Here is a 56,784-nt window from a genome sequence, read left to right as displayed (position 1 = left end):
TGCGCCTTCACACCGGCAGGATGCAGCTCGCCGCGCGCGAGCATCGGGAGCAGGAGCACTTCGTCAGCGCGCACCCAACGGTGCCGGTCGCGCAGGTGGCCGCCATGGCCGGGGATGTCCACGACCTGGAGGGCCTGCGCCGCATCGGAGAGCTCCTGGCTGAGGCATGAAAGTACGGCCGGCGACGGCACCGGCCGTACTCATGCGAGGACCGTCAGCCGGCGATCAGCTCATTGGTCCGTTCGTACTCTTCCTTCGCGGACTCGAGCAGCTCACGCCACGAGTCCACGTCAGGCCGCCGCCGTAGCAGCGCTCGCCGTTCGCGCTCGGTCATACCGCCCCACACCCCGAACTCGATGCGATTGTCCAACGCATCGGCGAGGCATTCGGTACGGACCGGGCACCCTCGGCAGATCAGCTTGGCCCTGTTCTGGGCGGCTCCCTGGACGAACAGCGCGTCCGGATCCGCACCCCGACAGGCGGCACGGGAGGTCCAATCCGTGATCCACATTTTCGACCCCACTCCCCTTAGGTGGTCAGTCGTCATTTGGGGCCGACGGGCGCGGGCGCCGAGCCTCCGTATTCAGTTGCCGCATTGAGAACGTACGCAACTACACGTTCGGGCCGACAGACCCCAGAGGACCAATTTCTCGCCGTAGTCTTGACCGGGAATGACTAGTCACCCCCGCCAGTCAAGGCGAAATGGTGGTGCGATACCGATAACGTCACCCTTTCGACGTACTCTTGGTTGTGTGCAAGCTCGTGGCAAAGATCGTTCCTCGCCGGTCCTCAACGTCGTCAAGCTGATCGTGGCCGGCTCCATCGCCGGTGTGCTGGCGGCCGCCGTGGCGCTGCCCGCGGTCGGAGGCGCCGGAGTCTCTGCCAAGAGCGGCATGGAGCTGCTCGATCTCAAGCCGGAAGATCTCACCGAGCCACCGCTTTCGGAGCGCACCGAGCTGGTCGACGCCGACGGCAAGCGCATCGCCCAGTTCTACTTCGAGAACCGCCAGTCCGTGACGCTGGACCAGGTCGCGCCCATCATGCGGACAGCACTCATCGCGATCGAGGACTTCCGCTTCTACGAACACGGCCCGCTCGACCTCGAAGGCACCACCCGGGCGTTGATCAAAAACCTTACCACCGGCGGTGTCACCCAGGGCGGGTCCTCGATCACCCAGCAGTACGTCAAGCAGGTGCTCCTCAACGCGGCCGAGACGCCCGAGGAGCAGGCCGCGGCCATCGCGCCGACGGTCTCCCGCAAGCTCAGCGAGCTGCGCTACGCGATGGCGATCGAGAAGAAATACACCAAAGACGAGATTCTGATGAAGTATCTCAACATCGCCTATTTCGGCGCGGGAGCGCACGGCATCCAGGCCGCCGCCAAGCGCTTCTTCGACAAGCCGGCCTCCGAGCTCAACCTGGCCCAGGCCGCCACCCTCGCCGGCGCCGTCCAGAACCCCGCCAGGACCGACCCGAACGTCGGCCCCAAGTCCCGCAAGCTGCTGCTGGAGCGGCGCAACACCGTCCTCGACCGGATGGCCGAGCTCAAGAAGATCACGCGGGAAGAGGCCGACGCGGCCAAGGCCAAGAAGCTCGGCTACAAGGACGTCAAGTTCCCCGGCGGCTGCGAAGTCAGCGACTACCCGTACTTCTGCCTCTACGTGCAGAACGAGATCCTGCTCAACGAGGACTTCGGCAAGACCGCCAAGGAGCGCCTCAGGCTCCTGCAGCGCGGCGGGCTGACCATCAAGACCACGATCGACCCGAAGATGCAGAAGGCCGCCGAGAAGGCCATCAAGAACATGGTCAGCACCAAGGACAAGCCGGTCGCCGCCCAGGCGATGATCGTGCCGGGCACCGGTGAGATCAAGGCGATGGCGGCCTCCCGCAAGTTCGGCGGCAACAAGAAGAAGAACGAGATCAGCTACAACCTGGTCGCCGACGTCGCGCACGGCGGCGGCCGCGGCTTCCAGCAGGGCTCGACGGCCAAGGCCTACACCCTGGCCACCGCGCTCGAAGAGGGCATGCAGTACAAGGACGGCTTCCCGGCCCCCGCCGGCTACGAAGCGGCCAGCAACAGCTCCTTCAAGGACTGCAAGGGCAATTCGGTCGGCGACCCGAGCCACACCGTCCGCAACTCCAGCGAGGGCGGCGGCGGCTTCAAGACCCTGCAGACGGGCACCTGGGGCTCGGTCAACACCTTCTTCATGCGGCTGGAGCAGGAGGTCGGGCTCTGCAAGGTCGTCAAGCTGGCCAAGCGCATCGGCCTCAAGCGGGCCGACGGCGGAAAGCTCGGCGAGTTCGAGACGTTCACCCTCGGCATCAACGAGGTCGACCCCGTCACCGTCGCCAACACCTACGCCGTCTTCGCCGCCCGCGGCAAGTACTGCAAGCCGCTCGCGGTGACCGAGGTCAAGGACCGCTACGGCAAGGTCACCCGGTTCAAGCCCAAGTGCTCGCAGGTGATGGAGGAGGAGGTCGCCGACGCCGTCAGCGGCATCCTCAAGGGCGTCTTCTCGCCCGGCGGCACGATGGCCTCCGTCGGCGGCATCGGCCGCGACGCGGCCGGCAAGACCGGCACCACCGACGGCTACACCGCGGCGTGGTTCGCCGGCTACACCCCGAACCTCGCGTCCGCGGTCAGCGTCGGCGACCCGCGCGGCGCCTTCACCCACGACCTCGTCGGCGTCACCATCGGCGGTCGCTACTACCCGTACGTGTACGGCGCCTCGATCGCCGGCCCCATCTGGAAGCAGTCCATGATGTCGGCGCTCAAGGGCGTCGAGGCGGCCAGGTTCCACTCCGTCGACCAGTCCCGCTTCGGCGGCTGCGGCGACCACTGCGCGCCCAAGCCCAAGAAGAAGAAGAGGGACGGCGACGACTTCGACTTCGACTTCGGTGATCGTTTCGACGACCGAGGCGACGACAGGGGCGACGATCGCGGTGGTGACCGAGGCGGCGACCGTGGCGGCCTCGACTGGCGCGACAACCCGCTGCTCAACGACGACTGACGCGGCGCAGGCCCCCGGCAGTCACCGCCGGGGGCCCGTACGCGCCGGCCGCCGCTAGGACGTGCTGGGACCGTTCTAGGACGCGCTGGGACGCGCTAGGACGCCAGCCGCGACCGCACGGCGGCGGCCACACGGCCGCCTTCGGCCCGCCCGGCCACCTTCGGGTTGACGGCCTTCATGACCTGTCCCATGGCCTGCGGGCCGGAAGCCCCGGTCTCCGCGACGGCCTCGTCGACGAGCCTGCCCAGCTCCTCGTCCGACAGCTGCGCAGGCAGATACTCCTCCAGCACCGCCTGCTCGTCGAGCTCCGCCTGGGCCTGCTCGGCGCGCCCGGCGTTGCCGAACGCCTCCGCCGCCTCCCGCCGCTTCTTGGCCTCCTTGGTCAGCACCTTGACGACCTCGTCGTCGGAGAGCTCCCGGGCCTGCTTGCCCGCGACCTCCTCGACGTTCACCGCCGCCAGGGCCATTCGAATCGTCCGGAGGCGAACCTCGTCCCGGGCTTTAAGCGAGGCCGTCAGATCGGCCTTCAGCTTGTCCTTCAATGCGCTCATGCGGTCCATCTTGCCGTCTACGCGGACGGGCTGTGCCGGATGTCGGGCATCATGAGAGGGTGAGGAAAGCAGTCGCGGTACCCCTGTCAGTGCTCGGCCTCGGCCTGGCCGGCCTCGGATACGCCTCGGTCGTGGAGCGCAACTGGTTCCGGTTGCGCCGCTTCGACGTGCCGGTCCTGGCCCGCGGACAGCGTCCCGTACGCATCCTGCACCTGTCGGACCTGCACCTGACACCGCGCCGGACGATGCTGATCAACTGGGTGCGCTCGCTCGGCTCCCTGGAGCCCGACCTGGTGGTCAACACCGGCGACTCCATCGCCCACCCCGATGCCGTCCCGTCGCTGCTGCACGCCCTGGAGCCGCTCCTGTCCCGCCCGGGCCTGTTCGTGTACGGCTCCAACGACCTCTACGCGCCCAAACCCAAGAACCCGGCCCGCTACCTCTGGCGCACCTCCAAGAACGACCGCCGCCAGCACATCCCCTCCCTCCCCTGGGAGGAGCTCGGCACCGGCATGGCCGCCGAAGGCTGGCTCGACATGAACAACACCACCGCCCGCATCAAGGTGGGCGATCTCGACGTCGCGGTGGCGGGCATCCACGACTCCCACATCTCCCGCGACCGCTACGACCTCGTGGCCGGCCCCGCCCCCACCGACGCGGACCTCCGCCTGGGCGTCATGCACTCCCCCGAGCCGCGCAACATGACCCGCTTCGCCGACGACGGCTACCAGCTCCTGCTGGCCGGCCACACCCACGGCGGCCAGCTCTGCATCCCCTTCTACGGCGCCCTGGTCACCAACTGCGGCATCGACAGGGCCCGCGTCAAGGGCCTGAGCCGCCACGACGCAGCCTGGCTGCACGTCTCGGCCGGCCTCGGCACCTCCCCGTACGCCCCGGCCCGCTTCGCCTGCTTCCCCGAGGCCTCCCTGCTGACGCTGGTGCCTCGCCGGTGATGGTCACAAGCACCCGCGAAGTCGGCTAGACTTTCCCAGGCACGAGCAAGTTGGCGTGCAGCGGGGTGTAGCGCAGCTTGGCAGCGCGCTTCGTTCGGGACGAAGAGGTCGTGGGTTCAAATCCCGCCACCCCGACGCTGTTTGACCAGGTAGAGGGCTTGATCCGCATAGCGGGTCAGGCCCTTTTCTGCTTCTGGAAGTCGATAGGAGCCAATCGGGGAGCCATCTCACTCGGACTCAACCCGTCGGCTTGTCACCGAAGATTGTGTTCATGGTGTGCGCGCCCTTGGTGATCACCGGCTTGAGCTGGTGCCGGTAGACCGCTTCCGTGACGCTGGTGCCCGCGTGCCCGACGAGATCGGCGATGGTCTCGATGGGTACGCCCTGGTCACTCATGATCGAGACGAACGAGTGACGCAGTTCGCGGGGTGTCCAGTCGGTTCCGATCCCCGCGTTCTTGGTGATGTGCCGGAACGCTCGCCGTACGTTCGCCGCGTCCAGCGGGGTGCCGACGTTCGTGCAGAACACCAGGTTGTGGTCTTGCCATGCCTCGCCCGCCTGAGCTTGTGAGCGGCCTGGCGCGTGTGGTGGTGCCGGAGTGCCTCAGCGGCGAGCTTGGGCAGTTCCAGCGTTCGACGTGACTTGCGGGTCTTGGTGTCACCTCCTACTCGGTCGGCTCGCCATACGTAGATGGCGAACCGCTTGTGCTTGAATCCGGCCTCGGTCACCGGATGCCACGCCTTTAGGCTGGGGATCCAGGCGACGACGTGGTCCCAGCGCAGTGCGCGAGCTTCCTCGGTACGGACTCCCGTGGTAAGGCTGAGCACCACGTAGGCGTGGAGTTCGGACGACTCCGCAGCCTTGAGCATCGCGTCCGCCTGATGCCGGGCGAGTGCCTTGCTGGGCCGGCCGTCCTTGCCCGTAGGCGTGGTGACCAGCTCGGCGACGTTCCTCAGCACCAGGTCACGTGCTTGCGCTTGCCTGGTGGCCCGCTTCAGCACGCTGTGGACATCTCGTAGTGTCCGGGTGGCCAGATCACTTGAGAGTTCGTCGAGCCATTCGTCCACGTGATCCGCCCGTAGCTGCTGGAGCTTGAGTTTCCCCAGCCTGGGGATAACGTGCGTCGGGGCGAGGATGCGCAGCTTGGTGACGGTCTTCTCGGACCGGCCCTTGAGGCCCTTGCTGAGCCAGTCGGTGACGGCATCGCGCACGGTGTAGGTCTCCGATGCGGTGACGCCGGACTCAAGCGCTTTGACGGCCTTGATCAGCTTGTCCTTGACCACGGCCTTGGTTCGGCCCTTGCGCTTGAGGCGCTGGCGTTTGCCGTCGGGGCCGAACCCGAGGGAGATGGCTCCGGTGTAGCCGTCCCCCTCGGGATAGATGGTCGCTTCGTACTTGCCGATCAGGATCTTGGCCAAGGGATCACCCCTTCTCGTGACGGTTGAGGTACTCCTCGATCGCCTTCCTGATCACCCACGACACATCTCGTTCCTGCGACTCGGCGTACTTGCGGAGACGGTCTTTCAGTTCCGTGTCCACGCGTACGGGAGGCAGGGTCGTTCGGTCGCTCGTCATAGACGGCTTCCTTTCGTGTCATGCAGTTATCAAGAGGCGCTCGCCGGGTTGTGCGGTGGTGCTGCACAACCAGGCCCTGTAGAACGTTGTAGCACGACGTTCTACGCCTCGTCCACGGATTCCAGCGAAGAGACGAACTCGGCAAGGTGGTGATCGGTGATCCGACGTAGCTTGCCGATCTTGATGCTCTTGAGTTGGCCGGTACGGAGAAGGAAATAGACCTTGTCACGTCCGACGCTCAGCATCTCCGCGACTTGTTCGACGGTGTACGCCTGCATGTACATCCCCCCTCTCGGTCGTCGGGGTGTGCGGCTCCCTCGCGGCCATCGGTAACGGAGTGTGATTGTCCGTCCGTTCGTCCGTCCGCGTCTGTCGCGCGCTCTACACGCGCAGACGCGCGGACGGATGCGGACGGCGGACGCGGACGATTACGGATCGTGTACCTCTGAGAGGGCGCGCCAGCGCCCCCGAGAGACCTGTTCGACCTGACGGGCACGGCTGAGGTCCTGGAGGCGTTGGTAGACCCACGTGCGACGCATGCCGGTCTCGCGCATGAGATCGCCGATGCTCACCCCGTCGCCCGGGGCTCGCTGCAACGTGACTGTCAAGGTCTCCTCAGCCGTCCGTACGGTGCTGTCGCGCGTGTGTCTGGGCGACGGTCGGGCGGTGGACTGGGCGGGTACTACGGGCATCTCAGCCGCACATTCCAGAGCTTGGGCCGAAACCTCGTCGAGGAGTGGGCGGTGCTGCGCGTGCAATTCGGCGGTGGCCTGTACGCCCTTGTCGTCGAGCAGGTAGCTGCGGGCGCGGCGGGGGATGTCGTGCTCCGGAGAGCTGATCAGGAACTTGCCGGGAGCATCCAGCTTGTGCGGGTGCCAACCGGCCTTGACCATGCCCTGCCCCAGGACGAGATCCCCGTCACGAGCTTCCCGGACGCGGAAGCACAGTCGGACGTCCATCTGGGAGCGGACTGCGCTCTTGCCCATCGCGTCCTTGGACGGGCGTTGGGTGGCGGCGATCAGGTTGACCGCCAGCGCTCGGCCACGCCGGGCGATGGAGTCGGCGTAGTCGATCGCGCGTGGGGCTTCGCTGGCCAGTTCGGCGTATTCGTCGATGACGATGATCAGTGCCGGTCTGTCCGGTGATGGCTCCCACACGCGTTCGCCGCGCCTGGTGAGGTCGTCGGCGCGGCCGTCGAGGATGACCACGGCATCGGCGAGCAGGGTCTCTGCCTCCTGTGGGGTGGTGGCGATGCGATCGATGCACGATGCCCAGGGCAGCAGCTCCATGCCGCGCTTGAGGTCGACGGCCCACAGGATCACGTCCTGGCAGGCGGTCAGGTCGCCGAGCAGGACGTTGACGCCTCCGGACTTGCCGGCTCCCGACATGCCCACGAACAGCGCGTGTCGTCTGAGCAGGGGGACGCGGACGGGTGCGCCGTCCTCGAACAGTCCGAGCTTGGCAGGTTGGGTGATGGAGGTGATGGACGGGCCTGGCCAGGTGATGGCGTTGGCGTGCGGGTCCGTTTCGATCACCCGGACGTCGACGCGGTTGGCCTTCTTGCTGGCCACGGGCTGGACACGGATACCGCCACGTGTGGTGCCGAGCGCTGATTCCAGGCGGGGGACGGCGTTGATGGCGTCTTCGACGGTCTGACCGACTCCCACCCCGAGGCGGAAGCGGTAGCCCCACAGGTCCACCATGGCCGACTGGATGCGGGATCCGGCCAGGCCGACGGCTTGGGCGATGTCCGGCCAGGCGGCCAGCGTGCGCTCTACCCGTACGCGGGCACGCCTGCGGCGGTGCACCCACCAGGGCACGGCCAGCACGATGGTGCCGATGCCCAGCACGGCGGGCAGGGGGTCCGTGAACGGCCCGAAATGGGTGGCCAGGATGAGCCACGTTCCGGCGAACGCCGTGGTGACAGCGGCGTAGCCGCGTTCGACCGGGCGTGGCAGGTTGACCCACCGGCCCCAGATGGCCAGCGCGCCCGCCACGATGACGGTGGTGACGATCAGGGCGGGCCACCATTCGGAGAACCAGTGCCGCATGGCGAGGCTCTCGGCCAGGACGGACGTGACCGTGGTGAGCGGGGCGAGTTCGGAGCGGACTGCTCGCCGCGCCGCCTGCGAGCTGGGCCGTCAGGTTGGGCACGGCGAGTCATGGGCTGGGGCGCCGAAAGGCCACCTCCCGGCGGGAAGTGGCCTTCGTGGGAAGAGCGGCGGTCAGGCTCGGGCGGTCACCAGGGTCACCGCGGTCTCTGAGTGGACGCCGGTCTCATCCGTGCAGTGCGCCAGATTCGCCCGTACGGCGGCCGTGAGGTCGGCGCGACGCGAACCGATGTACGGGCTGACCGCGGAGAAGTCGAACAGGCAGCAGATCGCGTCAGGCCCCCCGGGAAGGGTGGCCGGCAGCGTCCATTCGTGGAGTTCGATGTCGACGAGACCGGCCTCCTTCGCCAGCGTGGCGACCTCGATCCCGGGCAGGGACCACGGTTCCTTGAAGAGGTCCGCCTTGTCGGGGCCGAGGACGGTGGCGACGGCGTCGTGCAGGGCGCGGAAGAGCGGGTTGCGGTGCAGCGGCTGCCACGTGGCGATGGCGATCCGCGCGCCGGGGCGGGCGGCCCGCCGCATCTCGGCCAGCGCCGCGCCGCGGTCGGGAACGAACTGCAGGACCTGCTGCATGGTGATCAGGTCGAACGCTTGGTCGGAGACGTGCAGCGGGGTGGCACCGCATTCCACGTACTGGATGGGGGCGCCGTCGATGGCAGGCAGTTCAGCGGCGAGGGCGAGCATGGCGGGGTTGAGGTCGGTGCCGACCACGGCGCCAGTGGGGCCGACCGCCTTGGCCAGCACCCGGGCGACGGTGCCGGGGCCGGTGCCGACGTCGAGCGCCTTGGTGCCGGGGGCCGGCGCCAGCGCCTCGACCATGTACTCCGCCCACGGCTGGAAGATCAACGGGAGCAGGATGTCCTGGTACGGCCGTACCAGGCTGACATCGAAGGAGGTGTCCGCGGTCACGGCGGCCCGGGACCTCGTGGCCGTTTCGAGGGTTTCAGCGAGGATGTCGACCTCGTCGGGGGAGTTGTACAGGTAGAACGAGGCCCGGATCGCGGCGGGGACGCCGAATCGGCTGCACGCGAGCTGCGCGCAGTGGTTGCCGGACCGGACGGCGATGCCGGCCTCGTCCAGACTCGCGCGCATACGCTGGAGCGGGATGCCGTCCACCACGAACGACAGGAGCGGCAGCCGGTTCGCGGTGTCGGTCGGGCCGATGAAGCGGATGCCGGAAACGTCGCCGAGCCGGTCCAGGGCGTACTCGATCAGGGCCTGGTCATGGGCGGCGATCGCGTCCATGCCGATGTTGCTCAGGAAGTCGCAGGCGGCGCCGAGGCCGACGGCCTGCGCGACCGGGGGTGTGCCGGCCTCGAACTTGAGCGGGGGCGCGGCGTAGTGCATGGCGTCCACCGCGACGTGCTCGATCATCTCGCCGCCACCGAGGAAGGGCGGGAGCTCTTCCAGGAGTTCGTACCTGCCCCACAAGGCGCCGATTCCGGTTGGGCCGCACATCTTGTGGCCGGAGAACGTGACGAAGTCGGCTCCCAGCGCGGTGACGTCGATGCCGAGGTGCGGGACCGACTGGGCCGCGTCGACAACCATCAGGGCGCCGACCTCGTGCGCGCGGGCGGCGATCGTTGCGACCGGGTTCACCGTGCCCAGGATGTTCGACGCGTGCACGACCGTGACGACCTTGGTCCGCTCGTTGATCTTCTCGCTCAGATCGGAGAGGTCCAGGCGGCCGTCGTCGGTGATGCCGAGATATCTGACCTTCGCACCCACCCGCTCGGCCAGCAGCCGCCAGGGGATCAGGTTGGAGTGGTGCTCCATCTCGGTCAGGACGATCTCGTCGCCGGGACCGACGCGGAGCCGTCCGTCCGCCCAGATGAACGAGTTGGCCAGCAGGTTGACGGCCTCGGTCGCGTTCTTGGTGAACACGATCTCCTCGGCTCGCGGTGCGCGCACGAACGTGGCGATCTTGCTTCGCGCCCCTTCGTACAGGTCGGTCGCCTGTACGGCCAGCCGGTACACGCCACGGTGCACATTCGCATTGGTGCGGATGTAGTAGTGGTTCAACGCGTCCAGGACAACGGCGGGTTTCTGCGTGGTGGCGGCGCTGTCGAGGTACACGGGTGGGCGGGAACCGTCAGGGGCGGTTTCGAAGAACGGGAATTCCTTCCGAATCGACTCGACGTCGATCGCCATCGTGGTCTCCTCCTGCCGAATGGTGTAGCGGCAGTGTCGGCGGAGCCCGACCGGCTAGATCCAACTGGAGTTGCGTCATAGCGAACCCACCAGCGTAACCCACATTTCAGGAAGGTAGAGCGGCAAGGAGTTGCCGTCATTTCCGGCCACCGAGGGCCTCGAATTCCTCACTTACTGTGGCGGCATGGTCGGCGATTTCTTGGTTGACGGCGCGCGGATCATGGCCAGGCGCCGTTCGCGCGGCCTTACCCGGAGAATTCTGGCCGACCTGGTCGGCTGCAGCGAGGAATGGCTCCGCCTAGTCGAGAACGGGGTGAAACCCCTGGACCGGCTGTCGACCATCATGCGGATCGCCGAAGTGCTCCGCGTCGAGGATCTCTCCGAGTTCGTCGGCGGCCGGACGAAACTCCCGCCCGCCTGCGACCACGGCGAATCCGACGAGGTCGGGAACGCGCTGCTGCTGCCCGGCCGGTTCACCGGCGAGGCGACCGAGGGTGTGCTGCGGGTGCAGCACCACGTGATGACGGCGTGGGAGATCTGGCAGCGCTCGCCCCACCGCTACACCGAGACGCGGCGCCGCCTGCCGCCGCTGCTGTCGATGGCCGACCTGTCGGCCAGGGTCGCCACCGGCGCGGACCGGGAAGCCGGTACGGCCGGCCTCACCCAGGTGTACCGGCTGTTCGCGGCGCTGTTGCGAAGCTGCGGCCAGCACGCGCTGGCCCTGGTCGCCGCCGATCGCGCGGTGGCCTCCTCGGCGGGTTCGGCGATCACGAAGGCTGAGGTGGCGGGCGTGCTCGTCTCGCTCGGCCGGTACGCCGACGCGCGCTGGCTGTGCCTGGCGGTGATCGACGAGCGGCCCGAGTCGCTGGAGGTCACCGGGCTCTGCTATCTGACGGCCGCGCTCGCCGCCGCCGAGGAGAGCGACGTGCTGCGAACCGAGGAGCTGCTGAACCACGCCCGTAGGATCGGCGACCGGCTGGGCCCGGAGTTCGCGCTGGAGGTGGACCTGCACCGAGTGGCGGTCGCGGTCCGGATGGGCCGGTGCGCGCAGGCGATCCGCCTCGCGGCGGGCGTCGACGCCGACCGCCTCCCCGACAAGGACCGCCAGGCGCGGCACCTGCTGGCCGTGGCCACCGCGCACGCGATGGACGGCGACTCGAGCGCGGCCATGGCGCTGCTGTGGCGGATCGCCGAGGGCTGCCCGGAGGAGCTGCGATTCAACGCGGACGCCGGACCGGTGCTGGCCCGGCTGCGGGCGATGGACTGCGAGTCGACCCGGGGGGAACTTCGGCAGATGACCCGGATCACCGCTTGATTCATCAACGTCGGGGCATGGACGACGCGCTTCTCGGCCGTATTCCTAGGCTTAGGTCATCAAGGGCATCCACACCACGGCACCCGGCTCCATCACCGCCAAGGGTGACCTCGTCGAGGCCCAGAAGATCGCAGAACATAGCCTTGGTAGGTATCAAGGTGGCGGCGCGTGCGCGGGCCGCTATGCGTTGCTGCCGCGATCATCCTGAGTCTCCTGCGGGTAATACCCGTAGTGCCGCTGCTGCCAGCGTCCGTGGTAGCCCAGGCCCACGAAGAAGACGCCCATGAAGACAGCACCGCCGAGGCAAGCGAGCAAGGAAGTCAGCGTCATGGCGTATCTCGCTCCGAGCGCGGCACTCATCAACACGACACCGCCGCCCAAAAGTACATCTACTCGACAGGATCAGTACGCAGAAACCTCCACAGGCGCACAGGTAACCCCCTTCATGCCTCCGGCGGGGGCGCTCAGGCTCCGGGATGATGCGCAGGACTGCGGGTGGTTGAGGTGGAAGCCTGATCATCCCGTCCCCTCCGTTGCAGGTCAGCGGCTCTACGAGCCGAGATCCCTGCAATTCTCAAGTTGGCCCTGGGTGTACGTGTCCATGTGCTCTTGGAGGATGGGGGCGATGCTCCGTGGGATGCCGACCGGACGCCAGAATGCCGATCATGACTCGTGACGAATTCTGGGCGGTCCTGGCGGCATGCCCGCCGATGCGACGAGACGACTACTGCGAAGAACTTATTGACAAGCTCAGCCGATTACCTCCGCCGACGATCCGTGCCTTCGACCAGCACCTCACCGATCTTCTCCGCACGGCGTATCGGGCCGACCTATGGGGAGCTGCCCACTTGATCAACGACGGCTGCTCTGACGACGGCTTTGAGTACTTCCGTTGCTGGCTAGTCAGCCAGGGCCGCGAGGTATACGAAGCAGCCCTCGCCAATCCGGACTCTCTCGCAGGCCATGGGCACGTTCGCAACTGCATACTCGACTGGTCGTCAGATGACTGCGATTGCGAGCAACTCCTATACAGCCCCGATAGGGCCTACCAGCGCGTCACGGGACACGACATGCCTCAGAGCACAGGGACTCCTCCGAGGCTTGGGGAGAGGTGGGACTTCAACGACATCGACGAGATGCGCCGCCGATACCCGCGCTTGTCAGCACTGATCGATGAGGCCGACGCACTCGCCTATTCTGCAAAGCGAGGCTTGGGCGGACGGTGGGATTGATCCATTCGCCTTGAGAACGGCCCCTGCGGCGGTAGTCTCTGCGAGCTCTTCGCCTCGGAGAGCAGGGAGACCACCGCATGATGGCTGACCGGTCCAGCGCGCACGAGCTCGAACTCGGCGAGACCCTGGTGACCAAGCGATAACGCGTCCTCCACCTGCTCGCCTGACAGATCGAACGACAACGCATACGACCGGTTCCGGACCCATCTCCTGCCCGAGGCTGCGTACCGGACCTTGCCGCCCAGCCCCGGACGCGACGGGTGGTGCTGTGGAAGTCGAAGAGGAAGCCCTCCGCAGAGGCCGATGGGGTTCCCTACGGGATGATGTGGTCTTCAGCGCGGGTGATAGTTGAGCGTTCCGAGGGGCCAGTGCGTGGACAGCCAGGCTGTCACGGCTTCGTACAGGGGTACGTCCAGCTCGGCTCGGTCGGCCCGAACCCAGGAGGACACGTCGGTGTCGTGACCCTCGCTGTGTGAGGGGTAGATGTAGACGCATCCGATCACCTCGCCGCTGTCCGGGTCGAGGACGGTGTAGGTGAAGCCTCGGCGCTGGGCGAAGTCGTTCGCGTGGCGCTGCAGGTCGGCGAGGTTCGCCTCCAGGGTCATGCCGCCCTCTGGAGGCCAGTCTCCGTCCGGGAAGCCGGGGGTTGCGCGGATGTGCTCGATGCTGCTGGTCCAGGCGGCGTGGTCGGCAGCATTGTGCTGGGGTCCCAAGGGTTCCAGACGGAACTGCGGGGTCGCCAGGTACAGAGGGACAGCGAAGTCGTCAGGGACGAAGGCATGGTCGTTCATGAGGCCGAGGCTATGAGGCTGAGCTCAGGAGTTGCATCTACATTGATCCCGCTGCTCACCGATCGGCCCATCCATCGCCTCCAGCAGCAACCCGCTGAACGTCACCGGTCAGAGCAGCGGCGGGTGGAGCAGCAACCTTGCCGCTCCACCCGCCGGTAATCGCTCAAGGCTCCGTCCAGAGCCTCACGAGCCGGATGTCAGGCGCTGGAGCCGAAAGCGCTCCGTACGTTCTCCCTGTCCACACCGATCAGAACGAGCAGCTCGATGGTCGGCACGCGGTAGGTGTCGCCGACCTTGATGGCACGACAGGGGAACTCGTCTCGCTGGACGAGTCGATAGGCGGCGTTCCTGCTCAGGACCAGAGCGCGAGCGGCCAGCAGAAGGGGCACGACGGCCGGCAAGGCTTGCACATCCGCGAACGTCAGCGGCCTCATGAAGCCCCCTCTCGTCTCCGCCATCGGGAATCGGAGACCCTCCCGGAGGGCAACCTGGTGTGCCGATATAGGGGGGTGGCGACCTGAGCCGAGTACGGGGTCCCTGTGAGAAGCCGGTACGAGGTCGCAGTAGTCAGCGTTGAGGTCGATGCCGAGGAACTTCCGGCCGAGTTGCCATGCGGCAATGCCGACCGTGCCGCTGCCCATGAACGGGTCCAGCACCTTGCCGCCGGGGCGGCAGCCGACGGCAATCGCCTTGAGCGGGATGTCGATCGGGAAGGCCGCGAAGTGCGCCGCCCCCCATGCGCGCCGCCGGATGGGGGCGCATCATCGCCGTGTCCAGCACTGCGGCCTCCGGCAGCCCCGGCAAGGCCGACTGCGCCGCCAAGGCCGGACTCCACGGCCTCATCGGCTCCCTCGCCATCATCGGTCGAGTAGGCGCTGGATGTCCTCCAGGAGTTTGGCATCGGCGGCCAGATGCGCCTCGGCGTTCTTGAATAGCGCGTCGGCCAGCGGCGACAGCCCCGCCTTCGCTTCCCGCCCTGCGGCGATCTCCGCCCGCCGGCCCTCAAGCGCTACAGAGGACGCCGCCACCAATTCCCGTGCCTCGCCCGAAGCCAGCAACGCGTGCCAGCGCAGCGCCAGCGCGAAGTCGGACCTGGTGGAGTGCGGGGGTGTGGACAGCGCTTTACGTAGCAGGTCGCGTAGCGTGTGCCGGCCCTCGGGCGTGATCGCGTACACGCGGCGCAGCCGATCGCCGGTGCGCTCCTGCGAATGCGTCTCGGCCAGCCCCTCGGTCTCCAGCTTGGCCAGGGCGTGATAGACCGATCCCGGCTTCACGTCGGTCCACAGCTCCAGCGCCCCGGCCGTGACGAGCTGGTTGATCTCGTATCCGTGCCGCGGCCCCTCATTGAGCACCCCCAGGACGAGCAACCGGGTCGACGACACTCCAACACCTCCACGCGATAGTCAAGCTTGACCATATCAGCAGCCTTATGCTCTGATAGTCAAAATTGAATAATCAAAATGGAGGTACGCGATGTTCTTCCTCTCATGGCGGATGGACGCGCTCGTCCGCGCGTACACACGGCTCGGCAGATTCAGCGGCGCGGTGCTGGTCGCCCGCCGGGACCGGCGGCTTTTCGCCAAGGGGTACGGCCACGCCGACCACGAGCACGCTGTGCCCAATACGCCGCGCACGGCGTTCAGGATCGGTTCCCAGACCAAGACCTTCACCGCGATCGCGATCCTGCAACTCCAGGAGCGGGGTGAGCTCCGCGTCACCGATCCGATCGGCCACCACCTGCCCGGCTACCCGCACGGCGACGCGATCACCCTGCACCACCTGCTGACCAACACCTCGGGCATCCCCGATTACGTCACGACCGATGGCTTCACCCGCATCATGGGAACGCCGCGCACGAGAGCGGCGCTCATCGCCGACTTCAAGGACCAGCCACTGCTGTTCAAGCCCGGCGCGCGGATGAGCTACAGCAACTCGGGATGGGCCCTGCTCGGCGAGGTGATCGAGCGGTCGTCCGGCCTGACCTACGGTGAGTACGTCCGCAGGAACGTCTTCGCCCCGCTGGCCATGGAGCACAGCGGCCTGACCGGCGATCCCGCCGAAGGACACGCTCTCGGCTACATGGCCGCCGACGGCCGCCTCACCCGGACTCCGTACCTGCACAACTCCAACCAGGACGCCGCAGGGGCCCTGCACTCAACAGTCGAGGACCTGCACCGCTGGAATTGCGGCCTGCCCCACCTGCTGCGTCCCGAATCGCTCGCGGAGATGGTCAAGCCGCACGCCGCGGCCGATGGGATCTCCTACGGTTACGGCTGTGCGGTACGCGGAGACCGCGTCGAAAGCTCCGGCGGCACCATCGGCTTCGTCAGCGTCTCAGCGCACTACCGTCGCGACGACCTCTTCGTAACCGTGCTTTCCAACATCGAGAACGCCGCGTTCGCCGAGATCGAGGGCGCCCTGGCGGCCATCGCCCGCGGCGAGCCGTACGAGCTACCCAGCCGCCGGGTCTTCGTCACCGTCGACCCTGTCGTCCTCGACCGGTACACCGGCCGTTACACGATGCGGCATATGGGCCGTGCCTCCACGATGGAGGTCACGCGCGACGGCGACCGGCTGATGGTGGAGGTGCACGGGCTGGCCAGGACCGAACTGCGGCCCATGTCCGAGACCCGTTTCTTCGCCAGGATGAAAGGAGAGGTCGAGTTGGATTTCCTGGCGACCGGCGAGGTCGCGCTGAACTGGGCGGGCCACGACGTCACCGCCCGCCCGGCCGCCTGATCTTCTTCACCGGGCAGGCATGTGCTTCCTCCAGCGTCCATGTACGGGAGTCTCCTGCTCGACGGCAGCCCAGACCTCGCCGCCTCCTTCCTCGCCAACGATCTCGTCGACCACTTCGTCGCAAGGCGACGCCGAAGCCGCAGTCGCCACGGGCCCTGCATGTCGCCGCGGACGCCACTGCGCTCAACGCCTACGCCGTCACGGAACTCCAACGCACGGCCCATGACCTAACCTCGGCAAGCGCTCCCGGTTCACAGACGATCCAAGACTCCTTGCCAGGCTCGAATCCGTAGCGAGTGTCCCTACTGTCCCCGCTGTCCCTCATCCCCTTCGAAGTGCGAAATCCTCCTCGCGCCGCTGAGAGCGTTCGCCATATGTACGGTCATCTCGACGATTACTGGCGCTACCACCTCGCCCGGCAACACAACCGTGTCCACCGAACCCGCTACCAGGACGGATACGCTCTTACAGCCACCGACAGGCTCGCTTCAGGGGGCCGCACACCGTTCGGGTTGCACCCACGTCGAATTGCCGCCCGGGGCTCCTACGTGTCACGAAGGTCCATCGAAGGGTGTCGGCGCCGGCGGCTAGTATCCCGCAGATGATCCAGGATCTGATACTCCGCGCGGCAGCGGGGGAGTTCGATGCCGAGTACAAACTCGAGCGGCTGGCCGACGAGACCCCGTCAATGCTCACCCCGCACCTGTCGGACCTGCTCGCGGCCGGTGTCCTGCACCCGGCGAAGCTTTACCGCACGGCCGGCGACGACATGCAACGCGCCATCGTCACAATGATCGACGACGGCACACCGGAACTGAACGCGCTGTTGCTCATCTTGGCGCACACGCGAGGCCCCGTCGCCGAGAACGCGTTCCGCCGCTGGCAGGAACAACTGCCACCAGGGGCCGATGAACTCTTCGTCAGCCCGGCCGACTACATGCCGGAAGGAGGCTGGACCCTGGAGAACGGCCGGGCCCGCGAACTTTGCGGGCGCACGGCCTACTCGCTGAAGCCCGATCCTGACAAGACGGTGGAGCCCCCGGCTCAAGGCGAGTGCCCTTGGTGCCGTGCCCCACTATGGACGGTTCTTGACATCGACACCGGCGACCGGCGAGTCGCGGAAGCGCTCGCCCACACCGGCTGGTCCGGTCGGCTCAGGATCGTCACCTGCCAGGGATGTCACGCCTACACCACCCTCTACTCCACGGTAAGCCCCGACGGCAGATCCGGTCTCTCCGACTACTCCGCGGAACCCGTCCGCGTCCTTGACGACCAAAGCCCGCCCGTCACCCTCCGCAAGGTGCCAGGAGAGCTCCTCACCAACCCCGACATGTCCGCCGGTGGCTGGGACATGACGACCCCGTCCATCGGCGGGCACCCCGAATGGATCGACGACGCGCAGTACCCCACCTGCCCCAGCTGCGCGCGAACCATGGACTACATCGGGCGAGAGGAAGCGCAGGACCCAGAAGGCGACCCCATCGCCGAAGGCGCCACCTACCTATTCCTCGACGCGTCCTGCGGCCTTGCCGCCACGATCTACCAACAGACCTGACACGCACAAACGCTCCGCCGCCGCCCAGAACGCTCGACGGGTGCGGCTCCCTCAAGAAGAGCCGCGCCCATCCGGTTTGGGGAGCATCTGCCGAGTACAGTGCGACAGACAATGTGCGGTGGCCGGCTCTGTGCGTTGCGCGCCCTCGTAGACGCCGGCGGGCCGCTTGGTCGCCGTGGTGGCCAGCACGTGCCGGAGAGTGGCGGGATTGCTCAGCCTGATCTGCCCGCACCACAGGTACAGGTCGTTCTTCTTGGTATCCAAGATCCAGGACTTGCCCGCCGGCAGGCGGTCAAGGGGTTTCTGCTCCCAGATGTAGGAGCGGTCCGGGAAGGCGATGGTCCGAGAGGCGCCGCCGGGTGAGGACTTCGGGAAGCTGAAGTCGACGGCCACGACCTTACCGCCGCCGAGCTTGTAGACGGTTCGCGATCGGGTAGTGACGTGCTCCTTCTTCGGACCCCAGACGGTTCGGGAGACCGAGCTGTACCGCACTCCGCCATGCCCGTTGAGCTGCTGCTTCAGCGCCGTGACCAGACCGGGACGGGTAGCGGCTTCGGCGTGCGGGACGGTGACCGAGACCGATGCTGCCAGCAAGAGAGCCATCCCCATCGTCCATGCTCATGCTTCCCCTCTCGATTCCGTGCCGTCCGGAACGGAGGCTGTGGAAGACCTTCGCGAAGGAAATCTCAACCCTGTCACGGGTGCGCTTCGGCGGAGCCCAGCCCGAGCGAGCCGTGGGTGACGGCGTCGCCGGACGTGCCGGTGACCTGGGACGACAGCGACCCATGCCTGTGGCGCGGGGCTCGCGTCCTCCGCTACAGGTGACCGGCCATTCCTGCTCTCCGTGACTGGATCACCGAGGGAGGGCCAGAGCCCGTTGAGGTCAGCGCATGACACAGAACTCGTTGCCCTCGGGGTCGGCCATCGTCACCCAGTCGTCATGCTCGGCCAGCACGCGCGCGCCCAGCCCGACCAGCCTGCGGACCTCGGCGGACGGGGAGTCAGCCGTCAAGTCCAGATGCAGCCGGTTCTTGACGACCTTCGATTCGGGCACGAGCGAGAAGAAGAACCGCGGCCTGACCCCCGGCCCAGCCTCCACCAGGACGTTCGGATCATCCTCCGGATCGTCGATGCCGCTGCTCCGCAGGCGGTCCAGCTCCGCCTCGTCGTACGGGGCGACGTGGTAGTCGTCGAGCGCCGCCGCCCAGAACCGAGCCAGGGAGGCCGGATGCCGACAGTCGACCACGATGTCGTGGATGCGCGCCATGAAGTCGCATGCTCTCACGTGGGCGGCGCACCGCACGGACTGACTCATTGGCCCGACCCCGGTTTGGTGGGTTGGGTGATCTTCACGGGCGCTTGGCGGCTTGGACTATCGAGGGTTCACAGATCGGTGAATGCACTCACCTGCCCGCGAGGTCGCGTCCGTGCCAGCAGGGACAGACGCGACCTCGACTTAACTCACTCGCCCACCTGGGTCCGCCCCGAGGACCTTCATGAGGTCAGCAGTGCAGACACGGTAGAGATCTCCGATGCGGATCATGCGAACGGGGGACTCACCGTCGCGGGCGAGTTGGTCCACGGGCCCGTGGGGTTGGCGGTTACGCCGAGCAGGTGGGCGCGGCGGCTGCCGTGTTCGAGCGTGATCAGGCCGTACAGGCGTTTGAGGTTGACGGTGTCCACGTGCAGGAAGTCGATGGCGACGATGTGCTCGGCCTGGGTGGTCAGGAACTGCTTCCACGTTGGCCCGCTGCGGCGCGGTGCGGAGTCGATCCCGGCCCGTTTCAAGATGTTCCACACGGTAGAAGCCGGATCTTGTGGCCGAGGCGGGTGAGTTCACGTGGATGCGCCGGTGGCCCCATCTACGGCTACCCAAGGCGCCGCTCCGCGGCCGCTGGTTAACGACAACGCCGTCGGCCCGCTCTCACCGACGGGAACCGATGTTGGCCACCGCAGCGCCAGGGCTGGCCTATGCGCCTATGCGCCTATGGGACGTTCGAGACGATCTCGCAGCGGGTTGCGGCGTCGATTCCTGCCTCCCCATCACAGTCGTCTGGGGCACCGGGGCCGCCGTCGAGGAAGTCGTTGCGGGGGCCTCCCCTGAGCGTGTCGCCGCCGTCGCCGCCATCGACGCGGTCGTTGCCGCCTGCCGTCCCCACGGTCATGGTGACATCGAAGTCGGTGTTGTCGCCGAACAGTGCGTCGTTGCCCCCACGGCCGGAGATCACATCGTCGCTGGCTCTGGTGACGGTGGCATCCACCACGGCGCTATCGCCGACGAGAAAGTCGTCCGCGCTGCCGCCGATGATCAGGTCCCGGCCGGAGCCGGTGGCCCTTCCCCCTGCGGGGTCATTGATGTTGTGGTCCCCGATCGCCGCGAATCCGCCGTCAGTGCCCAAGCTCAGGAGGTCATTCCCGCCGCTTCCGCTCGCGTTCTGGGCAGCGTTGCTGTCTCCGATCAGGATTTCGCTGCCGGGCCCACCCAGGAGTAGATCGTCCCCGGCGCCCGAGGCGTCGCCGACTGTTGAGCCGGAGTCGCCGACCAGGTGTTCTTCGCCGGTGCCGCTGTCGGCGCCGCCGTCCAGACGGTCGTTTCCGCCACCGGATGCCCTGAGCCCCCGGCTGTCGCCGGTCATAAGATCATCGCCGTCACCGCCGAACAGAAGGTCGTTCCCCCCACCCGCGGCGGTGCCGTTGGGGGCGAAGCTGTCGCCGTTCATGAGGTCGTCTCCGGCACCGCCGAACAGGCGGTCATTGCCTTTACCGGAGGCGTGTCCGCTCTGGCGGAAGATGTCGCCATGCACGCCGTCATTGCCGGTACCGCCATTTATCTGGTCGTTGCCCAGCCCGCCGACAAGGATGTCGTCTCCGGCCATGCCGCAGATGAGGTCGTTACCCTGCCGGCCGTCGATGACGTCGGGACCCGCGGTCCCGACGATCACATCCCGGCCTGCGGTTCCGCTGGTCGGCATGTTGGGGGCCGCGATGATCGTGGCCGGCACGCCGAAGCACGTCGGCGGTTGTGTCCTGGCGTCGGCGACCCCGGACCAGGCGATCACTCCTGCCATGAAGACGCTGACCGACCCCGCTGCGGCGATCGACCTGGGCGGTGGTTTCCTCGATCCGCTGGATCTCGCTGCCTTTGGGTGCTCAGCGGCGTGTGTGTGGTGTTGCGCGGCCGTTGCCGCATTCCATTTCGTCACAATCAGTAGTCGTATCATCGCTAAACGGATGGGGATTTGCGCCACACCGGCGCTTGTTGGAGTGCGCCCGTTCCCAGTCCGTCGGCGACAAGAAGGGGTGCTGCTAGGACATGTGTCATGAACCCCAGACGAGCGGAAGGCTTCTCTAGTCTCGGCCCACTGGCGTGGGCCAGGCGCTTGCCGGTAGACCACATTTCATGGACTGGTGGGCAAATCTTCTGCAGGGCGCCATCAGCGCCGTCATCGGCGGCGTCGTGGCAGCCCTCACGGCTTGGGCTGTTGTCGCCGGCACGGGAAGACAGGCGCACCGCCAGGCGCTTGTCATCGACGCCCGGAATGCGGCGCGGACGCTGATCCAAGACACGGAGAAACTGATGCGATCGGTGATGCGCCTGGCACGCGTGCCAGGACCGCGTGATCAGCGAGAATGGCTCCTGCAACTGGACGAGGCCCGCATCACGTTCTTCAACCGGTACGTGATCCACATGGCGACGATCCAGGCAACAGATGAGAAGTTCGCCCTACGCCTGTCCGAGCTCATGGACCAGATCTACGAGGAGATGAAGGGATTCCAGCCACCCTGGGCCCACTCCCGATCCTGGCGTCGAGCGCAACGTCGGATGGCCGGCCAGCCCAGTCCGGTGCGCGAAAGATCGCGATTTGAGACGCTCACGGGAACGCTTGTGGAAGAGCTGACAGCGTGGCTAGCGCGTGGGTCGGGGCGCCGTTAGATACGTGCCACCAGCCGCCACATAGCATCCCGGTCGCCGAAACGCGCGACGGTCGCGGCCAGGAAGCCCGCGCCTTGGGCCGCCCACCCAACCTTCACGACCTTAACGAACTGGTTCGGAGATTCATGACCTTCACACCACCGGACCATTCACTCTTCGTCACCATTCTGATGCACTGAGCGTCGGCATTGTTGCGGCCCATTCCGGAGGTGGGCATGGAACTCCCCATCAGACTGCACGAGTACGACGTGCTGATAGAAGGGTTACAGCCTGGTTCCGTGGCCCACCAAGCCCGCGCCATCCTCCGCCAGGCGCTCCAGGACGCCGGCGTTGCGACCGAGGACGTCGACGACGCGGAGCTCGCGGTGGACGAACTCGCCGCCAACGCCGAAACGCACGCGTACCCGCCGTACGAAGCCCGTAGACGAGGTCGCCTATTTCCTGAATCTGCTCAACGATCTGGCGCAGGGCGGCCTGATGCCGTTGGTCGGCCGTCCTGAGAAAGTCTTCCGCCACCGGCGTGCTCGCGGCCGCCCTCGTCACGATGCGGATGATGTCGCCGAACTGCTCGTAGATGGTCACATACCCCTCGGCCAGCACTTCCATCTTCGCTCGCCCCGAGCCCGCGGCTTCGCACGCGGCGATAATGTCCAGCACCAGTTGCCCGGCGGTCCACATGTCCATGAGCGTGCCGAGCAGACCCCCCTTGCCACCGCACTGTGCGTACACAGTGGCGGGCGAGACGCGAGCGGCTCGAAAGTTTGCGGGACCCCCCGCGGTCCCCCACCCGCCTCTGCGCGACCAGGCTTTCGGCGTCCCGCCGCGCCCTGTCAGCCTCCTTCTTGCTGGAGGCGTACCGGCGGACTTCTCATGACCCTTCGGGTCTGGCCTGATCGCTGGAGACAGCGCTCAGGCCCTTGATCGTTCGTTAGCGCGGCGTTAGTGGTTTCAACCCGGCCAAGGAGCCGTTAGCGCCCCCAGAAAACCCTGAGGATCACTCGGTCCGGCATTCGATTGAACTCGGCAGCTGGGTTGCAAGGACTCGGAGACCCAGGCGCTGGAGCGCGGGCCATGGGCTGTCCTCAGCAGTGGGTGTGTGTGGAGCACCGGTCCCGCTGCGCATGCCATGGGTACATGACTCCTGTTCGGGTTACCAGCAGCCGAGCAGGCGACCGCCGGTGGGAATCGCTCGCGGTGTAGGTCTGCAGCGAGGACGGCGTCTTCGGGATGGTGAACAACTTGAATGACAGGGTCACGAGTTCGTAGAGCATCGTTCGGGTCGCCGAGGTGATCTCAGCGCCGTTGCCGTCTTACGGGTCAGCTCCGCAGGGTGCTCGAACAGCCTTCGCATTGCCGACGCCGACGTCGCTGACGTTGGCCTCCCCGCCTCTGCCGCTCGAAGGGGTGTCCGCTTGCCCGCCGATGCCGCACCCAGATTCGACAGGCCGCTGGGTACGGTGTGGCCGGAGTCTTCGGCAAGGCTGCGGGTGGCGTGGCGGACGCGGGATGCAGTCGCCGATGTTCACACGGTCGATCGCCGCGTACGAGGAAGCCTTGGGTGCGGCCAGGGCTCCGCCGGCTGTCACCCGATCAGCGGTCCGCGGGCGGGACGGGCTCTCCGTCGGCTACGAGTGCCGCGGTGATGCCGCGCTCCTTGGCGGCTCGGCGGAAGCGCGGTTCGATGTCGGGTTGTTCGATGTAGGTGGGCGGGTTGTGGAAGAGCCCGTAGTGGATCGCGCAGACGGTGGTGGCTCCGAGCGCGGCGGCGGCCTCGACCGCGTGCTCGGGCGTCATGGTGACGGGCACGTTGGCCTCGTAGCCTTCGAACCGGGCTATGACGCCGTTGACGGGCACGAACGCGACGTCGAACGGGCCGTGGTCGCGGGCTATCTGCCACCAGTTGCCGTGCCACATGGTGTCGCCGCAGTGGATGATCCGTTGTCCGGCGCCCGTCACGACCCAGGCGACCTGGTCGGCGTCGCTGCCTCGCCAGTCCAGCGAGGTGACGGGAGTCACTGTCAGCGGGCCGATGTGGCGGGGCTGTTCGAGCTCCTGCGGGATCGCGTCGATGCCGGCCTCCGCCAGCGTCGGCGCGATCGGTGCATGGCAGCCGACGGTCCCGGAGACCGCGAGCCGCGCGAGCAGCTCATGGTCGTAGTGGTCGGGGTGCAGATGTGTGATCAGGGCGTGCGTCCCGGGAGACGTGTCGATGGGAGGCAGGGGCCGGCGCGGCGGCCCCATGACGGGGGCGAGCGGCTCGGCGTGCTCAAGCGGGTCGATCAGCAGGCGGGTGTCGCCGAGGCGGATCTCGACGCCCGCCCACGCCAGGCGACGCAGGTGGAGAGTGCCGGCCTGGTCTGGACTGGTCATGCTGAACCTCCTGATGCGGCCGGTGGCCGCTGGTCGGACAATGATGCGTAGTGATCGATTCAGCCGCGTGGGCGGTCACGGGCCCGCCGGCCGCCGCGCTCATCGCGGGGAATCGCCGTTGCCGGCGGACATGCCGCGGTGCGGTGCGGCCGACCGTACGAGCGCGACGAGCGTGATCATCCCCGCGACCCCGAGTCCGGCGATGACCGCGGCCATGGGCATCGCGCTGCTGGATCCCTGGAACCCCACCAGAGGTGCGGCCAGCCCACCGAACAGGTACTGGGCGAAACCGAACAGTGCCGCCGCGGCGCCGGCGTGGTCGCCGTGGTTCTCCAATGCCAGTGTGAGGGCGTTCGGCAGCACCAGCCCCACGCTCGTGACCACGGTGAACAAGGCGGCGAGCATCGGCCAGAGCCCCGCGCCGGTGGCCACGAAGACGAGGAGGGCGACGCCGCCGGCCGCCGCGCCGATCACGCCGGCACCCAGCAGCGACCGCGTGTCGACGTGGCGGACGAGCCGCCCGCTCGCCTGTGCCGCGGCGACCAGCCCGAACGCGTTCACGGCGAACACCATGCTGTATTGCTCCGCGGACAGGCCGTGGATGGTCTCCAGGGCGAAGGGGGAGCCCGAGATGTAGGCGAACATGGCCGCGAACACGAAGGCGTTGGTGAGCGCATACCCCACGAGATGCCTGTCCTTCAGCAGGCGGACGTACACAGAGCCGGTTGCCCGCAGGCCGCCCGTCCTGCGCCGGTGCGGAGGCAGACTTTCCGGTAACACGCGGACACAGACGATGAGTACGACGCAGCTCAGCACGGCGAGTGCGACGAAGATCGCCCGCCAACCGGAGAGCCTCAGGATCTGGGCGCCCACGAGAGGAGAGAGCACCGGCGCGAGACCCGTCACCAGCAACAGCAGCGAGAAGTAGCGGGCCGCCGCCTTGCCCGCGTAGCGATCTCGGACGCACGCGTAAGCGATGACAAGAGCGAAGGCGCCGCCGACGCCTTGAAGGCCGCGGAACAGTATGAGGGACCCGACATTCGGGGCAGCGGCACAGAGAAGGCCCGCTAGCGTGTACACGCCGAGTCCGAGCAGCAAAGGCGTCCGCCTGCCCAGCGCGTCGCTCATCGGCCCGGCCACGAGCTGACCGACAGCCAGGCCGACCAGGCAGGTCGTCACCGTCAGCTGGATCAGCGAAGCAGAGCTGCGCAGATCGTCGGCGAGCACGGGCAGACCGGGTACGTAAGCGTCAGTGGACAGCGGTCCGAGCGCGACGAGAGCCCCGAGAACCAACAGGACGGACGTGCTCCAGACCGGCGCAGCACCCGCCTGGACCTCGGTGTTGGTCTCTTTCGTCATCTCCGGCTCCTCTCGCCGAGTCGTTGTCCGGCGCACCGCGGTCAGGACTTCAGCGCTGCCCGGACGACGTCCGCCAGCGCCGTCGGCGTCCGGCCGGTCAGGTCGGCGACCGTTGAGCTGACATTCGCGAGGAAGCCGCCGCGAGTCGCCGCGCCGAACGACGTCACCAACTGCGCGACCTCGTCGGGGAGACCGGCCGACCGCAAGCCGGCCATGGACGCGGCATCGTCGGCGCTGACGAGCTCGACGTCGCGGCCACCGATCTCGCGCGCGAGAGCCACCAGGTCATCGGCGCTCAACGCCTCGGGCCCGGTGACGTCGTAAGCCTGGCCCTCGTGCCCGTCCTGGGTCAGGACCGCTGCGGCCACCGCGGCACAGTCCGCACGGGTCACATAGGCGGTGGCGCCGGCGCCGCCGTTGGTCACAAGCCGGCCTGACGCGGCCGCCTGCTCGATGCCCGGCGTTTGCATGTGCGCGTACAGGTTGTTGCGCAGCATGGTCCACCGCAGGCCGCTGTCGCGCAGCGCCTGCTCCGTGCCGGCGTGATCGGCGACCACCAGTGCCGGGTTGGCCGGTACCGGCTTGGGGACCGAGGTGTAGATGGCGTGCCGGACCCCCGCGCCGGCCGCGGCCGAGATGGCCGCGCGGTGCGCGTCGAGGCGCGCGCCGACCGCGTCGGTGGAGATGAGCAGCAGCCGTTCGACGCCCGCGAACGCGGTGGCGAGCGTGCGCGCGTCGGTGAAGTCGGCTCGTCGCACGTCGGCACCGCGAGCGGCGAGATCGGCAAGAGCCTCGGGGCGCCGCGTGGTCAGTACGACCTCCCGCGGGTCGACAGCCTGCAGCACGAACTCGGCGGTGGCGCGTCCCAGAGGGCCGGAGGCTCCCGTGATGGCGATCGTCATGCTGACGCTCCAATTTGTAATTGTTACAGTTACGAATAGGTCAGCCGTACTGTAGCCATAACGGTTGCGATATGGCAACATGGAGGCATGGCACGGTCGAAGAACACCCAGTTCGCGGTCGCCGTGCACGTTCTGACCTACCTCGCCGGCCAGACCGGAGGCCGCCCCGTGAGCTCGGACGAACTCTCCGAGAGCACCAACGTCAACCCCGTCTATGTGCGTCGCGTGCTCGGCCCGCTGCGCGACGCCGCGCTGGTGCGCTCACGTCCGGGCGTGCACGGAGGCTGGGAGCTGGCGGTCGATGCCCGGGACATCACGCTCGCGCAGGTCTGGCGGCGCCTCCAGGGCACCGACCCGATACTCGGACTGCACGGGCCTGACCCGGCATGCGCGGTCGGCCGCGGTGTCCAGGAGTCGCTGACCACCCTCGATCGAGCGATCGCCGACGCCGTCGCAACCGAACTCGAGCAGTTCACCGTCCACGATGTCCTGACCGGAGAGCTGGCAACACCGGCGTAGCCGCCCCGCTGAAGGGCCGTCTCTCGAGAAAGACTCTGTGGCCGATTCAGGTTGCGATCCCCGGTTCCCGGAGGAGGGCGGAACTTGGGCTGCGGAAAAATGGAGAAGATCCGGGATCGGCCGCACTTGAGTGTGATGCCCGCCTAGCGGCACCATTCCTGGTAGCCGGACTTGAAGGGCGCGCCTGCCCACGGATACCTGTCGTCGGGCAGGTCGGGTGCTTTCGGTCTTGTCGCAGACCCGCCGGTGCCGTTGAGCGGGCAGGCCGCCAGCGGGCAGTTCGCGATCGTCCGTGAGGAACGGCTGCCGATCCGGCAGGACCACGACCACGACCCCCTCCGAGCCCTGCTCGGCGCCTGCGTGGATATGCCGGTCCGCGGCCGCAATGCCCCCGAGCGGCCTCTTCACAAGTGCCAGACAATGTGTTCTAAATCACATCATAATTCCTGTGGCGATGGATCCATCCCTGACGATTCCTCTGACCTGTGATCATTGTCCCGGTCATTCGCTCATCGATGACCGTCTGTGTCGGGAAAGCGACGCTCCCATCGTTGACCGATCTAGAGTTGTCGATCACATTCCTACCAATCGTCCTTATATCCGCTTTAGGCGCACGAAGGCCCTCTTGCCCGGGTCTGCGCCAGCGTGCCGTGAAGGAGTTCTGGGATGCGCCGTCCTGGTTTACGGATGTGGTGGGTGACCTTGGTGATCGGGCTCGCATCGCTGGTGCTGATCTCCAGCGTGGGAGCCCCTGATCAACTGATCCAGCAGGCCGCGGCGGCCGCTCCGGATCCCGAGCCGTCGGTGGACGGCCGGCAGGTTCCGGCGAAGAAGACGGCCAAGGGGGCGGAGGAGTCCGCGCCGAAGGTGACCCGGAAGAAGCCGGTGTGGCCCAAGGCGGGCCAGGCCGAGGTGAGCGTGCCGGAGCCGGGCAAGCTGGCCGGGGCCGGGGCGCTGCCGGTGCGGGTGGGCCAGGTCGAGGGCGCGGGGCCGGACAAGGTGACGGTGGAGACGCTGGCGCCGGAGACCGCGGCGAAGCTGGGTGGGGTGGGCGTGGCGGCCCGGGTGGTGCGCGCCGACGGCGGCACGGAGCCGGGCAAGGTACGGGCGGCGTTCTCCTATGCCGATTTCCGGGACGCCTACGGCGGCCAGTACGCCACCCGGTTGCAAGTGGTGCGGCTGCCCGCGTGCGCCGTACAGGTGCCACGGCCGAAGACATGCGTCATGCGTCCCACAGTGGTGCCGTCGACCAACGACATCAAGGCGGGCACGCTGACCGCGGAGGTGGAGGCGGCCCCCGTCGGCGCGAGGGAGGCGGCGGTCACGCCTCCGGCGCCCGGCAAGGACCCCAAGGCGGACGCGGCCAAGGCAGCGCAGAACCGGTTGGCGGCGCAGCTGGCCGCGGGTTCGGTGTATGTGCTGGCCGCCGGCCTGACCGGGCCGGACGGCAACTGGGGCGCCACCGATCTGAAGCCGTCGGGCACCTGGCAGGCGGGCACGTCCGGGGGCGGATTCGACTATGACGTGCCGTTGCCGGAGCCGCCGTCGGTGGCCGGCAACGGGCCGGATCTGTCGCTGCAGTACAACGCCTCGTCGGTGGACGGGGAGGGGGATTGGACCAACAACCAGTCCAGCGTGGTCGGCGAGGGCTGGGATCTGAGCGCGGGGTTCATCGAGCGGCGTTTCCGCCGCTGTGACGTGTGGACCGAGTATGACCCCAACAACGCGGATCTGATCTGGTACGCCGAGGAGGCCAAGAACGGCCGGGCGTTGTGCTGGGAGGCGCCGGACGAGACGGTGGCCGGCGTGGACCGGACGCAGTCGGAGCTGGTGCTGAGCGCGGGCGGCCGGTCGGCGCAGATCGTCAAGACCACGGCAGGGGCGTGGAAGACGGTCCCGGACTTCGGCTGGAAGGTGGAGCAGGTTCCCGGGGGCGCGGACGGCAACGCGTACTGGAAGGTCACCGACCGGGAGGGGCAGGTCTGGCGGTTCGGTTACACCAAGGACGCCCAGTGGCAGGTGCCGTACGTCGGGGACGAACGGGGTGAGCCGTGCTTCGACCGGTACTGGGACAACTTCATCCCGCCCACCTGTACCGGGGTGTGGCGGTGGAACCTGGACCAGGAGGTCGACCGCAACGAGAACGTGACCGACTACTCCTACTACCGGGATGTCAACCACTTCTGCCTGCCCTCGTGCACCGATGAGGTGTACGAGGTGCTGCCTTATGACCGGGGCGGGTTCCTGTCCTCGGTCACGTGGGGCCACAACACGCAGGCCGCCGGGAGCGAGCCGACCGCGCGGATGACGTTCACCACCGACACCCGCGACGGGGATGACGTGCCCACCGATCTGCACTGTGCGCAGGCGGCGGGTTGTGCCAACGACGGGATCGCGTTCTTCGCCACGCGCCGGTTCGAATCGGTGGCGACTGAATCCCTCAACCCCGGCTCGGGGGAATGGGACCTGGTGGACGAGCTGTACTTCACCCACACGTGGGTGTATCAGCGCACCGATCAGGGGCTGCCGTGGGACGCGGCGATGTGGCTGGACACCGTGCAGCAGAGCGGCGTGGCCACCTCACCGGAGGTGACGCTGCCGCCGCTGGACTTCGACGCGGTGATGCTGGCCGGCCGGATGGACTACATCAACACCTCCGACTGGGAGGACCAGCTGTCCTGGCGGATGGTGCCAAGGATCGCGGCGATCAACAACGGGATGGGCGGGCGGATCGAGGTCAGCTACGGTCAGGCCGACCCGTGCGGCGGCGGCAAGGGCCGCGACGGCACCAATTACATGAGTGACCAGGTCGGCGACTGCTACCAGGTCGACATGGGCAGCGACCCCGAGGGCGGCTACGAGGCCTGGGCCCGCTTCTACAAGCAACTGGCCACCAAGGTGGTCGAGCGCGACATGGTCGGCGGCTCCCCGGACATGGTCAGCAGCTACGAGTTCCTGGGCAGCCCGCGCTGGACGGACCCGGTCCAGATCGCCGAGCCTGAGCTGGCCCCGGACGGTTCGGACTGGCGCGGCTACGGCCAGGTCCGCACCGTTGAGGGTTCGGGCAGCGACCCGGCCGGCTACAGCGTCAGCACGCGGACGTTCTTACGCGGCACCGGCGGCACGGTTACCGACTTCGACGGCACCGCCACCACCGACGTGAGCCTGCTGCAGGGCCAGGTGCTGCAGGAGCAGACCTGGCAGATGACCGCACTCAGCCCGCGCGCGTACACCGAGGTCGACTCCACCCGCTGGGAGTACACGCTCAAGCCCACCGGCACCGGATGGGCCGGCCAGAACCCGGCGCATGTGGTGCAGACCCGTGAGCGTTCCCGGGAGAAGGTCACCGGCGGCACCTGGAGCTACACCGACGAGAAGATCGTCCCCAACGACGACGGCCTGCCAAGGACGATCAACGATTACGGCCAGGACGGCGTCGCCACCGACAACTCCTGCACCTCCATCAGCTACGCGCGCAACGTCGATGCCGGCCAGTGGCTGATCGACTTCCCATCGGTGGTGGAGAAACGCTCCGGCGACGACTGCGCCGCGGGAACCCTGGTCGGCAAGACGATCACGCTGTACGACGCGGGCACGGATCCGGCGACGAACAAGCCCAGCGACGGCAACCCCACCGAGGTCCGTACCTACGCGAACGCGAGCACGATCTCCACGGCCAAGGCCACCTTCGACGACTACGGCCGGACGCTGACCGAGACCGACCCGCTCGGCAAGACCACCACGACCACCTACACCCCGGCGATCGGCTGGCCGAACGACGGCATCACGGTCAGGAATCCGCTCGGCCACACCGCGACCACCCGGCTCTCCCATACGCTGGGCAAGCCGACCTCGGCGACCGATGCCAACGGCAAGATCACTGAGATGGACTACGACGGCTTGGGGCGTACCGTCGCGTTGTGGAAGCCGGGTCAGCCACGCGCCGGCGGGACCCCCAGTGCCACCGTCGCCTACGACATCGAATGGGACGGCTGGCACGGTCAGCCCGAGGTGCCGGTCAAGACCACCGTCAAGCAGTTGCTGACGGGAAGTGGCACCTCAGCCAAGTGGACCACCAACCACACTTATGAGGACGGTCTCGGCCGCCGCCGCGAGACCCAGACCGCCTCCCCCTCCGGCGGCCGGATCGTCCTCGCCACCACCTACAACGCGCGCGGCCTCACCGAGACGATCTCCGAGCCGGCGCACAACGACGATGAGCCGGGCAGCGGGCTGCTCAACCCCGCGCCGACCAGCCTGCCGCAATGGACCAAGACGGTTTACGACGGTCTGGAACGCGAAGTGGCGTCCATCGCCTATCACGAAGGCACCGAGCTGCGCCGTACCAGCACCGCGTACCCGGGTGCCGAGCGCACCGAGGTCACCCCGCCGGTCGGCGGCAAGACCGCCACCGTCACCGACGCCTTCGACCGCGTCGTCAAGGTCGAGGAATGGTCAGATGCCACCGTCCACGCCGACACCAGCTACGGCTACGACCTCAACGACAACCAGACCAAGATGACGGACGCCAACGGTAACGTCCGCACCTACACCTACGACTGGCTCAACCGGCGCACCGCCGCCATCGACCCGGATGCCGGCAACTCCAGTCACGGCTACGACGCAGCCGGCCGGCAGATCTGGACCATCGACGGCAACGGCCAGAAGGTCTCCACCGTCTACGATGACCTGGGCCGCCGCACCAGCCAGTGGGCCGGTGAGCCAGACACCGGCACCAAGCTCGCCGCCTGGACCTACGACACCGTCGCCAAAGGTCAGCTCGACGCCGCCACCCGCTACACCGGCGGCCAGGCCTACACCCAGACGGTCACCGCCTACGACAGCGACTACCGGCCCACCGCCAACACGATCACCATCCCGGCGAGCGAAGGCGCCCTCGGCCGCGACTACACCTTCACCTCCGCCTACGACGCGGCCGGCAACCTGCGCGAGCAGACCCTGCCCGCGGCCGGTGGCCTGGCCGCCGAGCAGCTCACCCACAGCTACACCGACCTCGGCTTCACCAAGGCCACCACCTCCGACCTGGGCGGCTTCACCTACGTCAAGGACACCGCCTTCACCGCCACCGGCAAGCTCGAAACCCGCCTGCTCGGTGGCGACGGCCAGATCAAACGTGTCCTGGAGCGCGATGCCACCACCGAGTGGCTCTCCCGGGTCACCACCCAGACCAAGGCGAACACGCCCACCCCGGACACCGTCCAGGACGACCGCTACAGCTACAACGTCGCCGGCAACATCACCCGCGTGCTGGACGCCGACTCGGCCGTCCCCGGCCAGACCGACGGCCAGTCCGAATGCTTCGCCTACGACGGCCTGCTGCGCCTGAAGACCGCCTACACCACCACGGCCGCCTCGTGCACCGGCGCCGGCGACGCCAAGGGCATCGACCCCTACAGCCAGGCCTACGCCTACGACAAGGTCGGCAACCTCACCACCCTGACCGACAACGGCGAGACCGCCACCTACGCCTACCCCTCCCCCGGCGCGGGCGCCGCCCGCCCCAACGCCGTCACCAGCATCGCCCGCCCGGGCGGCACCGACACCTACGCTTACGACGACAAGGGACAGCTCTCTGCCCGTACCGTCGCCGGCAAGCAGGCCACCTTCGACTGGGACCAGCTCGGCCGGCTCACCCAGGCCACCATCGACGGCCAGCAGACCGGCATGGTGTACGACGCCGCCGGTGAGCGTCTGATCCGGCGCGACCCCGACGGCGGCACCACCCTCTACCTGGGTGCCATGGAACTACGCCTGGCCGGCGGAGCGGTGGCCGGCAAGCGCTACTACAGCAGCGCCGACGGCGACCTGATCGCCATGCGGGATGCCACCGGTGTCACCTGGACGCTGGCCGGCAAGCACGGCAGCACCCAACTCGCCGTCAACGATGCCACCGGAACCGTCAGCCGCGAACGCTACCTGCCTTTCGGTCAACGCCGCGGCGTGGACGACCTGCCCTTCACCGACCGCGGCTTCCTCGGCAAGACCGAAGACGCCTCCACCGGCCTGACCTACCTGGGCGCCCGCTACTACGACCCGGCCATCGCCAAGTTCATCTCCACCGACCCCGAACTCGACCTGCGCACCCCCGAATGGGCCAACGCCTACTCCTACGCCGCCAACAACCCCATCGATCTGGCCGACCCCGACGGCCGCCGTGTCGACACCGGAAACCGGGAATCCGACGCCAACTTCGCCGAGACCCACAACCCCAACGGGGCGAAGAAGACCACCTACGAGAAGAAGGTGCACAAAAAGCGGCAGAAGCAGTACGAGGCGGACCGCAAGAAGGAAGCCCAGAAACGGCGGCAAGCGGCGCAGCGTAAAGAAGCCCGCGAACGCCTGTTGAAGAAGGACTACAACCTCCACAAAGCGGCAGAGGACGCTTATCGCAGAACGCACTGTGGCGCCAAGCGCTGCTCCGATGGGCAGGCCAAGCCGGACGGCCTGGTCGGCGAGGGCGAAGGCGTCATCGAAGACCTTCTCATCGATCGCCTCACCGGCGGAATCGGCCGCGGGGTCAAAAATGTGCTCAGGGCTGGGAAGCGTGGGGCGAAATCGTGCAGCAGCTTTGTGCCGGGCACGAAGGTGCTCATGGCGGACGGCACGATCAAATCGATCGAAGACGTTCGGGTGGGAGACAGAGTCGTCGCAACGGATGCCGATACGGGTAAGAGCTCGCCGGAGAAAGTAGCCGCTCTGATAGCCGGCAGAGCGGCTAAGAACCTGGTTCAGATAAGCGTCGAACAGCCTCTCTCCGCCTCCGGGGCCAAGTCCAGCCTTGTCGCTACCGAGAACCACCGATTCTGGGTGCCGAAAGCCGACAACTGGATGGAGGCCGGCAGGCTGGAAGTCGGGATGTCGCTCTTGACCGTGACAGGCGAACACGTCGAGATCGCAGCGATCAAGAAATGGAGCAAGGTACAGCAGGTCCATAACCTGACCATCGACGGCACCCCTACGTACCACGTCAAGATGGGCGAACACGCGGCCCTGGTCCACAACGACCGGTGCCCGGTGACCGGCAACAGCCACGGCGACCTGGGAGAACTCGCCACCAAGGAAAGACTCAAGGCGGCAGGCTACACCGACATCGTCGACGAGGTGCAGTTCCTCAACAGCCAGGGGAAGGATTTCCGCGCGGATTTCATCGCCAAGAATCCCAGTGGCCAGTGGATAGCCGTAGAGGTCAAAACCGGCAAGGGCGCGAAGCTTACGCCGAACCAAGAAGTCGGCTATCCGGAACTGAACGGTCGGACCGGTGCGGTCGTCAATACTAATAAACTCAAGGGTCTCGGACTGCCGAAGGGCACCCGGGTGAGCATCAAGGTCGAGATCGACATGTGGAAGTGCCCGGACTGCTGATACGCAAGGCGCTCAAGTCGAGCGCCTTGCCCGTTCGCCGGTGGCGGCGCGGCTTGTCCGTGTCACAACGATGAGTTAGGTTACCTGCTGTACCACGGGGTAAGGGTGGCGACCGACCGCGGCGGTTCGCCACCCGCCCTATACCGACTGCCATGAGCAGGGCCGGCCCGAGCGAAGAGTGAGCATTCATGGGAGTCAAGACCGCTGTACTCGTATACTCCGATGGAGACCCTGCCGATTTGCTTCGTGGCACAACAGAGCCTCTGCCCGATGCCACCGACGCCTTGGTCTCCGAGTTGAACCCGCAGTGGGTCAGGGCTGATTCGTCGGAAAATGCGCTGGTGGATTGTCTCTATCCGCGGGTTGGGCTTGCGTATGCCGCCAGCTTCTCCGGCGCGGATGTCATATGCGACAGGGCGTTGGCAATTGACCGCCCGTCCCTGCTGCCGGCTCACTACCTCCAGCGCAAGGTGCGTCCAAGGATATCCTTGCATGCCATGAATGGCTCATCGGACTGGTTCGCATATGCCGTCTGGGAAAATGGTGAGCTCATCCGGTCATTGAGCCTGGATCCCGATCGCGGGATCGTGGAGGACATAGGGACCCCGCTCGCGTTCGAAGCGCCGTTCTGGGCGGGACGACATCCTGTCGTGGCGCCGGGCGGGGGTGCCTATCCGCTGCCGTTCCATCCGGCAGCGCTGGGGGCGGAAGCGGCCATGCGGGCGCTGCTGGGATTCATCTTGGAAGGGAAGTCTTCCGGTGACGACATCGATCCCGAAGCGATCCGCATGATCGCATACCGTACTCCCGGAGGTGGTGTCACCAGCCAGGCCGAGGTCGATGATTTCAAAAGGACTCATCGTCTTGTCCGCTATGAATTCCGTTCGGATGGGTCCATGGTTCCGATCCATGAAGAGGGGTGATTCGCGTCGATGGCAAGCGGGCCGATGGGGTATTGATGACGGCGTGATCAACTCAGATGCGAGCCCTCGGCGAGGAAGGCGGGCAGCAGGGTGCGGCCAACGCTGCGCGCCAGTGGTTGGTGGATCCCTTGTGCGGCATGTTGAACTACGCCGTCGGCAGCATGCTGGTGGCGGTCAATGTGGCGCTGCGCAACGGGGGCAGCTGCGGCGGCCGATCCGTTCGGCGGCAAGCTCTTCCTCACCGACGGTGAGTCCGCCTGGGTGCGGCACGACGGGGTCGATGCGCAGCTGGTGCCCACGCCGGGTTCGTCGAGCGGTTCCGGCCGCGGGTCGTGTCCACGACGTTGGCGTTGGCCTGGGTTGCGGCTGGCAAACGCGCCGCGTACGTCACCGATGGCGGTGATCTGTCCGGGAGCGTGCATTTCGCCGCCGGGATCGCTGTGTGCCGGGCCGCCGGCTGTGTGATCACCGGGATCGACGGTGCCCCGATCGGGCAGGCAAGCCACGGGCCTGTGGTGGCCGCCGACGCCAAGACCCACGGGCTGCTGATGTCGATGATCCACAGCCGAAACCAGTGCTGTGACCGCATCAGGGACTCGTCGAGTACTTCCAGGGTGACCGGTAGCCGAGCGCCGAATGCAGGCGCCCGCGACAGACCACCCATGACCACGCCGAGCGCCATGATCTGAGCCGCCAAGGATGGCCTCTCCTACCTGGTCGCGGGTCGCAGCTCGGTGGGGGTCAGGACTGTGCTGCGGCCGGGTCTGTGGGTTCGTCGGTGGGTGTGCGGCGTTTGCGGGGGGCGGCGGAGCGGGGCGGCTGGGCGCGCATGTGGTCGCGAACGCGGGTCATGATGTCGCCGAGGTGGCGCAGGTCGTCGTCGGCGAGGGGGTCGAACAGCAGGTGGCGGGCGACCTCGATGTGGCCGGGCAGCACGGCGGCGACGCGTTCGAGGCCGGCGGGGGTGATGGTGACCAGGGTGGCACGTTCGTCGTCGGAGCTGGGGGCGCGGGTGACAAGACCGGCCTTCTCCAGCTGGGCGGCCTGGTAGGTGAGGCCGCTGCGGCTGTAGACGACACTGTCGGCCAGCGCGGTCATGGTCAGCTGCCCGTGAGCGTCGGCCAGACGGGCCAGGAGCTGGAACTGCACCCAGCTGAGATCGCCCTCGGCGCGTAGCTGCTGCTCAACGGCGTGCTGGAGCAGGCTGACTGCCTCCATGAGAGCGAAGTAGGCCCCCAGTTGCTCTGGTTTGAGGACGCCGTGGTCGTCGGTGTCGGTCATCCCCCTACCGTATCTGCTTCAAATTCGCAGCATAGTGACCGACGTCACAGGACTCAGGGGTATTGCTTTGAACTCGAAGCAGGTTACGGTCGCCAAGTGCTTCGGATTCGAAGCACATGAGTGAGGGAGAAAAGCCATGAAGGCAGTTCGGTACCACCGTTACGGCGACAGCGACGTCCTGGTCTATGAAGAGGCCGCCCGCCCGGTTCCGGCGGCGGGGCAGGTGGTGGTGAAAGTGGCCGGCACCTCTTTCAACCCGGTCGACGTGGCGATCCGCGCCGGTTATCTGCAGCAGGCGTTCCCCCTCGCCTTCCCGCACGTGCCGGGCATCGACGTGTCCGGAACCGTCGACGAGGTCGGTGCGGGCGTCCTCGGCTGGAAGGCCGGCGACGCGGTCGTGGGGTTCTCGCCGATGAACGCCGACGGCGCGGCCGCCGCCTACGTCGCCGTCCCGGCCGAGATCCTGGCCGCCGCACCCCGGACGGTGGAGCCGGCCGACGCCGCGGCACTGCCCGCGGTCGGCCTGACGGCCTGGCAGTCGCTGTTCGAGCACGCCGATCTGAAGGCCGGGCAGAGCATCCTGGTCAACGGGGCGGGCGGTGCGGTCGGCGGGTACGCCGTCCAACTCGCCGCGCAGGCCGGAGCCGTGGTCACCGCGACCGCCAGCGCCCGCAGCGCCGACCGGGTACGCGGCTACGGCGCCGAGGAGATCGTCGACTACACCGCCACCCCCGTCACCGGGACCGGTGAGCGGTTCGACGTCGTCCTCAACCTGGTGATCACCTCACCGCAGGAGACCGCGGCGCTGGTCGGCCTCGTGGCCGACGGCGGGGTGTTCGTCAGCACCACCACCCCCGGCCAGGATGACACCGACCGGGACGTACGGGCCGTGCGGGTCTTCGCCCGCAGTGACGCCGCCCAGCTCGCCGAGCTCGTCGCCCGCGTCGACTCCGGCGATCTGAAGATCGACGTCGCCGCCCGGCGGCCCCTGTCCGACCTGGCCGCCGTCCACGACGAGGCCATCACCGGACGGCTGGCCGGCAAGACCGTCCTCACCCCCGCCTGACCAACGCACAGCTCCCGGCCTCCCCCGCCGGATACGCGGCCACCGCCACGCACACCGCAAGCAGAACCGTCATGTCCTTCAGCCGGCTCGCCGAAGCTCTGCCACCATGCCCACCGGTCAGCCGAGCTGACCTCGTCAGCTCGGCTCGGTGGACGCGGTGACCACGTTGACCGCGTGGCGACGGTGGGTGGCGAACAGCGCGAGCGCGGTCTCGGTGTCACGCGAGCGCAACGCGGTGACCAGTTCGCGGTGCTCGCGCGGGACGAACTCGAGGTATCCCTGGGTGCTGAGGTTGATCCTGGTCAGCAGGAACAGGTGGACCTGGCAGCGGATGGCCTGCCAGGCCTCGGCAAGGCGCTGGTGCCGGGTGGCGGCGAACACGGCATCGTGGAAGGCGATGTCCTGCCGTACCATCTCGTGCTCGTCCGCGGCGCGGTCCATCAGGCCGGCCGCCTTGTCGATGGAGGCGAGGTCCTCTTCCGAGGCATGGGCGATGACCTGCCGGACGGCGAGGTCTTCCAGCGCGCCCCGCAGGCTGTCGAGCTCGGCGACGTCCTCGGGCGACAACGTGGTCACCGTGGTGCCGCGGTGCCACGCGCAGTGCACCAGGCCCTCGCGCTCCAGCAATCGCAGCGCCTCACGCACCGGGCCGCGGCTGACATCCATCACGCCGGACAGTTCCACCTCCCGCAGTGGCGTACCAGGGGGGTAGGCCCCGCTGAAGACAGCCTCCCGAATGCGGTCGGCGACCTCCTCGGCCAGCCCTCGGCGGCGCGCGGGGGCCACAACGCCGTGCTCATTCATGGCTTTACCTCCTCCAATGGTTCAATGTTAACATCTGGACAATCCCACCCCGAGGAACCAGCCGCGCACCGGAAGGACGTCCACACCATGCCCTCCACCGATTCCCAGATCCCCCGCTTCCACCTGGCCGTACCAGTCGACGACCTGGCCGAAGCACGCCGCTTCTACGGCCAGGTTCTCGGCCTTGAGCAGGGCCGCAGCGCCGACACCTGGGTCGACTGGAACCTGCGCGGCCACCAGTTCGTCACCCACCTCGCCCCGGCCCGCGCCCAGCGCATCCACAACCCGGTCGACGGCCACGACGTGCCCGTACCGCACTTCGGACTCATCCTGACCATCACCGACTTCCACGACCTCGCCGACCGCCTCCGCAGCGCGGGCACCGCGTTCGTCATCGAGCCGTACGTACGCTTCGAGGGCCAAGCCGGCGAGCAGTGGACGATGTTCCTGCTCGACCCGGCGGGCAACGCCCTGGAGTTCAAGGCCTTCGCCGACGACTCGCAGATCTTCGCCACCTGACGACGTACGCCACCGGCCGGCTTCCGGCGCCGCAACCGACTTCCCCGGGGGCCGCATCCGGTGCGGCAACAGTTCCAGCGCGCCGGGATGCCGTGAGCGTGCGCAGGCCGTGCCGTACGACGATTGCGGTGTCGTCGCCAGGAGCGGCCGGCCACTCGCGGTCGCCACGACGAGTTCGGGGGCGGCTGATGTCGTTGAGGTGGTCGGCGACCGAGCGCCGCGCGGCACCTACTCGCTGTCGTCGCGGTACGGCGCGTCGAGGATCAGGAGGGTGGCCCTCCGCTCGGCAGGACGGTACCCGGGTGGACGCGGCGCGCATGGTGGCCGTGAAGTAGTCCCCGGGCAGGTCGTCGAGCAGAGCGTCGCGCATCAGGTCGCTGCGTTCGCGGAGCGCCGGCGCGCGCCAGGGCGGATTCGGCCGCGCGGAGTCAGGGCAACCACGCCCGTGGCGACACGGTCCACAGGGCCGTGACGAGGCACGGCGGCGTGGGCACCGATCAGGTCGTCGTGGATGCCCAAGGCCTGGTAGGTCAGCTGGATGCGCCCCGCGTCGGGGTGGACGTAGACCTTGAACGCTCGCATGAGCGGCCGGATACGGACACCCTCTCCGGCGTTCGCGGAACCGAGCCTGCTACGTGCGACCCCGAAGGTCAGCGCGATGAAGTGGTCGGCCGCGAGTCGCGCGTCCGAGACATCGAGCAACCCGGCCCGGGCGAGGGCGGTGAACCGCTCACCGGAGGGCCTCGTCGGGCGTGGCCCGCTTCTGCGCGGAAGCCTCACGCAGCGTCTTCGCCGTCGGCGTGAACGAACCTCAGCGGAGCTACACTGCATGCTGTAGCTTACTACACTGCATGATGTAGTGTAGCCATCGGGGGCCAACTGGAGCGGTCATCGTGAAGGCTCTGATCTCGGGCGTGCGAGCACCGCAAGGCCCACACCCGCGCGTCGAATGCGTCGCCACGGCTTCGATGTCACGGCCGAGAAGGCGCCCTCCACGCGCGATGGCGACCATCCGGTCGACATCCGGCGCACTACACCCGGCGTCCTGGACCGCAGAGATGTCCTCCCACAGGCACAGGCCGACACCCGAACCAGGACATACCATCCCAGAACACCCGGAGGCCCTTGTCGCCCATGGAGGGAAGTGCGTGCGCATGGCTTCCAGGCCACCCCTTGCCCACGAAAGGACGTCCATGCCCGGATCATTGGCCCCCGGTCCGCACCGGGAGACCCGCTGTCGGCGCCCTCGGCCTGCCGGCAGTGCGAAGGTCACGCGACACGCTGGTCCCGTCCTCGCACCGCGGCGGGCCGACGCATTGGCGCCCGATGCACCGCCGCACAGCCCCGGCACGCGCTTCGCTTCAGTCGCGTGATATGGACCTTCCCACACGCCAAGCGAACTGATACGTTCATCTCAATTCGTAGAGCCGTCTACGTACTGTTTCGACAAAAGGAGACAGCGGTGGCAAAACAGCAGGTAGAGCACGAACCCGCCGAATCGGTGAATTCCACCATCCGGGCGGGTGAGCTCGAAGTCGGGTACATCGACAGCGGCAGTGGTGTGCCGCTCGTGCTCGTCCATGGCGGCGAGAGCGACCGTACCCAGTACGCGACACTCCGCGCGCACCTCGGCGCAGGCATACGGGCGATCTCCTATGATCAGCGCGATTCGGGGATCACCGTGAACCCGCCGGTTCCGTACACGCTGGGCGACCTCGCCGATGACCTCGTCGCCTTGCTGGATGCGCTGGGGCTCCAGAGCGCGCACCTGTTGGGCACCTCCTTCGGCGGCGCCGTCGCGCAGCACACCGCGCTCCGGCATCCCGATCGGGTCTCCTCCCTCATCCTGGTCGCCACCACGCCGAGCTTCGCGCTGTGTCCCAAGACGGTCGACGAGCTGTTTGACATGTCCCACGACAACCGGCAGAAAGCGGTCAAGGACTTCTTCGTCACACCCGAAGGCCAGACCGAGCTCCACACCCGGGCGGCCCAGACGCTCGCCTACCGTGATCCCGAGAAGAGCGGCCGCCGCCACGATGCCGCCCGGCAGCACGAGGTCCGGGACCGCCTCGGTGAGATCACCGCACCCACCCTGATCGTGCACGGCACGGCGGACCTGCTGGCGCCCTACACCGGCGCCACCCTGATGGCGCAACAGATTCCGAACGCCGAACTGCGTTCGATCGAGGATGGGCGCCACGCGATCGCGATGGAGTTCGCGCCCACGATCGGCCCCTGGGTGCGCGAGTTCCTCGGAGTGACGGCAGCGTGAGCGACACGGCGCACGCCCGCGTCCAGCGGGCTCCGCAGCCATGAGTGACGCCGGCCGCGAGGTCGCGAACCGGATGGCCGAGGCGGCCCAGGCGTGGCTGGACTCCCTGGACGCCGACCAGCGCCCGGTGGCGGTCGGACCGCCGCCGGGCGCCGACGACGCGGCCGAGGCCGAACGCACCCGCTGGTTCTACACGCCCACCGATCACGGCGGCCTCACCTTCCACCAGCAGCGCCCCGCCCAGCACCGGCTGGTGATGCGGCTGGTCGCGAGCGGGCTGTCCGAAGCCGGGTACACCACCGTCGCCACCGTGCTCGGCCTGGAGAACGTACTCGACCGCGTCGAGGGCTTCTCGGTGAACTGGGGGCGGGAACGCACCCGCGACCCCGGCATGTACTACCTGCGGGTCTTCGGCGAGCCCGGCGGGCCGCAGCCGTGGGGATGGCGGTTCGGCGGCCACCACGTCTCGCTCAACAACCTCGTGGTGGACGGGCGCGTCGCCGCCACCACGCCGTGCTTCCTGGGCGCCGACCCGGCCGCGTCGCCACTGCTGGGCGGCGCGACGCTGCGCCCGCTGGGGACGGCCGAGGACCTGGCCCGCGAGCTGGTCCGCTCCCTGCGCCCCGAGTTCGCCGCCCGCGCGGTTCTGCTGGCGCGCGCCCCGAACGACATCGTGGCGGGCAACAGCGCCCGGATCGACGACCGCGTGGTGAAGCGCAGCGAACTCTGGCGTCCCGGCCCGTTCACTCCGGACGGTGCCGAGAACCCGGCCACCGGCCTCGACGGTGCGAACCGGCAGGCGCTGGCCCTCACCCCGACGCCCAAGGGCGTGCCGGGCGCCGAGCTCGACGCCGCGCAGCGGGAGCTGCTGCGGGCCCTGCTCGGCACCTACCTCGACCGCGTCCCGGACGGGGTGTCCCCGCTCTCCCGCTACGACGACCCGGCGGCGCTGGACGCCGTGCACCTCTCCTGGGCCGGCTCCACCACGGCGGGCGAGCCGCACTACTACCGCCTGCAGGGCCCGCGGCTGCTCGTCGAGTGGACCAACATCCACCGCGGCGTCAACCACGCCCACGCCGTGTGGCGGGACCCGGAGACCGACTTCGGCGGCGACGTCCTCGCCGCCCATCATGCAGCTCACCACGTGCCATAAGAACGGAATGAGACAGACATGGCCGGCCAACAGCCATCACCGACCGACGCTCCCTCCCACAAAACGCGCCCCACGCTGCGGGGATCCTTCGGCATGTGCGCGTCGACGCACTGGCTGGCCTCCGCGACGGCCCAGTCCGTACTGGAGCGGGGTGGCAACGCGTTCGACGCGGCGACGGCCGGCGCCTTCGTGCTGCACGTGGCCGAACCCCATCTGAACGGGCCGGGCGGTGATCTCGTCGCCGTGTTGGCAACCGCGGCAGACTCGTCCCCGCTCGTGCTGGCGGGACAGGGCCACGCTCCGCGGGGAGCCACGATCGAGCACTTCCGGGCCGAAGGGCTGGACCACGTCCCGGGCGCGGGCGCCCTGGCCGCCGCCGTCCCGGGCGCCGTCGACTCCTGGCTCTGGCTGCTCGCCGAGTTCGGTACCTGGGAGCTCGCCGACGTCCTGGCCTACGCGATCGACTACGCGGAGCACGGAGTTCCGGTCGTACCCCAATTGGCGCGCGTCCTGGCCACGGTCGAGGATCTCTTCCGCACGCACTGGCCGACGTCGTACGCGCTGTGGATGCCCGGAGGACAGGTCCCGCAACCGCATGCGACTCTCGTCAACCCCGCCTACGCCCGGACGCTGCGCCGGCTGATCACCGAGGGTGCCGGCGAGACGAGAACGGCACGGATCGACTCCGCGCGGCACACCTGGCGAACCGGGTTCGTGGCGGCCGCCTTGGCGGAGTTCGCGGCCGAACCGCATCGGCACTCCTCGGGCGGGGACCACGCCGGAGTGATCACCGCCGCCGACTTCACCGACTTCCTTCCGTCCATCGAACCCGCGGTCACCGCGGAGTTCCGGGGGATCACGGTGGCGAAGGCGGGCTTGTGGTCCCAGGGTCCCGTGCTGCTGCAGGCCCTCACCATGCTCGACCACTTCGACGACGAACAGATCGATCCGTCGACCGCCGAGGGAATCCACACCATCACCGAGGCTTTGAAGCTGGCCATGGCCGACCGGGAGGCGTTCTACGGGCATCTCGATCCGGCGGACGCGAAGGCCGTGGTGTGCCGTCTGTTGTCCCCTCGGTACAGCAAGGAGCGCGCCGGCCTGATCAGCGCGGTCGCGTCGACCGCGTTCAGGCCCGGTGACATCGGCGTCACACCGTTCACGCCACCGCTCGTCACCCGTCAGCACGCCGTCCAGGCCGACGGCGTCGGAGAGCCCACCGTGCAACAGACCGGGGAGACCCGGGGCGACACCTGCCACATCGACGTCGTGGACCGCTGGGGCAACATGATCTCCGCCACGCCGTCGGGAGGGTGGCTCCAGTCCTCCCCCGCCGTGCCGGATCTCGGTTTCGCGCTGGGCACCCGGCTCCAGATGACATGGCTGGACCCGGCTGCCCCGTCGCGCCTGGCGCCGGGGCGGCGGCCTCGTACGACGCTGACTCCGACCCTGCTGCTGCGCGACGGCAACCCCGTGGCCGCGCTGGGCACGCCGGGAGGTGACCAGCAAGACCAGTGGCAACTGCTCTACCTGGTGCGCACGCTCGCTCTCGGGATGGATCCGCAGGAGGCGATCGACGCACCCGCGTTCCACACCACCGCGGTACCGAGCTCGTTCTGGCCGCGGACCTGGACGCCGGGGGGATTGGTGATCGAGGAACGAGCGGACGAGGCGGTCATCGACGAGCTGCGCGAACGTGGCCACGACGTGACCGTCTCCGGCCCCTGGAGCCAGGGCCGGCTGTCAGTCGTCACGCGTGATCCGGACACCGGCGTCCTCCAGGCGGCGGCGAACCCGCGCGGCGCTCAGGGCTACGCGGCAGGGCGATGAACGGCGTTGCGTCCCGCACCCGACCCCGCACCCGCACCCGCGGCCGGCTCGTGCGACGACGTGTCACGCCGGTGGGTCTGATGCTCGCCCTCACCTTCGCGACGGGCGTCGTCGACGCTGTCGGATACCTGCGCCTGGACCAGGTGTTCGCGGGCAACATGACGGGCAACGTGGTCATCCTCGGCATGGCGGCCGCAGGCGGGACGGGGCTGCCCGTGCTCGGCCCGGCCATGGCGCTGGTGTTCTTTCTCGTCGGCGCGGCCGTGGCGGGGCGGGTGCTGCGCACCGCCGCCCCGGGCTGGTGCCGCCGGTGCACGGGTCTGCTGGGCGGCGTCGGACTAGTCCTGGCCGCCACGGCGCTCGGCCTGGCCGTAGCCGGGGTGGGCGCCCCTGCCGCCCGCGTGGTGATGGCGTCGTCGCTCGCCCTGGCCATGGGGGTGCAGGCGGCGACGGCCCGCCATCTGGCGGTGAAGGACGTCACCACCGTGGTCGTCACCTCCACCCTGACCGGCCTCGCGGCGGACTCCCGGCTCGGCGCGGCCCGCGGCCAAGGGGCACTGCGCCGCGGCGCGGCCGTCACGCTCATCATCGTCGGAGCGGTCACCGGCGCGGCGTTGTGCCACGTGCACGAAGGTCTCGCGGTGGCGGCGGCAGCGTTCGTCGTGCTGGCCGTGACCGGCCTCGGCCACGTGGCCGTTCGCTCCACCGACTACGTGGCGGCAGCCACGACTGGATCGACCATGTCCCCGACGAGCAGGTCCTTGGCCTCAGCACCGGACCGACCGCCCCCGGCTTCGGCGCGATGACGCCGCCCGCCGACGACGAGTACTTCACGCCCGGCACCTCCAGCCTGACCGCGCTCGCGGCGTGAGTACTCCCCGCTAGGCGGCAGCGCTACATGCGCTGCCGACCCTGCACCAGCACGGCAACGAGGAAAGGACGTTCATGACCACACCATCCCTGGCTCCCCCGGTCCGCATCGGGAAGGCCGCTGTCGGGGCTCTCGGCATGCTGGCACTCGCCACTGGCGTCCTGGAGGCGGTGGTGTCACCGACGCTTCCGCTGTTGCAACAGGAACTGTCGATAAGTCGTGCCGAAGGGGCACTGCTCAGCATCGCGATGCTCATCACCGGCGCTATCTTCGCGCCCATCGCGGGCAATCTCGGTGACCGTCACGGCGGGAAATGGGTCATCACCCGGCTGATGGCGGTGGTCGTGGTCGGTGGCCTGGTGTCCGCGCTGGCACCGAACCTGCCGGTGATGCTGCTCGGTCAGGTACTGCAGGGCGCGATGGTGGGCGCGATGCCACTGTCGTTCATCCTGGTACGCAAGTACCTCCCAGCGGGAGAGTCCGGGGTGGCCATCGGGTTGGTCAGCGGGTTGTTCCTGGGCGGCGGCATGCTGGGCACGCTGATAGCCGGGCCCATCGCGGAGGGGCTGTCCCGGCACTGGATGTTCGCGATACCGACGTTCGCGATCGTCGTGGCGACCCTGTTGGTGCACAGGCTGATGCCGAACGATCCGCCGGCCCGGACCGGCGCGAGGATGGACTGGCCCGGCCTGCTTCTCCTGAGCGGCATTCTGCTGACGCTCATGTTCGGCCTCTCGATGGTGGCCGAGATCGGCAGCCGGCCGCTCGTGTTCGGCGCCGTCGTCGTGCTCCTGGCCGCCCTCGTGGCCGGGTGGGTCTTCGTGGAACGCCGGTCACCCTCGCCGATGGTCGATCTGCAGATGCTCGCGAAGCCTGCGATCTGGAGCTCCTATGTGATCACCTTCGCCGTCTGCCTAGGTACCTCGGCGTCGATGTATCTCGTTCCGCAGCTGTTCGAGGTGCCCGCCGAAGCGTACGGCTTCGGGGCCAGCGCCACCGACATCGGGCGGTACCTGTTGCCCGGCGCCGTCGCGGCGGCGGTCGCCGGGCCGCTCAGCGGAGTCCTGGCGCGGCGTTTCGGCGCGAGTGCCGTGGTCGCTGCCGGAATCGGCTTCCTGTCGGCCACGTTGGTCGCCATGGCGTTCATCCACACCGACGTCTGGCACCTCGTCGTCGGCAAGGTGCTGGTCGCTCTGGCCAGTGGCATCTGCGTCACGGCGATGGTCGTCAAGACCGCCACCTCTGTCGATCAAGGCGACACCGGCACCGCCACCAGCCTGGTCCTGGTGATTCGCGTGATCGCCTACGCCGCAGGCGCACAGATCGGCGGTGCCTTCCTCACCGCCGCGACCCCTGCCGGGTCGAACATCCCGGCCGAATCGGCCTTCACCACCGTCTTCGTCATCACCGGCGTCGTCACGGCGCTGTCCCTGCTTGCCGTCCGTACCCTGAGCAAAGGAGCCAAGGAATGACCCGCACCGACCTGAGGACGGATGTCCGTACCACGCCGAGGCGCAAGGTCCTGATCTCGGGGGCCAGCATCGCGGGTCCTGCCCTCGCGTTCTGGCTGAACCGCTACGGATTCGACGTCACGGTGGTGGAGAAGGCGGGCGCACTTCGTGCCGGTGGTTATCCCATCGACGTGCGCGGCACCGCGCTGGATGTCGTCGAGAGGATGGGAATCCTGCCGCGACTGCGGGACTCGCACATCGACCTGCGCCGGCTGACCTTCCTCGACGGGGACGGCAGCGAGGTGGTCTCGGTTAACCCGCACGCCGTCACCGGCGGTGTCGCGGGACGGGACCTGGAGGTGCGGCGCGGGGATCTGAGCGACGCTCTTTACGCGGCGGTCCGTGACGACGTGGAGTTTCTGTTCAACGACTCCATCGACACCCTCGACCAATCCGGCCACGGGGTCGACGTCACCTTCCGCGGGGGCGGCAAGCGTACGTTCGACATGGTATTCGGGGCGGACGGTATGCACTCACGCACCCGCGAGATGCTGTTCGGCCCCGAAGAGCAGTTCCACCGCTTCCTGGGGTACTGCTTCGCCGTGTTCACCATGCGCAACACCTTCGGGCTCTCCCACGAGACCGTGATGTGGAACACCCCGGGCAGGGCCGCGGCACTCTACGCCGTAGGGGACGACGACGAAGTGCACGCCTTCCTGAACTTCGCCCACCCGCAACCGCCGTTCGACGCGTTCCCGAACCCGGAAGCCCAACGGGACCTGATCGCCACGGTCTTCGCCGACGCGGGATGGGAGGTCCCGGGCATGCTGGCCGCCATGCGCGACTCGGATGACCTGTTCTTCGACGCGGTCAGCCAGATCCGCATGCCCGGCTGGTCCAGCGGCAGGGTCGCGCTGGTGGGCGACGCCGCGTACGCACCCTCCTTCCTTACCGGACAGGGCACCAGCCTGGCGCTCGTCGGCGCGTACATGCTCGCCGGTTCCCTGGCCGACCGGGACCACGCCGAGGGCTTCGCCGCCTACGAACACGACACCCGTGAGTTCGTGACCCTGAACCAGGGGCTGGTCGGAGAGGGCTCCGCCACGCTCTTCCCGACCACCGCTCAGGCCCTGGAGCAGCGCAACAACAGGCTGCGCAAGCTCAGCGCCATACCCGTCGCGGAGGGACGTCCGGCCCATTCGGCCCTCACCCTGCCCGCATTCATGTCCATGACCTGAGCAGCCCGGGGACGCGCGCCGATGACGGGCGTCCCCGGCGGCCGGGACCGCCGACCGTCGCACCGGCCGATGCCCCGTCCTCGCCGCTCGCGCGCGGCGTCACCGCACGCATCCGGCCCTGCCGCAGCGGACGGCCCGGTCCAACGGCTGAGTCATTGTAGGCGGACGCCTTGAGAGTTATAGTCATCTCATATGAGAAAAGATTCTCATTTAAGAATGGAGCCCTATCATGTTCATTGCTGCGGCGACGGACAGCGTGTTCATCGCTCCGAACTGGGATCGCGTGGCAGCGGAGGAGACTCGCCGCCTGGGTGAGGTGCCGGCCGCCAACGTCGGCGACGCGCTGCAGCGGATGACCGTCATGGACGGCGGCATCCGGCTGGTCACCGAGCGCGCCGCGCTCCTGGGAAACGCCCTGACGGTGGACGTGCGGTCGGGTGACAACCTGGCCATTCACCGCGCGCTCGACGAAGCCCGACCGGGTGACGTCCTGGTCGTCAACGGGCACGGCGACATGACCCGGGCGCTGATCGGCGACCTCATCGGCGAGATCATGGTGAATGCCGGGGTCGCCGGCGCAGTGGTCGACGGCGCCGTCCGCGACGTCCAGGCGCTGTCCGAGATGGGCCTGACCGTCTACGCGCGGGCGATCACCCCCGCCGGGCCGTTCAAGGGCGGGCCCGGCACCATCGGTGCCCCGGTGGCAGTCGGCGGCGTGGTGGTGGCGGCAGGTGACGTGCTCGTCGGTGACGCCGACGGCGTCGTCGTCGTCCCACGGCTCCGCGTGCACGAGGTCGTGGGCGCGGTCGACGGGATCGTCGAGAAGGAGGAGGAGCTCCGGCAGCGCATCCTCGCCGCGCGCTCCGACCATGCGGCGGTGGCTCGATGACCGCCATGCTGCCCGCCTTCCGGATCGAGGAACTGCGCCGCTGCTCGCGGCGTCCGGCCCTCGCCCCGGCCCCGCCGGGGGCCGTCTCCCTCGCCATGGGTGAGCCGGACTTCCCGACACCGCCGCCGGTGATCGAGGCCGCCGCGGCCGCCTTGCGCGCGGGGCACACCCACTACGCCGACCAGAAAGGCCTGCGGGAGCTGCGCGCCGCGCTCGCGTCCAGGTTGCCGGCGCACCCCGGCCGGACCTGGACCGCGGACGACGTCGTGGTCACCCACGGCGCCACCGCCGCGCTGGCGGCCGTCGTGCTGGCGATGATCGGCCCCGGCGACCGTGTGGTCATCCCGGAGCCCGCCTACTCGCTGTACGCCGACCTGGTCGTCCTCGCCGGGGGCACCGTGGACTTCGTCCCGCTCGCCCCGGACCTGCACTGGGACCTCGACGCGTTGGCCGCCGCGCTTCCCGGGGCCGCGATGATGATCTTCTCGAACCCGTCGAACCCGACCGGTATCGTGCACCGCGAGCAGGAGCTCCAAGCCCTCGGAAAGATCCTCGACGGCTCCGACGTCCTGGTCGTCAGCGATGAGGCGTACCACCGGCTGGTGTACCCGGGGCATGCGCTGACCTCGGCGCTGGAGATCGAATCGCTGCGGGACCGGACGGTGTACGTCCAGACCTTCTCCAAGACGTACGCGATGACCGGCTGGCGGGTGGGGTACCTGACCGGGCCACGCGAGGTGGTGGAGGCGGCGGCCCACGTGCACCGGACCTACAACGGCTCGTTGAACACGGCGGCCCAGCACGCGGCCCTCGCCGCCCTCGATCTGCCGGACGCCGTCCTCGACGCCATGACCGACAGGTACCGGCAGCGCCGCGAGATCGTGGTCGCGCACCTGTCCGGGATTCCCGGCCTGCACCTGGTCCCGCCGGAGGGAGCGTTCTACGGGTTCCTCCGCTACGACGCCGACCTGCCCTCCGAGGCGGTCGCCCGCGAGCTCGCCGAACGGGGGGTGATGGTCCGGGCCGGCGCTGAGTACGGGCCCTCGGGCGAAGGGCACATCCGGATCTCGTTCGCGGCCTCCGAGGACGACCTGCGGACCGGGCTGGACCGCATCGTCCGTCACCTCGGCGATGCGAGATCCTGACGAGGCCCGGCGACCGTACACCGTACGGCTCATGTCCGGGCAGCCGAACGGACGTTCACTCAGGGGATATACTTCGCCTGCACTTCGATGAGGGGCGAAGGAGGCGCGTGACCGATCAGCAGGCCGCCCCGAACGGCGGGCACAAGCTGCGCAGTGACACCCGCCGCAACCGCCGGCGCCTCCTCAAGGCCGTCGGCGAGCTCGCCCGGGAGGCGCCCGGCCAGCTCACCATGCAGGCCGTGGCGTCCCGCGCGGAGATCGGCCCGGCCACCGCCTACCGCTACTACTCCTCGATGGACGACGTGCTCGCGGCCTACGTGCTCAGCGTCGTCGAGGAGCTCCGCGACTTCAGCGCGAGGTCGACCGCGGAAGGGCGACCGCTGTTCGACTCCGTCGTGGACAAATGGGTGGACCTGCTCGCGGAGCACGGCCCGGCGTTGGTGCAGCTTCGCTCCCGCCAGGGTTACCTGGAGCGGCTCAACGACGGCGACGCGATCATAACCGCCGTGCGGGATGCCTGGAACGAGCCGGTGAAGGGGCTGCTCGACGACATCGGCCTCCCGAACGAGATGATCGAGTACGCCCTGTTCCTCTGTAACATGATGTTCGATCCGCGCGAGATCCAGGACCTGCTGCAGGTGACGGACCTGTCCCGCCGCGAGGTCATCACCCGGCTGACCGAGGCCTACAGCGGCGCGTTGCGCGGGTGGGCGCGGGCAGGCTGAGCGCCCCGGGCGCTGCGTGCGCCGGCCCGGATCCGGGGAGCCCGGCGCCTGGCTCCCCGGGCGCGCGAGGGTGCCGGCCTCGGCGTACGGGTCGCCGAGCTCCCGGAACACGCCCCGGGCCTCCGGTGCGTTACTCGTCTGGGGACACCAGTCCCGACCGGTACGCGTAGATCGCGGCCTGGACACGGGTGCGCACGCCGATCTTGGCGAGGACGCGTGACACGTGGATCTTGACCGTCCCCGCGGCGATGGCCAGGTCCTCGGCGATCTCGGCATTGGACCCGCCCAGCGCGACCAGCCGGAGCACCTCCGTTTCCCGCACCGTGAGCTCCCGAGCGTCGGCCTGAACCGGCGGGGTCGCGAAGCGGCGCACAAGCCTGCGCGTGACCTGGGGGTCGATCAGCCCCTGACCTCGGTGAGCCGCGCGCACCGCCGCCAGGTAGAGGTCGGGGTCACCGTCCTTGAGCAGGAAGCCCACGGCACCCGCTTCGAGCGCCCCGAAGAGGTACTCGTCCGTGTCGAACGTGGTCAGCGCGATGATCGCCGTTTCCGGCGCCCGCGCCGCCAGCCGCCGGATCGCCGTGATCCCGTCCGTGCCCGGCATACGGAGGTCGGTGAGGATCACGTCCGGCCGGTGCTCACGCGCCATGCTGATCAGCTCTGCCCCGTCGCACGCGGCGCCGAGGAAGGCGATCTCGGGCTCGTGACCCAGCAACTGCCGTAGGCCCTCGCGGGCGAGATGCTGATCGTCGGCGATCAGGAGGCGGATCACGGGGCCACCTGCCGGGCCGGATGATCGTGCGCGGGGGACACCGTGGAGGGGCCGAGCTCGGCACCGCCGGTCTTCGTCGCCGGTCCGCGCTCCTCACGCGCGTTCGGGGGGAGGGCGGGCAGGTCAGCGCGCACCCGCCAGCCGTTCTTGCCGCGCGGGCCGATGTGACAGCGCCCCCCGAGTGCCGCCACCCGCTCGCGCATGCCCGCCACGCCGTGCCCCCCACCGTGCCCGCCGCTGGGCCCGCCGCCGTGCCCGCCGCTGGGCGCTCCGCTCGGGACGCGGTCGTCCGCCGGTTCGCCGCCGGACGATGGGCGGGGCGGACCCGGGTCGTCGATGGTGACAATGACCCGGCTGTTCGCCCCATGGACCGTGACCGAGGCCGTCGCGGCCGTGGAGTGCCGCGCCACGTTGGTCAGCGCCTCCTGCACAACCCGGTACGCGCAGACCGCCGTCTCGGGGTGGACGGTGCTCTCCAAGCGGGGATCGACCTCCAGGGCGACGGCCAGCTCCGGACCACCGCTGCGTTCCACCAGCGCGGGCAGGTCGGCGAGGCCTCGCCCCGTCGCCTGCTCCTCGCCGTCCGATCGCACCAACGTCGCGAGCAGCCCCCGGATCTCGGCCAGCGCCTCGGCCGAGAGACCGGCGATCCCGGCCAGTGCACGGTCGGCCTCGCCGTCGCGACCGGCCAGCGCCCGCCGGGCGCCGACCGCCTGGAGCCTGATCGCACTGAGATGGTGACCCACGATGTCGTGGACGTCCCGCGCGATCCGCGCAGCCTCCTGCGAGCGCGCCCACTCCTCCCTGGCCCGTTGCAGCCGTACGGCCTGCGCGGCCCGGTCGGCCCGCAGTCGCAACGCGTACCCGACGGCGACCGGTGCCGCACCGGCCGCCGCGTAGACGAACACGGTGGCGAGATCAGGCGTGGACATGCCCCCGGTGCCCACCGCCATCACCACCGCCAGGACGACGGAGCCGATCAGCAGGGCCGAGCGCAGCCGGTGGCGGTAGTAGGCCGCTGAGGCGACGATCAGGCCCAGCACCCACGTCCCGGTGTCGCGCTCCAGCGCGAGACTGGCCGCCAGCATCACCACCGCGGACGCGGCGACCGCCGTCAGCGGCAGCCGCCTGCGGACCGCCAGCGGCGCGCAGGCGGCCAGGGTCGGCACCGCCCATGCCGCCGCCGAGCCCGCGTCGGTGACCGCCGCGGGCTGACCGCGCCACCATCCGTCCAGCGCTGAGACCGCCAACGCGATGACCGCCACGGCGCAGGCGAGCAGGGCGTCGCGGCCCATCAGCGGGATGCGCCCCCAGACGCCGACCGCGTCTCCCGCTGGGGAGGTGCGGAAAGTCGCCGATCGTCTCACGGGACCAGTATCACGCCGGCCATGCGCGGCACGTGGTGCCGGGAGCGGGCAGCTTGCCGTCGATCAGGTATCGGTCCACGTACGTGGTCACGCAGGGATCGCCGGCGTTCAGGTACCGGCCGTGGCCGATGTCGTCGTACTTGATCGTGACCGAGCCGGGCACCTGGTCGGTGATGGCGCGGACAGAGGGGTACTCGTAGACGGGTCCGACGCCGAGCAACGGCGGCAGCTTGCGGGCCGGCAGCGGCGCCGGCGGGTTGGGGACCTTGGCCGCCGTCCACGGCGAACACGCGAGATGACCGTTCTCCTGCAGGCCGGAGAAGTTCGGCGACACCTTGGCCGAGCGCCGTACCGCCGCCCGATAGGCACGGTAGCCGTCGTAGTGGTACCCGTCGGCGCACCGCACCGCCAGCAGGGCGGTCACTTGCGTCCCCGGCCCGCGGCCTTGCGGGTCGAAACCGGACGCGTCGCCCTTCGAGGCGATCGCGATGGCCTTGGCGAGCGCGGGCCAGCCCGATTTGTCGTCGACCAAGCCGTACGCGCTCCACTTGAGGTCGTCGCCGTCGTAGCGGCGGTCACCGGCGGCCGCGGCACCGGGCAGGGGGAGGCGCTCGGCCCGCTTCACGACGTCCTGCCAGGTCTTTTCCACGTCTCTGCCGTGCAGCGCGCAGTCGGAGGCGCCGGCGCACCAGCGGACGAAGCGCTTGAAACCGTTCTCCAGGCCCTCGTACTGCAGCCGCTCCGAATCCGCGACCGGGTCCACGTGGTCGGGCACGCTGTCCAGCGCCATGGCGCGCACCCGCTGCGGGAACAGCCGCGCGTACGAGGCTCCGAGCACGCCGCCGTAGGAGTTGCCGAGAAAGGAGATCTTCTCCTCGCCCAGGGCGGCGCGGATGGCGTCCATGTCGCGGGCCTGGGTGGCGGAGTCCATGTGGGCGAACAACTCGGGCACGGCGTCCCGGCAGGGAGCGATCGCGGCGGCGTTCGCCTTGAGTACCCGGTCGTACTCGCGCCTGCTGTCCGGAGTGGCGAACGCGGGACCCTTCACACAGGACGCCATCGGGATGTGCTCGCCGCTCGCCCCGCCGCGCGGGTTCCAGGTGACGACGTCCATCCGGGTACGCAGACCGGCGAAGTGGGCCAGCCGCCGGGACAGCTCCTGGACGCCCGCCCCGCCGGGACCTCCGGGACTGAACAGGACGGTTCCCGCGGCCTCGCCGGTCGCCGACGCCCTGGCCAGGGTGAGCGTGATCGTCTTCCCGCCGGGCTTCGCCCAGTCGACGGGAACGGCCAGTCCGGCGCACTGCAACTCGGCCGAGACGTCCCCGCCGCATGCTGACCAGGTGAGGGACGGCGCCGGTGTCGCGGCAGGCGAAAGGGAGGCGGCGCCGGCGGGAGCGTACGCTCCCAGCGCCATCACCAAGGGCAGAGCGAGCAAGACTGATCTTGGCCAGGTCATCGAATTCTCCGATAAACAGTGCGGCGAGCGCCGCAGACGACCTCACAGGCTAGACAGGCGAACCTCCCGCTACATCTGCCACAGGGCATACATCCCGTCTAGCCTGGGTCGGCGCAGAGCTGGGAGGTCAAAGCGGTGCGGGCCCACTCTTCCCACGTGTCCGGTGACCAGTCGCGGTCGCGGACGAAGATCAGGTAGAGCTGTGGGCTGAGCAGGCCGAACAGCACGTCCGCAGCCATCTCGACGGAGATGCCGGGACGGGCGTCGGGCTTGCCGGCCAGAGCTTCGGCAGCCGTGTAGTGCACGGTGTAACGCGGGTCGGGGCCGTCCGGCCACTGCGCGGCGATCTCGGGATCGGTGGCCGCGGCAGTCGCGATCAGCGACATGATCGGGGCGACCCGGCCCAGGATCTCGCGGGTGCCGCGGACGTGCGCGCGCAGTTGCCCGGCCGCGGTGGGCTCGGCGCACGCGGCGCGGAACCACTCACGATCCATGGTGGCGACAGGCTCGGTGTCCCCGGCGATGGACGTGTCGACGACGTCCTTGAACAGCGTGCGCTTGTTACGGAAAACGAAGTAAATCGTCTGGACGGCCACGCCCGCCCGGTCCGCGACCTCCTGCAGGCTCGTCGCCCCGTAACCCTGCGCGACGAACAACTCGCGAGCCGCCTCGACGACCTTTTCGCGGGTGTGGCGTGAGCGCTCGGCTCGCTTGTCCGGCCGTTTGACTCTGTCCATATGACGAGTATATCTCTAGAGTCTTCCACTAAAGTCAGACTCTAAATTCTTGGAGGAAACGATGGACAAGCCCGACACCACCCAGCAGATCTCAACGCCGCGAGACCAGGAGGAGGAGTCCGTCCACCGCGCGCTGGAGGGCTATTACCGCGCCGGCAAGCCGCCATGGGACACCGGCGTGACGCCGCCCGAGCTGGTCGCCCTGGTAGAGGGGCGCGGCGCGCTGCCGCCCGGCCGCGCTCTCGAGCTCGGCTGCGGTACGGGGACCAACGCCGCCTACCTCGCACGGCACGGCTGGGAGGTGACCGCCGTCGACCTGATCGACCGCGCCGTCGACCAGGCCAGGGAGCGGGCCGAGGCGGCGGGGGTGACGATACGGCTGCTGCACGGGGACGCCACCCGCCTCGATGACCTGAACGTGCCCGGACCCTTCGATCTGTTCTTCGACCTGAGCTGCTACTGCGGGATCCCGCTGCACCGCCGCGACGCCTACGCCGCCGGGCTCACCCACCGCGCCGCTCCCGGATCACGGTTGCTGATGTTCGGGTACGGCCCCGAGCCGCTCGGCAATCCGGCTTCCGAGATCACGTCGTGGGCGGCGGGCGTCACAGCCGACGAACTCGACGCCAGGTTCGCCGGCTGGGAACTGCTCGACGTCACGCCGGGCACCAACTCGGTGCCGACCTTCTGGTTCACGCTGCGACGCGACGCCTAGCCGACGAGCGTGATCACGGGGATGTCGGGGTGGTTCGCAGGAGAAGGAGGGCGATGTCGTCGGTACGCTGCTCGTTCGTGGCCTGCTCGATGAGCGACTCCGCCAGGGCGGGCAGGGGCTGTCCGGGCGTGGGGGTGAACCGGGTGGCCAGGGCGGCGATGGCGTCGCCCAGGTCGAGGCCGGGTCTCTCGACGAGGCCGTCGGTGTAGAGGGCCATGACCGCGCCCGGCGGCATGTTCAGGTCCGTGGTGCCGTACTCCGCGTCGGGGTCGATACCGAGGAGCAGGCCGGCCGGGGTTTCGATGATCTCGGCCGGACCTCCGGACCTGCTGAGCACCGGCGGCAGGTGGCCCGCGCTGGCCAGGGAGGCGGTGCGCCGACGCAGGTCGAAGCTGACGTACAGGCAACTCGTGAAGCGGTCCGTGGCCAGCTCGGTGAGCAGCCGGTTGGTGCGCGTCAGCACCTCGCCGGGGTCGGCGCCCGCGGTGGCGTGGGCGCGGATGGCGGTGCGTACCTGACCCATGAGCGCGGCGGCCGTCACGTCATGGCCCTGGACGTCGCCGATCACCGCCCCGGCCAGGGTGTCGCTGAGGCGGATCAGGTCGTAGAAGTCGCCGCCGATGTCCATGCCGGGGGTGGCGGGCACGTATCGGGCGGCCACGTCCAAGGCGGGGAACTCGTGGAGATCCTGCGGTAGCTGACCCGCCTGCAGGGATTGGGCGAGCCGGCGCCTGTTGTCGTAGAGCCAGGTACGCTCGAACGCCTGGGTGATCAGCTCGCCGAGGGTGGTGACGCTGGACCGCTCACTGTCGCTGAACTGACGGGGGCGGTCATAGGCGAGGACACACGTACCTATGGACCGGCCCATGGCGACCAGCGGCAGGAGCACCCAGGCGCCCATGTCGTCGATGCGGATGGCGTCGGGGTAGGTCCGCTCGAACTCCTCCCAGGTCGGATAGAACGCCGGTTTGCCCTCGTCGTAGCCGCGCGCCCAGCGGACCGCTTCGACCACCCGGCGTCCGTTGAACCCCTCCAGGCCGCGGCTGCTGTAGCCGCGCGAGCCGGCCACGTGCATCCGCCCGCTGTTCCAGGTCAAGATGGCCATGGCCTGGGCCT

53 protein-coding genes and 1 tRNA gene (1 of these 54 only partly in view) are annotated in these 56,784 nt (G+C 68.6%); 27 read left to right on the top strand and 27 right to left on the bottom strand.

Going from position 1 to position 56,784, the window contains the following annotated elements; all coding sequences use genetic code 11:
* Positions 1–170, top strand: the final stretch of a protein-coding gene (locus ACTMTF_RS26235; protein WP_397005917.1) for an ArsA family ATPase. 958 nt of this gene lie to the left of the window's left edge; only the last 170 of its 1,128 coding nucleotides appear in the window; its start codon lies beyond the left edge, outside the window; the stop codon is at positions 168–170.
* A gap of 44 nt (positions 171–214) precedes the next feature.
* Here ACTMTF_RS26235 and ACTMTF_RS26230 read toward each other — a convergent pair whose 3' ends face one another.
* Complete coding sequence (locus ACTMTF_RS26230; RefSeq protein WP_148036282.1) at positions 215–511, bottom strand: WhiB family transcriptional regulator; 297 nt, start codon at positions 509–511, stop codon at positions 215–217.
* A gap of 241 nt (positions 512–752) precedes the next feature.
* Between ACTMTF_RS26230 and ACTMTF_RS26225 the strand changes: the two genes are divergently transcribed.
* A complete protein-coding gene (locus ACTMTF_RS26225; protein ID WP_441113058.1) occupies positions 753–3,011 on the top strand; it encodes a transglycosylase domain-containing protein in 2,259 nt (752 codons plus the stop codon).
* Between the two features lie 95 nt (positions 3,012–3,106).
* On the opposite strand, the gene ACTMTF_RS26220 is transcribed toward ACTMTF_RS26225, so the two are convergent.
* Positions 3,107–3,562: a GatB/YqeY domain-containing protein gene (locus ACTMTF_RS26220; protein ID WP_397005921.1), complete on the bottom strand. Its 456-nt coding sequence runs from the start codon at positions 3,560–3,562 to the stop codon at positions 3,107–3,109.
* 59 nt (positions 3,563–3,621) lie between these two features.
* Here ACTMTF_RS26220 and ACTMTF_RS26215 point away from each other — a divergent pair, with 59 nt between their 5' ends.
* Entirely contained in the window at positions 3,622–4,515 is an 894-nt protein-coding gene (locus ACTMTF_RS26215) for a metallophosphoesterase (RefSeq protein ID WP_397005923.1), read from the top strand.
* Positions 4,516–4,576: 61 nt separating this feature from the next.
* Positions 4,577–4,650: transfer RNA gene (locus ACTMTF_RS26210), tRNA-Pro, on the top strand.
* Between the two features lie 102 nt (positions 4,651–4,752).
* Here ACTMTF_RS26210 and ACTMTF_RS26205 read toward each other — a convergent pair.
* The 6 genes from ACTMTF_RS26205 to ACTMTF_RS26180 form a co-directional block, all read right to left on the bottom strand.
* Positions 4,753–5,016, bottom strand: coding sequence for a tyrosine-type recombinase/integrase (locus tag ACTMTF_RS26205; RefSeq protein ID WP_441113240.1), 264 nt, complete (start codon positions 5,014–5,016; stop codon positions 4,753–4,755).
* Positions 4,908–5,933, bottom strand: a complete 1,026-nt coding sequence (locus ACTMTF_RS26200; protein WP_441113057.1) for a hypothetical protein — start codon at positions 5,931–5,933, stop codon at positions 4,908–4,910. The genes ACTMTF_RS26205 and ACTMTF_RS26200 overlap by 109 nt, the downstream gene beginning before the upstream one ends.
* 4 nt (positions 5,934–5,937) lie before the next feature.
* Positions 5,938–6,090, bottom strand: coding sequence for a CopG family ribbon-helix-helix protein (locus ACTMTF_RS26195; protein ID WP_106240258.1), 153 nt, complete (start codon positions 6,088–6,090; stop codon positions 5,938–5,940).
* Between the two features lie 101 nt (positions 6,091–6,191).
* Entirely contained in the window at positions 6,192–6,368 is a 177-nt protein-coding gene (locus ACTMTF_RS26190; RefSeq protein WP_441113056.1) for a helix-turn-helix domain-containing protein, read from the bottom strand.
* 150 nt (positions 6,369–6,518) lie between these two features.
* Entirely contained in the window at positions 6,519–8,141 is a 1,623-nt protein-coding gene (locus ACTMTF_RS26185; RefSeq protein ID WP_441113055.1) for an FtsK/SpoIIIE domain-containing protein, read from the bottom strand.
* 174 nt (positions 8,142–8,315) lie between these two features.
* Positions 8,316–10,352, bottom strand: a complete 2,037-nt coding sequence (locus ACTMTF_RS26180) for a SufS family cysteine desulfurase (RefSeq protein ID WP_441113054.1) — start codon at positions 10,350–10,352, stop codon at positions 8,316–8,318.
* Between the two features lie 184 nt (positions 10,353–10,536).
* Here ACTMTF_RS26180 and ACTMTF_RS26175 point away from each other — a divergent pair, with 184 nt between their 5' ends.
* Positions 10,537–11,667, top strand: coding sequence for a helix-turn-helix domain-containing protein (locus ACTMTF_RS26175; protein WP_441113053.1), 1,131 nt, complete (start codon positions 10,537–10,539; stop codon positions 11,665–11,667).
* Positions 11,668–11,847: 180 nt separating this feature from the next.
* On the opposite strand, the gene ACTMTF_RS26170 is transcribed toward ACTMTF_RS26175, so the two are convergent.
* Positions 11,848–11,997, bottom strand: a complete 150-nt coding sequence (locus tag ACTMTF_RS26170; protein ID WP_441113052.1) for a hypothetical protein — start codon at positions 11,995–11,997, stop codon at positions 11,848–11,850.
* Positions 11,998–12,332: 335 nt separating this feature from the next.
* Here ACTMTF_RS26170 and ACTMTF_RS26165 point away from each other — a divergent pair, with 335 nt between their 5' ends.
* Positions 12,333–12,899, top strand: a complete 567-nt coding sequence (locus tag ACTMTF_RS26165) for a DUF4240 domain-containing protein (protein ID WP_441113051.1) — start codon at positions 12,333–12,335, stop codon at positions 12,897–12,899.
* 332 nt (positions 12,900–13,231) lie between these two features.
* On the opposite strand, the gene ACTMTF_RS26160 is transcribed toward ACTMTF_RS26165, so the two are convergent.
* From ACTMTF_RS26160 to ACTMTF_RS26150, 3 genes are all read right to left on the bottom strand, one after another.
* Positions 13,232–13,690, bottom strand: coding sequence for a GNAT family N-acetyltransferase (locus tag ACTMTF_RS26160; protein ID WP_441113050.1), 459 nt, complete (start codon positions 13,688–13,690; stop codon positions 13,232–13,234).
* 197 nt (positions 13,691–13,887) lie between these two features.
* A complete protein-coding gene (locus ACTMTF_RS26155; protein ID WP_441113239.1) occupies positions 13,888–14,442 on the bottom strand; it encodes a DNA methyltransferase in 555 nt (184 codons plus the stop codon).
* A gap of 105 nt (positions 14,443–14,547) precedes the next feature.
* Positions 14,548–15,072 (bottom strand): PadR family transcriptional regulator, encoded by a 525-nt coding sequence (locus tag ACTMTF_RS26150; protein ID WP_441113049.1) that lies wholly within the window; start codon positions 15,070–15,072, stop codon positions 14,548–14,550.
* A 91-nt stretch (positions 15,073–15,163) separates the two neighbouring features.
* Here ACTMTF_RS26150 and ACTMTF_RS26145 point away from each other — a divergent pair, with 91 nt between their 5' ends.
* Together ACTMTF_RS26145 and ACTMTF_RS26140 are read left to right on the top strand one after the other, a co-directional pair.
* Entirely contained in the window at positions 15,164–16,429 is a 1,266-nt protein-coding gene (locus tag ACTMTF_RS26145) for a serine hydrolase (protein ID WP_441113048.1), read from the top strand.
* 601 nt (positions 16,430–17,030) lie between these two features.
* Entirely contained in the window at positions 17,031–17,984 is a 954-nt protein-coding gene (locus tag ACTMTF_RS26140; protein ID WP_441113047.1) for a hypothetical protein, read from the top strand.
* Between the two features lie 51 nt (positions 17,985–18,035).
* On the opposite strand, the gene ACTMTF_RS26135 is transcribed toward ACTMTF_RS26140, so the two are convergent.
* From ACTMTF_RS26135 to ACTMTF_RS26120, 4 genes are all read right to left on the bottom strand, one after another.
* Positions 18,036–18,587 carry a hypothetical protein gene (locus ACTMTF_RS26135; RefSeq protein WP_441113046.1) on the bottom strand — a complete coding sequence of 184 codons (552 nt, stop codon included), beginning with the start codon at positions 18,585–18,587 and terminating at the stop codon, positions 18,036–18,038.
* A 280-nt stretch (positions 18,588–18,867) separates the two neighbouring features.
* Positions 18,868–19,251 (bottom strand): VOC family protein, encoded by a 384-nt coding sequence (locus ACTMTF_RS26130; RefSeq protein ID WP_441113045.1) that lies wholly within the window; start codon positions 19,249–19,251, stop codon positions 18,868–18,870.
* A gap of 272 nt (positions 19,252–19,523) precedes the next feature.
* Positions 19,524–19,784, bottom strand: coding sequence for a hypothetical protein (locus ACTMTF_RS26125; RefSeq protein ID WP_441113044.1), 261 nt, complete (start codon positions 19,782–19,784; stop codon positions 19,524–19,526).
* Between the two features lie 185 nt (positions 19,785–19,969).
* Positions 19,970–21,043 carry a calcium-binding protein gene (locus ACTMTF_RS26120; protein ID WP_441113043.1) on the bottom strand — a complete coding sequence of 358 codons (1,074 nt, stop codon included), beginning with the start codon at positions 21,041–21,043 and terminating at the stop codon, positions 19,970–19,972.
* A 341-nt stretch (positions 21,044–21,384) separates the two neighbouring features.
* Here ACTMTF_RS26120 and ACTMTF_RS26115 point away from each other — a divergent pair, with 341 nt between their 5' ends.
* Both ACTMTF_RS26115 and ACTMTF_RS26110 read left to right on the top strand, forming a co-directional pair.
* Positions 21,385–21,918 (top strand): hypothetical protein, encoded by a 534-nt coding sequence (locus ACTMTF_RS26115; RefSeq protein ID WP_441113042.1) that lies wholly within the window; start codon positions 21,385–21,387, stop codon positions 21,916–21,918.
* Between the two features lie 215 nt (positions 21,919–22,133).
* Positions 22,134–22,418, top strand: a complete 285-nt coding sequence (locus ACTMTF_RS26110; RefSeq protein WP_441113041.1) for an ATP-binding protein — start codon at positions 22,134–22,136, stop codon at positions 22,416–22,418.
* A gap of 1,090 nt (positions 22,419–23,508) precedes the next feature.
* Here ACTMTF_RS26110 and ACTMTF_RS26105 read toward each other — a convergent pair.
* The 3 genes from ACTMTF_RS26105 to ACTMTF_RS26095 form a co-directional block, all read right to left on the bottom strand.
* The gene (locus tag ACTMTF_RS26105) at positions 23,509–24,288 is read right to left on the bottom strand and encodes an MBL fold metallo-hydrolase (protein WP_441113040.1); all 780 of its coding nucleotides are present in this window, start codon (positions 24,286–24,288) and stop codon (positions 23,509–23,511) included.
* A gap of 99 nt (positions 24,289–24,387) precedes the next feature.
* The gene (locus ACTMTF_RS26100; protein ID WP_441113039.1) at positions 24,388–25,647 is read right to left on the bottom strand and encodes a multidrug effflux MFS transporter; all 1,260 of its coding nucleotides are present in this window, start codon (positions 25,645–25,647) and stop codon (positions 24,388–24,390) included.
* A 41-nt stretch (positions 25,648–25,688) separates the two neighbouring features.
* On the bottom strand, positions 25,689–26,549 hold the full coding sequence (locus ACTMTF_RS26095) for an NAD(P)H-binding protein (RefSeq protein WP_441113038.1): 861 nt from the start codon (positions 26,547–26,549) through the stop codon (positions 25,689–25,691).
* Positions 26,550–26,636: 87 nt separating this feature from the next.
* Between ACTMTF_RS26095 and ACTMTF_RS26090 the strand changes: the two genes are divergently transcribed.
* The 5 genes from ACTMTF_RS26090 (at position 26,637) to ACTMTF_RS26070 (ending at position 36,063) form a co-directional block, all read left to right on the top strand.
* On the top strand, positions 26,637–27,068 hold the full coding sequence (locus ACTMTF_RS26090; RefSeq protein ID WP_441113037.1) for an Rrf2 family transcriptional regulator: 432 nt from the start codon (positions 26,637–26,639) through the stop codon (positions 27,066–27,068).
* Positions 27,069–27,734: 666 nt separating this feature from the next.
* Entirely contained in the window at positions 27,735–34,451 is a 6,717-nt protein-coding gene (locus ACTMTF_RS26085) for an RHS repeat-associated core domain-containing protein (protein WP_441113036.1), read from the top strand.
* Between the two features lie 188 nt (positions 34,452–34,639).
* A complete protein-coding gene (locus ACTMTF_RS26080) occupies positions 34,640–35,374 on the top strand; it encodes a DUF6928 family protein (RefSeq protein WP_441113035.1) in 735 nt (244 codons plus the stop codon).
* Positions 35,375–35,430: 56 nt separating this feature from the next.
* Positions 35,431–35,625, top strand: a complete 195-nt coding sequence (locus ACTMTF_RS26075) for an inositol monophosphatase family protein (RefSeq protein WP_441113034.1) — start codon at positions 35,431–35,433, stop codon at positions 35,623–35,625.
* A gap of 6 nt (positions 35,626–35,631) precedes the next feature.
* On the top strand, positions 35,632–36,063 hold the full coding sequence (locus ACTMTF_RS26070; protein WP_441113238.1) for an inositol monophosphatase family protein: 432 nt from the start codon (positions 35,632–35,634) through the stop codon (positions 36,061–36,063).
* 52 nt (positions 36,064–36,115) lie between these two features.
* Here the strand turns inward: ACTMTF_RS26070 and ACTMTF_RS26065 are convergent, their stop codons facing one another.
* Positions 36,116–36,655 carry a MarR family winged helix-turn-helix transcriptional regulator gene (locus ACTMTF_RS26065; RefSeq protein ID WP_441113033.1) on the bottom strand — a complete coding sequence of 180 codons (540 nt, stop codon included), beginning with the start codon at positions 36,653–36,655 and terminating at the stop codon, positions 36,116–36,118.
* Between the two features lie 136 nt (positions 36,656–36,791).
* On the opposite strand from ACTMTF_RS26065, the gene ACTMTF_RS26060 reads away from it, so the two are divergent.
* Positions 36,792–37,721 carry an NADP-dependent oxidoreductase gene (locus tag ACTMTF_RS26060; RefSeq protein ID WP_441113032.1) on the top strand — a complete coding sequence of 310 codons (930 nt, stop codon included), beginning with the start codon at positions 36,792–36,794 and terminating at the stop codon, positions 37,719–37,721.
* A 135-nt stretch (positions 37,722–37,856) separates the two neighbouring features.
* On the opposite strand, the gene ACTMTF_RS26055 is transcribed toward ACTMTF_RS26060, so the two are convergent.
* On the bottom strand, positions 37,857–38,525 hold the full coding sequence (locus ACTMTF_RS26055; RefSeq protein WP_441113031.1) for a GntR family transcriptional regulator: 669 nt from the start codon (positions 38,523–38,525) through the stop codon (positions 37,857–37,859).
* Positions 38,526–38,612: 87 nt separating this feature from the next.
* Here ACTMTF_RS26055 and ACTMTF_RS26050 point away from each other — a divergent pair, with 87 nt between their 5' ends.
* A complete protein-coding gene (locus ACTMTF_RS26050) occupies positions 38,613–39,044 on the top strand; it encodes a VOC family protein (protein ID WP_441113030.1) in 432 nt (143 codons plus the stop codon).
* 369 nt (positions 39,045–39,413) lie between these two features.
* Here ACTMTF_RS26050 and ACTMTF_RS26045 read toward each other — a convergent pair whose 3' ends face one another.
* Positions 39,414–39,824 carry a hypothetical protein gene (locus ACTMTF_RS26045; RefSeq protein ID WP_441113029.1) on the bottom strand — a complete coding sequence of 137 codons (411 nt, stop codon included), beginning with the start codon at positions 39,822–39,824 and terminating at the stop codon, positions 39,414–39,416.
* A 682-nt stretch (positions 39,825–40,506) separates the two neighbouring features.
* Here ACTMTF_RS26045 and ACTMTF_RS26040 point away from each other — a divergent pair.
* From ACTMTF_RS26040 to ACTMTF_RS26000, 9 genes are all read left to right on the top strand, one after another.
* The gene (locus ACTMTF_RS26040; protein WP_441113028.1) at positions 40,507–41,316 is read left to right on the top strand and encodes an alpha/beta fold hydrolase; all 810 of its coding nucleotides are present in this window, start codon (positions 40,507–40,509) and stop codon (positions 41,314–41,316) included.
* A 40-nt stretch (positions 41,317–41,356) separates the two neighbouring features.
* The gene (locus ACTMTF_RS26035; RefSeq protein WP_441113027.1) at positions 41,357–42,469 is read left to right on the top strand and encodes a DUF3500 domain-containing protein; all 1,113 of its coding nucleotides are present in this window, start codon (positions 41,357–41,359) and stop codon (positions 42,467–42,469) included.
* Positions 42,470–42,562: 93 nt separating this feature from the next.
* Positions 42,563–44,299 carry a gamma-glutamyltransferase family protein gene (locus tag ACTMTF_RS26030; protein ID WP_441113026.1) on the top strand — a complete coding sequence of 579 codons (1,737 nt, stop codon included), beginning with the start codon at positions 42,563–42,565 and terminating at the stop codon, positions 44,297–44,299.
* An 80-nt stretch (positions 44,300–44,379) separates the two neighbouring features.
* Entirely contained in the window at positions 44,380–45,105 is a 726-nt protein-coding gene (locus tag ACTMTF_RS26025; RefSeq protein WP_441113025.1) for a YoaK family protein, read from the top strand.
* Positions 45,106–45,244: 139 nt separating this feature from the next.
* Positions 45,245–46,642, top strand: a complete 1,398-nt coding sequence (locus ACTMTF_RS26020; RefSeq protein WP_441113024.1) for an MFS transporter — start codon at positions 45,245–45,247, stop codon at positions 46,640–46,642.
* Complete coding sequence (locus ACTMTF_RS26015) at positions 46,639–47,859, top strand: FAD-dependent monooxygenase (protein WP_441113023.1); 1,221 nt, start codon at positions 46,639–46,641, stop codon at positions 47,857–47,859. The genes ACTMTF_RS26020 and ACTMTF_RS26015 overlap by 4 nt, the downstream gene beginning before the upstream one ends.
* 229 nt (positions 47,860–48,088) lie before the next feature.
* A complete protein-coding gene (locus ACTMTF_RS26010; protein WP_441113022.1) occupies positions 48,089–48,748 on the top strand; it encodes a methyltransferase in 660 nt (219 codons plus the stop codon).
* Entirely contained in the window at positions 48,745–49,893 is a 1,149-nt protein-coding gene (locus tag ACTMTF_RS26005) for a pyridoxal phosphate-dependent aminotransferase (RefSeq protein ID WP_441113021.1), read from the top strand. Before ACTMTF_RS26010 ends, ACTMTF_RS26005 begins: the two co-directional genes overlap by 4 nt.
* 107 nt (positions 49,894–50,000) lie before the next feature.
* Positions 50,001–50,618 (top strand): TetR/AcrR family transcriptional regulator, encoded by a 618-nt coding sequence (locus ACTMTF_RS26000; RefSeq protein ID WP_441113020.1) that lies wholly within the window; start codon positions 50,001–50,003, stop codon positions 50,616–50,618.
* Between the two features lie 130 nt (positions 50,619–50,748).
* Here ACTMTF_RS26000 and ACTMTF_RS25995 read toward each other — a convergent pair whose 3' ends face one another.
* The 4 genes from ACTMTF_RS25995 to ACTMTF_RS25980 all read right to left on the bottom strand — a co-directional run bounded on the left by ACTMTF_RS25995 (position 50,749) and on the right by ACTMTF_RS25980 (position 54,953).
* Positions 50,749–51,390: a response regulator gene (locus ACTMTF_RS25995; protein ID WP_441113019.1), complete on the bottom strand. Its 642-nt coding sequence runs from the start codon at positions 51,388–51,390 to the stop codon at positions 50,749–50,751.
* Positions 51,387–52,757, bottom strand: a complete 1,371-nt coding sequence (locus ACTMTF_RS25990; RefSeq protein WP_441113018.1) for a sensor histidine kinase — start codon at positions 52,755–52,757, stop codon at positions 51,387–51,389. Before ACTMTF_RS25990 ends, ACTMTF_RS25995 begins: the two co-directional genes overlap by 4 nt.
* Positions 52,758–52,767: 10 nt before the next feature.
* The gene (locus ACTMTF_RS25985) at positions 52,768–54,195 is read right to left on the bottom strand and encodes an alpha/beta fold hydrolase (RefSeq protein ID WP_441113017.1); all 1,428 of its coding nucleotides are present in this window, start codon (positions 54,193–54,195) and stop codon (positions 52,768–52,770) included.
* Positions 54,196–54,314: 119 nt separating this feature from the next.
* A complete protein-coding gene (locus ACTMTF_RS25980) occupies positions 54,315–54,953 on the bottom strand; it encodes a TetR/AcrR family transcriptional regulator (RefSeq protein ID WP_441113016.1) in 639 nt (212 codons plus the stop codon).
* Positions 54,954–55,014: 61 nt separating this feature from the next.
* Between ACTMTF_RS25980 and ACTMTF_RS25975 the strand changes: the two genes are divergently transcribed.
* Positions 55,015–55,668 (top strand): class I SAM-dependent methyltransferase, encoded by a 654-nt coding sequence (locus tag ACTMTF_RS25975; RefSeq protein ID WP_441113015.1) that lies wholly within the window; start codon positions 55,015–55,017, stop codon positions 55,666–55,668.
* 13 nt (positions 55,669–55,681) lie between these two features.
* On the opposite strand, the gene ACTMTF_RS25970 is transcribed toward ACTMTF_RS25975, so the two are convergent.
* Positions 55,682–56,784: SpoIIE family protein phosphatase (locus ACTMTF_RS25970; protein WP_441113014.1), on the bottom strand; the 1,103-nt coding region annotated here is incomplete at its 5' end.

Source organism: Nonomuraea sp. ZG12 (assembly GCF_052068115.1).
Lineage (GTDB): Bacteria > Actinomycetota > Actinomycetes > Streptosporangiales > Streptosporangiaceae > Nonomuraea.
The sequence above is the reverse complement of the archived record's forward strand: the minus strand, read 5'-3'. Positions and strand labels throughout refer to the sequence as shown.

Excerpts from the sequence above, each read along its gene's own strand:
- ACTMTF_RS26230 (WP_148036282.1), bottom strand. The coding sequence starts at position 511 with ATGTGGATCACGGATTGGACCTCCCGTGCCGCCTGTCGGGGTGCGGAT.
- ACTMTF_RS26220 (WP_397005921.1), bottom strand. The coding sequence starts at position 3,562 with ATGAGCGCATTGAAGGACAAGCTGAAGGCCGATCTGACGGCCTCGCTT.
- ACTMTF_RS26195 (WP_106240258.1), bottom strand. The coding sequence starts at position 6,090 with ATGACGAGCGACCGAACGACCCTGCCTCCCGTACGCGTGGACACGGAA.
- ACTMTF_RS26190 (WP_441113056.1), bottom strand. The coding sequence starts at position 6,368 with ATGCAGGCGTACACCGTCGAACAAGTCGCGGAGATGCTGAGCGTCGGA.
- ACTMTF_RS26185 (WP_441113055.1), bottom strand. The coding sequence starts at position 8,141 with ATGCGGCACTGGTTCTCCGAATGGTGGCCCGCCCTGATCGTCACCACC.
- ACTMTF_RS26180 (WP_441113054.1), bottom strand. The coding sequence starts at position 10,352 with ATGGCGATCGACGTCGAGTCGATTCGGAAGGAATTCCCGTTCTTCGAA.
- ACTMTF_RS26175 (WP_441113053.1), top strand. The coding sequence starts at position 10,537 with ATGGTCGGCGATTTCTTGGTTGACGGCGCGCGGATCATGGCCAGGCGC.
- ACTMTF_RS26170 (WP_441113052.1), bottom strand. The coding sequence starts at position 11,997 with ATGACGCTGACTTCCTTGCTCGCTTGCCTCGGCGGTGCTGTCTTCATG.
- ACTMTF_RS26165 (WP_441113051.1), top strand. The coding sequence starts at position 12,333 with ATGACTCGTGACGAATTCTGGGCGGTCCTGGCGGCATGCCCGCCGATG.
- ACTMTF_RS26160 (WP_441113050.1), bottom strand. The coding sequence starts at position 13,690 with ATGAACGACCATGCCTTCGTCCCTGACGACTTCGCTGTCCCTCTGTAC.
- ACTMTF_RS26145 (WP_441113048.1), top strand. The coding sequence starts at position 15,164 with ATGTTCTTCCTCTCATGGCGGATGGACGCGCTCGTCCGCGCGTACACA.
- ACTMTF_RS26140 (WP_441113047.1), top strand. The coding sequence starts at position 17,031 with ATGATCCAGGATCTGATACTCCGCGCGGCAGCGGGGGAGTTCGATGCC.
- ACTMTF_RS26135 (WP_441113046.1), bottom strand. The coding sequence starts at position 18,587 with ATGGCTCTCTTGCTGGCAGCATCGGTCTCGGTCACCGTCCCGCACGCC.
- ACTMTF_RS26130 (WP_441113045.1), bottom strand. The coding sequence starts at position 19,251 with ATGGCGCGCATCCACGACATCGTGGTCGACTGTCGGCATCCGGCCTCC.
- ACTMTF_RS26115 (WP_441113042.1), top strand. The coding sequence starts at position 21,385 with ATGGACTGGTGGGCAAATCTTCTGCAGGGCGCCATCAGCGCCGTCATC.
- ACTMTF_RS26110 (WP_441113041.1), top strand. The coding sequence starts at position 22,134 with ATGGAACTCCCCATCAGACTGCACGAGTACGACGTGCTGATAGAAGGG.
- ACTMTF_RS26105 (WP_441113040.1), bottom strand. The coding sequence starts at position 24,288 with ATGACCAGTCCAGACCAGGCCGGCACTCTCCACCTGCGTCGCCTGGCG.
- ACTMTF_RS26100 (WP_441113039.1), bottom strand. The coding sequence starts at position 25,647 with ATGACGAAAGAGACCAACACCGAGGTCCAGGCGGGTGCTGCGCCGGTC.
- ACTMTF_RS26095 (WP_441113038.1), bottom strand. The coding sequence starts at position 26,549 with ATGACGATCGCCATCACGGGAGCCTCCGGCCCTCTGGGACGCGCCACC.
- ACTMTF_RS26090 (WP_441113037.1), top strand. The coding sequence starts at position 26,637 with ATGGCACGGTCGAAGAACACCCAGTTCGCGGTCGCCGTGCACGTTCTG.
- ACTMTF_RS26085 (WP_441113036.1), top strand. The coding sequence starts at position 27,735 with ATGCGCCGTCCTGGTTTACGGATGTGGTGGGTGACCTTGGTGATCGGG.
- ACTMTF_RS26080 (WP_441113035.1), top strand. The coding sequence starts at position 34,640 with ATGGGAGTCAAGACCGCTGTACTCGTATACTCCGATGGAGACCCTGCC.
- ACTMTF_RS26075 (WP_441113034.1), top strand. The coding sequence starts at position 35,431 with ATGCGAGCCCTCGGCGAGGAAGGCGGGCAGCAGGGTGCGGCCAACGCT.
- ACTMTF_RS26065 (WP_441113033.1), bottom strand. The coding sequence starts at position 36,655 with ATGACCGACACCGACGACCACGGCGTCCTCAAACCAGAGCAACTGGGG.
- ACTMTF_RS26060 (WP_441113032.1), top strand. The coding sequence starts at position 36,792 with ATGAAGGCAGTTCGGTACCACCGTTACGGCGACAGCGACGTCCTGGTC.
- ACTMTF_RS26055 (WP_441113031.1), bottom strand. The coding sequence starts at position 38,525 with ATGAATGAGCACGGCGTTGTGGCCCCCGCGCGCCGCCGAGGGCTGGCC.
- ACTMTF_RS26050 (WP_441113030.1), top strand. The coding sequence starts at position 38,613 with ATGCCCTCCACCGATTCCCAGATCCCCCGCTTCCACCTGGCCGTACCA.
- ACTMTF_RS26035 (WP_441113027.1), top strand. The coding sequence starts at position 41,357 with ATGAGTGACGCCGGCCGCGAGGTCGCGAACCGGATGGCCGAGGCGGCC.
- ACTMTF_RS26030 (WP_441113026.1), top strand. The coding sequence starts at position 42,563 with ATGTGCGCGTCGACGCACTGGCTGGCCTCCGCGACGGCCCAGTCCGTA.
- ACTMTF_RS26025 (WP_441113025.1), top strand. The coding sequence starts at position 44,380 with ATGCTCGCCCTCACCTTCGCGACGGGCGTCGTCGACGCTGTCGGATAC.
- ACTMTF_RS26020 (WP_441113024.1), top strand. The coding sequence starts at position 45,245 with ATGACCACACCATCCCTGGCTCCCCCGGTCCGCATCGGGAAGGCCGCT.
- ACTMTF_RS26015 (WP_441113023.1), top strand. The coding sequence starts at position 46,639 with ATGACCCGCACCGACCTGAGGACGGATGTCCGTACCACGCCGAGGCGC.
- ACTMTF_RS26010 (WP_441113022.1), top strand. The coding sequence starts at position 48,089 with ATGTTCATTGCTGCGGCGACGGACAGCGTGTTCATCGCTCCGAACTGG.
- ACTMTF_RS26005 (WP_441113021.1), top strand. The coding sequence starts at position 48,745 with ATGACCGCCATGCTGCCCGCCTTCCGGATCGAGGAACTGCGCCGCTGC.
- ACTMTF_RS25980 (WP_441113016.1), bottom strand. The coding sequence starts at position 54,953 with ATGGACAGAGTCAAACGGCCGGACAAGCGAGCCGAGCGCTCACGCCAC.
- ACTMTF_RS25975 (WP_441113015.1), top strand. The coding sequence starts at position 55,015 with ATGGACAAGCCCGACACCACCCAGCAGATCTCAACGCCGCGAGACCAG.